Annotated in this window: 37 protein-coding genes, 1 tRNA gene and 3 pseudogenes; 21 read left to right on the forward strand and 20 right to left on the reverse strand. The window is 60.2% G+C overall.

The annotated features are described in order from the left end of the window. Positions 1–314: 314 nt before the first annotated feature. Positions 315–896, reverse strand: a complete 582-nt coding sequence (locus L3J03_03005; protein MCF6289959.1) for a LemA family protein — start codon at positions 894–896, stop codon at positions 315–317. Between the two features lie 342 nt (positions 897–1,238). Between L3J03_03005 and uvrB the strand changes: the two genes are divergently transcribed. The 3 genes from uvrB (at position 1,239) to L3J03_03020 (ending at position 5,444) form a co-directional block, all read left to right on the forward strand. Then, positions 1,239–3,239: an excinuclease ABC subunit UvrB gene (gene uvrB / locus L3J03_03010; GenBank protein ID MCF6289960.1), complete on the forward strand. Its 2,001-nt coding sequence runs from the start codon at positions 1,239–1,241 to the stop codon at positions 3,237–3,239. 45 nt (positions 3,240–3,284) lie between these two features. Then, on the forward strand, positions 3,285–3,956 hold the full coding sequence (locus tag L3J03_03015) for a lysophospholipid acyltransferase family protein (GenBank protein ID MCF6289961.1): 672 nt from the start codon (positions 3,285–3,287) through the stop codon (positions 3,954–3,956). 93 nt (positions 3,957–4,049) lie between these two features. Then, the gene (locus tag L3J03_03020; protein ID MCF6289962.1) at positions 4,050–5,444 is read left to right on the forward strand and encodes a cobyrinate a,c-diamide synthase; all 1,395 of its coding nucleotides are present in this window, start codon (positions 4,050–4,052) and stop codon (positions 5,442–5,444) included. A 26-nt stretch (positions 5,445–5,470) separates the two neighbouring features. On the opposite strand, the gene L3J03_03025 is transcribed toward L3J03_03020, so the two are convergent. After that, entirely contained in the window at positions 5,471–5,809 is a 339-nt protein-coding gene (locus tag L3J03_03025) for a hypothetical protein (GenBank protein ID MCF6289963.1), read from the reverse strand. A 479-nt stretch (positions 5,810–6,288) separates the two neighbouring features. Between L3J03_03025 and L3J03_03030 the strand changes: the two genes are divergently transcribed. The 8 genes from L3J03_03030 (at position 6,289) to argJ (ending at position 15,029) form a co-directional block, all read left to right on the forward strand. Beyond that, positions 6,289–6,474 carry a 4Fe-4S binding protein gene (locus tag L3J03_03030; GenBank protein ID MCF6289964.1) on the forward strand — a complete coding sequence of 62 codons (186 nt, stop codon included), beginning with the start codon at positions 6,289–6,291 and terminating at the stop codon, positions 6,472–6,474. Between the two features lie 145 nt (positions 6,475–6,619). After that, positions 6,620–7,057, forward strand: a complete 438-nt coding sequence (locus tag L3J03_03035; protein ID MCF6289965.1) for a hypothetical protein — start codon at positions 6,620–6,622, stop codon at positions 7,055–7,057. A gap of 2 nt (positions 7,058–7,059) precedes the next feature. Beyond that, positions 7,060–8,238 carry an alanine racemase gene (gene alr / locus L3J03_03040; GenBank protein MCF6289966.1) on the forward strand — a complete coding sequence of 393 codons (1,179 nt, stop codon included), beginning with the start codon at positions 7,060–7,062 and terminating at the stop codon, positions 8,236–8,238. Positions 8,239–8,369: 131 nt separating this feature from the next. Then, a complete protein-coding gene (argS, locus tag L3J03_03045; GenBank protein MCF6289967.1) occupies positions 8,370–10,028 on the forward strand; it encodes an arginine--tRNA ligase in 1,659 nt (552 codons plus the stop codon). A 237-nt stretch (positions 10,029–10,265) separates the two neighbouring features. Further along, complete coding sequence (locus L3J03_03050) at positions 10,266–10,619, forward strand: hypothetical protein (protein MCF6289968.1); 354 nt, start codon at positions 10,266–10,268, stop codon at positions 10,617–10,619. Continuing rightward, positions 10,613–11,110 carry an N-acetyltransferase gene (locus tag L3J03_03055; GenBank protein MCF6289969.1) on the forward strand — a complete coding sequence of 166 codons (498 nt, stop codon included), beginning with the start codon at positions 10,613–10,615 and terminating at the stop codon, positions 11,108–11,110. The genes L3J03_03050 and L3J03_03055 overlap by 7 nt, the downstream gene beginning before the upstream one ends. A gap of 64 nt (positions 11,111–11,174) precedes the next feature. Then, complete coding sequence (gene secA / locus L3J03_03060) at positions 11,175–13,709, forward strand: preprotein translocase subunit SecA (GenBank protein ID MCF6289970.1); 2,535 nt, start codon at positions 11,175–11,177, stop codon at positions 13,707–13,709. Between the two features lie 129 nt (positions 13,710–13,838). Beyond that, positions 13,839–15,029, forward strand: a complete 1,191-nt coding sequence (gene argJ, locus L3J03_03065) for a bifunctional glutamate N-acetyltransferase/amino-acid acetyltransferase ArgJ (GenBank protein MCF6289971.1) — start codon at positions 13,839–13,841, stop codon at positions 15,027–15,029. 7 nt (positions 15,030–15,036) lie between these two features. Here argJ and L3J03_03070 read toward each other — a convergent pair whose 3' ends face one another. From L3J03_03070 to L3J03_03100, 7 genes are all read right to left on the reverse strand, one after another. Further along, positions 15,037–16,707 (reverse strand): hypothetical protein, encoded by a 1,671-nt coding sequence (locus L3J03_03070; GenBank protein ID MCF6289972.1) that lies wholly within the window; start codon positions 16,705–16,707, stop codon positions 15,037–15,039. Then, entirely contained in the window at positions 16,704–17,510 is an 807-nt protein-coding gene (locus L3J03_03075) for an ABC transporter ATP-binding protein (GenBank protein MCF6289973.1), read from the reverse strand. Before L3J03_03075 ends, L3J03_03070 begins: the two co-directional genes overlap by 4 nt. Positions 17,511–17,525: 15 nt before the next feature. Further along, complete coding sequence (locus tag L3J03_03080; protein ID MCF6289974.1) at positions 17,526–19,016, reverse strand: transglutaminase-like domain-containing protein; 1,491 nt, start codon at positions 19,014–19,016, stop codon at positions 17,526–17,528. A 26-nt stretch (positions 19,017–19,042) separates the two neighbouring features. Further along, complete coding sequence (locus L3J03_03085; protein ID MCF6289975.1) at positions 19,043–19,975, reverse strand: universal stress protein; 933 nt, start codon at positions 19,973–19,975, stop codon at positions 19,043–19,045. A 32-nt stretch (positions 19,976–20,007) separates the two neighbouring features. Beyond that, positions 20,008–21,051, reverse strand: a complete 1,044-nt coding sequence (locus tag L3J03_03090; protein MCF6289976.1) for a KamA family radical SAM protein — start codon at positions 21,049–21,051, stop codon at positions 20,008–20,010. Positions 21,052–21,250: 199 nt separating this feature from the next. Then, the gene (locus L3J03_03095) at positions 21,251–22,237 is read right to left on the reverse strand and encodes a potassium channel protein (protein ID MCF6289977.1); all 987 of its coding nucleotides are present in this window, start codon (positions 22,235–22,237) and stop codon (positions 21,251–21,253) included. 225 nt (positions 22,238–22,462) lie between these two features. Beyond that, positions 22,463–22,678, reverse strand: a complete 216-nt coding sequence (locus L3J03_03100; GenBank protein MCF6289978.1) for a cold-shock protein — start codon at positions 22,676–22,678, stop codon at positions 22,463–22,465. 438 nt (positions 22,679–23,116) lie between these two features. On the opposite strand from L3J03_03100, the gene L3J03_03105 reads away from it, so the two are divergent. The 3 genes and pseudogenes from L3J03_03105 (at position 23,117) to L3J03_03115 (ending at position 25,434) form a co-directional block, all read left to right on the forward strand. Next, positions 23,117–23,204 (forward strand) — tRNA-Leu (locus L3J03_03105). Between the two features lie 56 nt (positions 23,205–23,260). After that, a pseudogene (gene tatC, locus L3J03_03110) lies at positions 23,261–24,027 on the forward strand (twin-arginine translocase subunit TatC). 114 nt (positions 24,028–24,141) lie between these two features. After that, positions 24,142–25,434, forward strand: a complete 1,293-nt coding sequence (locus L3J03_03115) for a class II fructose-bisphosphate aldolase (protein ID MCF6289979.1) — start codon at positions 24,142–24,144, stop codon at positions 25,432–25,434. A gap of 788 nt (positions 25,435–26,222) precedes the next feature. Here the strand turns inward: L3J03_03115 and L3J03_03120 are convergent. From L3J03_03120 to L3J03_03130, 3 genes are read right to left on the reverse strand one after another with little or no spacing between them, the layout of a single operon-like run. Next, on the reverse strand, positions 26,223–29,297 hold the full coding sequence (locus tag L3J03_03120) for an efflux RND transporter permease subunit (protein ID MCF6289980.1): 3,075 nt from the start codon (positions 29,295–29,297) through the stop codon (positions 26,223–26,225). Next, positions 29,290–30,360: an efflux RND transporter periplasmic adaptor subunit gene (locus tag L3J03_03125; protein ID MCF6289981.1), complete on the reverse strand. Its 1,071-nt coding sequence runs from the start codon at positions 30,358–30,360 to the stop codon at positions 29,290–29,292. The genes L3J03_03120 and L3J03_03125 overlap by 8 nt, the downstream gene beginning before the upstream one ends. Further along, entirely contained in the window at positions 30,357–31,052 is a 696-nt protein-coding gene (locus L3J03_03130; GenBank protein MCF6289982.1) for a TolC family protein, read from the reverse strand. Before L3J03_03130 ends, L3J03_03125 begins: the two co-directional genes overlap by 4 nt. A gap of 85 nt (positions 31,053–31,137) precedes the next feature. Between L3J03_03130 and L3J03_03135 the strand changes: the two genes are divergently transcribed. Beyond that, a complete protein-coding gene (locus L3J03_03135; GenBank protein ID MCF6289983.1) occupies positions 31,138–31,764 on the forward strand; it encodes a TetR family transcriptional regulator in 627 nt (208 codons plus the stop codon). Positions 31,765–31,857: 93 nt separating this feature from the next. On the opposite strand, the gene L3J03_03140 is transcribed toward L3J03_03135, so the two are convergent. Next, positions 31,858–32,220: a hypothetical protein gene (locus L3J03_03140; protein ID MCF6289984.1), complete on the reverse strand. Its 363-nt coding sequence runs from the start codon at positions 32,218–32,220 to the stop codon at positions 31,858–31,860. A gap of 524 nt (positions 32,221–32,744) precedes the next feature. Here L3J03_03140 and L3J03_03145 point away from each other — a divergent pair. The 5 genes and pseudogenes from L3J03_03145 (at position 32,745) to L3J03_03165 (ending at position 39,197) form a co-directional block, all read left to right on the forward strand. Continuing rightward, complete coding sequence (locus L3J03_03145; GenBank protein MCF6289985.1) at positions 32,745–35,264, forward strand: heavy metal translocating P-type ATPase; 2,520 nt, start codon at positions 32,745–32,747, stop codon at positions 35,262–35,264. A gap of 106 nt (positions 35,265–35,370) precedes the next feature. Continuing rightward, positions 35,371–37,098: a 4-hydroxy-3-methylbut-2-enyl diphosphate reductase gene (gene ispH / locus L3J03_03150; GenBank protein ID MCF6289986.1), complete on the forward strand. Its 1,728-nt coding sequence runs from the start codon at positions 35,371–35,373 to the stop codon at positions 37,096–37,098. Between the two features lie 92 nt (positions 37,099–37,190). Further along, positions 37,191–38,384: a signal recognition particle-docking protein FtsY gene (ftsY, locus tag L3J03_03155; GenBank protein MCF6289987.1), complete on the forward strand. Its 1,194-nt coding sequence runs from the start codon at positions 37,191–37,193 to the stop codon at positions 38,382–38,384. A 279-nt stretch (positions 38,385–38,663) separates the two neighbouring features. After that, positions 38,664–38,906: pseudogene (locus L3J03_03160) on the forward strand (TerB family tellurite resistance protein). 141 nt (positions 38,907–39,047) lie between these two features. Beyond that, positions 39,048–39,197 (forward strand): annotated as a pseudogene (locus L3J03_03165) (J domain-containing protein). 63 nt (positions 39,198–39,260) lie between these two features. On the opposite strand, the gene L3J03_03170 reads toward L3J03_03165, so the two are convergent. From L3J03_03170 to cdaA, 5 genes are all read right to left on the reverse strand, one after another. After that, entirely contained in the window at positions 39,261–40,799 is a 1,539-nt protein-coding gene (locus L3J03_03170) for a S41 family peptidase (protein ID MCF6289988.1), read from the reverse strand. Between the two features lie 39 nt (positions 40,800–40,838). Further along, positions 40,839–40,982: a hypothetical protein gene (locus L3J03_03175; GenBank protein ID MCF6289989.1), complete on the reverse strand. Its 144-nt coding sequence runs from the start codon at positions 40,980–40,982 to the stop codon at positions 40,839–40,841. A gap of 153 nt (positions 40,983–41,135) precedes the next feature. Then, positions 41,136–42,488, reverse strand: coding sequence for a phosphoglucosamine mutase (glmM, locus tag L3J03_03180; protein ID MCF6289990.1), 1,353 nt, complete (start codon positions 42,486–42,488; stop codon positions 41,136–41,138). A 138-nt stretch (positions 42,489–42,626) separates the two neighbouring features. Continuing rightward, positions 42,627–43,622, reverse strand: a complete 996-nt coding sequence (locus tag L3J03_03185; protein MCF6289991.1) for a hypothetical protein — start codon at positions 43,620–43,622, stop codon at positions 42,627–42,629. Beyond that, positions 43,586–44,386 (reverse strand): diadenylate cyclase CdaA, encoded by an 801-nt coding sequence (gene cdaA / locus L3J03_03190; protein ID MCF6289992.1) that lies wholly within the window; start codon positions 44,384–44,386, stop codon positions 43,586–43,588. Before cdaA ends, L3J03_03185 begins: the two co-directional genes overlap by 37 nt. 451 nt (positions 44,387–44,837) lie before the next feature. Between cdaA and L3J03_03195 the strand changes: the two genes are divergently transcribed. Then, positions 44,838–48,350 carry a DUF748 domain-containing protein gene (locus L3J03_03195; GenBank protein MCF6289993.1) on the forward strand — a complete coding sequence of 1,171 codons (3,513 nt, stop codon included), beginning with the start codon at positions 44,838–44,840 and terminating at the stop codon, positions 48,348–48,350. Between the two features lie 13 nt (positions 48,351–48,363). Here the strand turns inward: L3J03_03195 and recD are convergent, their stop codons facing one another. Further along, a complete protein-coding gene (recD, locus tag L3J03_03200; GenBank protein MCF6289994.1) occupies positions 48,364–50,280 on the reverse strand; it encodes an exodeoxyribonuclease V subunit alpha in 1,917 nt (638 codons plus the stop codon). After that, positions 50,277–53,894 carry an exodeoxyribonuclease V subunit beta gene (recB, locus tag L3J03_03205; protein MCF6289995.1) on the reverse strand — a complete coding sequence of 1,206 codons (3,618 nt, stop codon included), beginning with the start codon at positions 53,892–53,894 and terminating at the stop codon, positions 50,277–50,279. Before recB ends, recD begins: the two co-directional genes overlap by 4 nt. Between the last annotated feature and the right edge of the window lie 555 nt (positions 53,895–54,449).

Below are 54,449 nucleotides of genomic sequence, written 5' to 3' on the forward strand. Positions count from 1 at the left end.
GTAAACATTCAGTAAACCCCCTCCTATCGGGAAAGGGGTTTTCTTCTACCAACGGCCGCTCCATTGAGAAGGGCCGGCTGTTCATAAACAGGCTATCAAGCAGGAACTCGCTTCGCCGCGGCGGCGATTCGGAATCCATAAGCATATCATGCCGAAGTTTTTTCAATTTCCGCTTTTGCCGTCACGGCTGCGGCTCAGGGTCCGCTACACCGTTCGGTATAAGAAAACCCCTTTCCCGGTCCAACCTCAAACGTACGGGGTTTACCGAAACCTTACTTCTCCGCGGTGAAACCAGCAGGTTTGTTGCGACGCCATCAAAATTTCACCTTGGGGGCGGTGGCGGCCCCGGCCTCGGCCTTAAAGGGCTCGCGCCGCGGCAGTTTCAGGATAAACTTGTTGGTCAGACTGTTGGGAAAGGTGCGGATCGAGGTATTGTAGACCCGGACCGCGTCGTTGTAACGGACCCGGGCCACGTTGATCCGGTTCTCGGTGCCTTCCAGCTGGTGCTGCAGATCGCGGAAGTTCTGGTCCGCCTTGAGTTCCGGGTAACGTTCCATCACCACCATCAGCCTGGACAGGGCTGAGGTCATCCCGCCCTGGGCCTTCTGGAAGCGGGCAAAGGCGTTGGGGTCGTTGAGCACGGCGCTGCCGATGCTTACCTGGCTCACCTTGGCCCGGGCCTCGGTGACCGCCAGCAGGGTCTCTTTTTCATGGGAGGCATAGGCCTTGACCGTTTCCACCAGGTTGGGGATCAGGTCGGCCCGGCGCTGATAGGCGGCCTCCACGTCGGCCCAGGCGGCGATGACCGCCTCGTCGTTCTGTTGGATGGTGTTGTAGCCGCAGCCGCTGGTGGCCGCGGCCAGCAGCAGAACAAGCAATACAAGTATCCGTTTCATCGCGTGCTCTCCGTGATCGTTTCAGGATTTGTATGATTATGTTCGGACGTAAGCGTTCACCGGGGGACACAAAAGTTGCAGATCCCCACGGCCTGTAACCGTTCAGCAGTGCTGCAGATTTGTTCGTTTAGGCTTTTGAGCTATAGTCCCTCTATGTGAGAAGGCCAAAACGGACGAAGATGTGGTGCTGCTGAACGGTTACGGAAATACTAGTGACGGACTCGGCAAATGTCAAAGGAGATTGCCACTTTTGTTGGAATCAGCCGCTGATTCCGGTATAAGGGAGAGCAATGAGTGCTGAGTGTTGTTTTGCTTTCACAATTCATAATTCAAAATTCAAAAATGTCTCCCCCCTTTACCCTCATATCATCCTTTACCCCGGCCGGGGACCAGCCCCGGGCCATTGATCTCCTGGCAAAGGGGCTCAAGGAGGGCGTCCGGGACCAGGTGCTCCTGGGGGTCACCGGCTCGGGCAAGACCTTTACCATGGCCAAGGTGGTGGAGGCGGTGCAGCGGCCCTGCCTGGTGATCGCCCCTAACAAGACCCTGGCGGCCCAGCTCTACGGCGAGTTCAAGGAGCTGTTTCCCGAGAACGCGGTGGAGTACTTTGTCAGCTACTATGACTACTACCAGCCCGAGGCCTATATCCCCCAGTCCGATACCTATATTGAAAAGGACTCGGCGATCAACGAGGCCATCGACAAGATGCGCCACTCCGCCACCCGCTCGCTCCTGACCCGGCGCGACGTGCTGATCGTTGCCTCGGTCTCCTGCATCTACGGCCTGGGCTCGCCCGAGGAGTACCGGGACATTCACCTTTTTTTACAGAGGGACCGGGAGTATCCCCGGGAGGAGATCCAGCAACGGCTGGTCCATATGCTTTACGAGCGCAACGACATCTCCTTTCATCGCTCCACCTTCCGGGTGCGGGGCGACGTGGTGGAGATCTTTCCGGCCCATGAGGAGGAGCGGGCGGTGCGGGTGGAGCTGTTCGGCGACACCATTGAGGCGATCAAGATCATCGACCCCCTGCGCGGCGAGGTGCTGGCCGAGGTCGATGAACTGACCGTGTTCGCCTCCAGCCATTTTGTCACCTCCAGGGAGCGGCTGGCCGCGGCCATGATCACCATCAAGGCGGAACTGGCCGAACGGGTGGCGTTTTTCGAGCAGTCGCAACGGCTGCTCGAGGCCCAGCGGATCGAGCAGCGGACCATGTTCGACCTGGAGATGATCAGTGAACTGGGCTATTGCAACGGCATTGAGAACTACAGCCGGCACCTGACCGGCCGGGCCCCGGGCCGGCCGCCGCCGACCCTGCTCGATTATTTTCCCGACGATTTTCTGGTTTTTATCGACGAGAGCCATATCGGGGTGCCGCAGTTGAACGGGATGTATCGCGGCGACCGCTCCCGCAAGAAGACCCTGGTGGAATTCGGCTTCCGCCTGCCCTCGGCCCTGGACAACCGGCCGCTTCGATTCAACGAGTTCAACGAGCGGATCAACCAGGTGATTTTTGTATCAGCCACCCCGGGTGATTATGAATACCAGCAGGCCAGGGGCCGGGTGGCGGAACAGATTATCCGGCCCACCGGGCTGATGGACCCGGAGGTGGTGGTGCGGCCGGCAGCCGGCCAGGTGGATGATCTGCTGGCCGAGATCCGGAGCCGGAGCGAGCGCAACCAGGCAGTGCTGGTCACCACCCTGACCAAGCGGATGGCCGAGGACCTGACCGAGTACTATGAAAAACTGGGGGTCCGGGTCCGTTATCTCCACTCCGATATCAAGACCCTGGAGCGGATGGAACTGATCCGGGCGCTCAGGCAGCGGGAGTATGACGTGCTGGTGGGGATCAATCTGCTGCGCGAGGGGCTGGATATCCCCGAGGTGTCGCTGGTGGCGATCCTGGACGCGGACAAGGAGGGTTTTTTAAGAAGCGAGCGGTCGTTGATCCAGACCTGCGGCCGGGCGGCCCGCAACGTCTGCGGCATGGTGATCCTCTACGGTGACCGGGTCACCGGCTCGATGCAGCGGACCCTGGACGAGACCGTTCGGCGGCGGGCCATCCAGCAGGCCTATAACCAGGAGCACAACATCACCCCGGAGACGGTGCAAAGCAGTATCAAGGATATAATGGGCAGCGTCTATGAGCGGGATTACGTCACCGTGGCCGCGGAAGCGGCCGAGCCGATGCGGATATATCACTCCTTGCAGGATCTGAGAAAGGAGATTAAAAGGCTGGAGAAGGATATGCACCGGGCGGCCAGGGACCTGGCCTTTGAGGAGGCGGCCCGGCTGCGGGACCTGATCCGCGACCTGCGGGCCCAGGAACTGGAGTGGTTATAACCGCTGCGTGAGATAGGATAAAAAGAGGAGTTTCATTCGTAGGGGATGGGCGATTTTTTATACAAGGCGTCACTGGCCGTGGCGCCGCCGCTGTTTTCGGCAATAATCAGGACCCTGTTCCTGACCTGCCGGACCGAGGTGTTCGGCAATGAGCACCGGCAGCGCTGCCGGGCGGCCGGGCCCTATATCGTTGCCTTCTGGCATTACGGCACTTATTACAATATCCTACAGGACCAGGATGAGGCCATGGTCGGCATGGTCAGCAACAGCCGGGACGGCGAGTATATGGCCCGGTTCCTTGAGCGCAACGGTTTTACCACGGTGCGGGGGTCCCGGGGCAGGGACAAGGGCGGGCTCAAGGCCCTGCTTAAGATGGTCCTGGAAGTAAAACAGGGCAAGGTCGGGGTTATCGTGGCCGACGGCTCCCAGGGACCGGTCCGGGTGGTGCAGCCCGGGGCGATCATCCTGGCCGGCCGCACCGGCGCGCCGGTCCTGCCCATGGCCTGGGCCGCGAACCGGTATCATGCCTTTGGCACCTGGGACCGGAGCATCCTGCCGCTGCCCTTTGCCCGGATTGCCTTGGGCTACGGCGAGCCGCTCTATGTGGAGCCGGGGATCCGCGGCAAAGCCCTGGAGCAGAAGCGGCTGGAGCTGGAAAAGCGGCTTAATGATTTATACACTGGATTGTGGCAACGTTTCGGACGGAAAGGGCATTAACCGTTCGAACGTTTAAACCGTTTAAACCGTTTGAACGTTCGAACACCAATAACCCGTAACCAATAACCCGTAACCTATTTACCCGCTAAAACCATGACCTCTGTTACCGGTAAAAAAACTTGCGGCCTGGTGGTGGCCGGATTGCGCGGCGGCTCGGGCAAGAGCATTGTCGCGGTGGGTCTCACCGCGGCCCTGGCCGGCAGGGGCCTGAGCGTGGCGCCGTTCAAGAAGGGGCCCGACTACATCGATGCCGGCTGGCTGGGCCTGGCCGCCGGCCGCCCCTGTTACAACCTCGACCCCTTTCTGATGTCAGCGGCGGTGATCGACCGCAGTTTCCGGACCCATTCCCAAGGCGCGGACCGGGTGGTGGTCGAGGGCAACCGCGGTCTTTATGACGGGGTCGATGCCGACGGGGTCTACAGTACCGCCGAACTGGCGGTGGCCCTGGATCTGCCGGTGCTGCTGGTGGTGGACTGCACCAAGTCCACCCGGACCGTGGCCGCCCTGGTGTTGGGCTGCCGGGAACTGGACCGCCGGGTGCGGATCAGCGGGGTGATACTCAATCAACTGGGCAGCAGTCGTCAGGAAGGGGTCATCCGCCGGGCAGTGGCGGAGTATACCGGTATCCCGGTGCTGGGCGCGATCCAGCGGATGAGCAGCGATGCCTTTCCCCAGCGGCAGCTGGGGGTGACCCCCCACCAGGAGCATGGCGGCGCCGGCCATGCGGTGGCCCAGCTTGCCGATATGGTTCATCAGAGCCTGGATCTGGCGGCGGTTGAGGCGATGATGGCGCCGATATCAACGGTCAATGTTGCTGAAGCCGCGTTGGTCACGGAACCTGGCGCGCGGGTGCGGATCGGGGTGATCAAGGATGCGGCCTTCCAGTTCTACTATCCCGACAATCTGCAGGCCCTGGAACGGGAAGGGGCCGGGATTGTCGAGATCAACGCCCTGACCGATGCCGGGCTGCCTGAACTCGACGGCCTGTACATCGGCGGCGGTTTTCCCGAGAACTCGGCGCCGGTCCTGTCCGCCAACCGTGCCTTTCTCGGATCGTTGCGGGAGCGGATAAAGGATGGGCTGCCGGTGTATGCCGAGTGCGGCGGGTTGATCTATCTCGGGGAGAGTATTGAACTGGACGGCGGGGTTTTTCCGCTGGCCGGGATCTTTCCGGTCCGCTTCGGTCTGGCCCGCAGGCCCCAGGCCCATGGCTACACGGTGCTCAAGGTGGACCGGGCCAATCCCTTTTATCCCCAAGGACTGGAGATCAAGGGCCATGAGTTTCGCTACAGCAGTGTCCTGGAATGGCAAGGCGAGCCCGGGGAACTGGCCCTGGAAATGGTCCGCGGCACCGGTTTCAGTGGTGGCCGCGACGGCCTGGTCCATGGCAACGTCCTGGCCCTTTATACCCATATTCACAGCCTGTCCACCCCGGAATGGGCTCAGGGGCTGGTGGCCAGGGCACGCCAATATCGTGGCGGCCCTTGACCCGGGACGGCTGAAGGAATCGCGGATTAATTGGCCGGGCTGCCAAAGACCTTGGTGTTGATCATCTGTCTGGTCCTGGCATCGGGCTCCGGCTCGACCCAGTGCATGAAGGAGAGGGTGATCCTGGCATAGGCGCCGTTGTCTTCCTTGCACCTGTCGCAGATGGACAGGGCCCGGTCACGGTACATGATGATCTTGCTGGCTGCCTTGCCGTTCTTGTCCACGGCCGCCATCTTGCGGCAGCCGCAGTCAAGGCGGATCACCGCCACTCCGATGGCGTCCGGGCTGCCCTCGAGGATGCCTTCGATCATTGCCTGTTCGGATTTATCAGCGGTGCGGTTTTTGCGGGTGGTTTTCTGGGCCATGGCCTGGGATCTTTTGCAGAGGGTTACCCGGGGCGGTCACGGGTTCGAATTTTGATCCACCCGACTCTACCGGATGGCCGGCAACCGGTCAACTTCTAATTGGCCTTTTCCGCCACTGCGGGCCGTTACCAGGGCCGAGCTTTTCCCGTAAGCGTTGACCAGCACCCCATCTTCGCACGATCAGGCCGGCTCACATAGGCATACTATGGATTCGCCGGCCTGCTTGCACGAATCCGTGGCACTGGTCAACGCTTACAGGCCGGTGGTTTCCGTAAATCTGTAGCCCCTGGTGAACGGTTACCTTTTCCTGGTGGCTGAAGTTTTTTTATTGACAAAAAAATGGGGGTGAATTAGAGGGGTAAAGTGCTTTTAAGATCCGGTCAGTGACTGGATACTTGAATGAACGTCTTTAACCTTGATTCAGTAAAACCAGCAGTGATGCTTTTTATTAAAATCTAATTTTTTGGAGGTATGTTGTTATGTGGGAAGTTATCGTTGACAAGGATAAATGCAGTGGTGATGAAGAATGCGTGGATGCGTGTCCGGCGTCTGTATACGAGATGGTGGATGGCAAATCCGAGCCGGTTAATGCCGACGAGTGTCTTGGTTGCGAGACCTGTGTCGAGGTCTGCCCTGAAGGCGCCATCACCGTTACCGAGGTATAATTTTACTCACTGACGGACGCAGATCATACTGCTGACTGTTGCATAGGCCCGTCTCCCGGTGATCCAGGAGACGGGCCTTACGTTTTTTCTGAGAGCAGCCATGGCAACTGTTCTGTCAATGGACTACCGAGACGGTGGGAGATCGATGATACGAGAGATCCTGACCAGGCTGAAACCCGGGGTGCCGGTGCGGGTGCATCTGCTGGTGGCCGCCCTGTTCTGGACCGTGGTCGGCTTTTTCCTGATGGTCAACGGCTATCTCTTTCTCAGCCTGGCCGGGCAGGAGTGGCTGGCATTGGTGGCGCTGGCAATCGGGATTGCCAAGGGACACTGGGTCATGGATCGGATGGCGCGGAAGAACCTGGCCCGGATCGAACAGCTCCGGGACGGCTCTTGTCTTGGTTCGGTTTATTCCTTCAAGACCTGGGGGCTGATCCTGCTGATGATTCTGACGGGCCGGTTCCTGCGGGCCTCGGGTCTGCCCGGTGAAGTTGTCGGCATCCTCTACCTGGCGATCGGCTGGGCATTGTTCTCGGCCAGCCGGTTGTTCTGGCGGGCCTGGTTCGCCCGGGCCACGGAATAGATATGACCTCTTTTGCCTTGAACAGGGTTGAGATAGATCTGGCCGCGCTGGCTGCCAACTACGCTGTTGTCCGGGAAACGGTTGGCAGCGGGGTGCGGGTGATGGCGGTGGTCAAGGCCGATGCCTATGGCCACGGCATGGTGCGGGTGGCCCGGACCCTGGCCGCGGCCGGGGCCCGGACCTTCGGGGTGGCCGAGGTCGAGGAAGGGATGGCCCTTCGTGGCGCCGGGGTCCCCGGGGAGATCGTGGTCCTGCTCGGCGGTCCCTTGGAGTCTGTTGCCGAAATGGTCGGCAATCAACTCACCCCGGTGGTATTTGATATTGATACCCTGGCGGAACTTTCGCAGCGGGCCCGGGCCCTGGACGCGGTACTGGACGTCCATCTGAAGGTGGACGTGGGCATGGGCCGGCTGGGGATTATGCCGGCCGAGGTGCAGGGTTTTGTCCGGCAATTGACCGCCCTGCCCGGGCTGCGGCTCACCGGGGTGCTCAGTCATCTGCCGGCCGCGGATGACCCGGCGGCGGACCAGAACACCTCGACCCAGCTGCGTTGTTTTCAGGAGGTGCTGGCCGGACTGGAGCAGAAGAACGGCGTGGGTCCGGTCACCCATATAGCCAATTCAGCGGCGTTGCTGTATCATCAGCCCGCCCGCCTGGATATGGTCCGGCCCGGAATCTCTTTATACGGATATTATCCCGACGGCGCTGCCGGTATTGGCGCGGCAACGGTCAAACTCCGGCCGGTGATGCGGTTCAAGACCCGGGTGCTGCAGGTCAAGGAGGTCCCGGCCGGCGCTGGTATCAGTTACGGCCATACCTTTGTCACCCGCCGGCCCACCCGGCTGGCGGTGCTGCCGGTGGGCTATGATGACGGTTATTTACGCAGACTGTCCAACCGGGCCCAGGTGCTGATCCACGGCCAGCGGGCCCCGGTCCGCGGCCGGGTCTGCATGAACGCCTGCATGGTGGATATCACCGACCTGGACGATGCGGCCGCGGTGCGGCCCGGCGACGAGGTGGTGTTGATCGGCCCACAGGGCGGGGAGTTGATCAGCGCCGATGAACTGGCCGGCTGGCTGGAGACCATCAGCTACGAGGTGCTCTGTCTGATCGGCAGCCGTAATCAGCGGTTTTATTCGGAAAAGTCTGAATTCACCGCGGAGAATATTTTTGTTTTTTAAAGTTGATGAACTCGTAACAACCCGAAAGGCTTCAAATGCCACCCAATAAAATCAACAAGTTACAAGAGGAATCACGTCCGTCGAGCGGGTTGTTGCGAGACCGACAAAGTTAACAGGATTGGAAAGAGTTAATGATCAAGGCACAGGTTAAGGAATTACTGGATACATGTTTTGCCCGGGGCGTGGCCCGGGGATTGTGGAGCGAGGCCGCGTCCGGCTCCTATAGTCTGGAGCTGCCCCGGCATGAGGCGCACGGCGATTTTTCCACCAACATGGCCATGGTCATTGCCGGCCGGGACAGGAAGAATCCCCGGCAGGTGGCGGAGCAGCTTAAAACATTGCTGGAGGAGGATAGCTCTTTGCTCGACCGGCTGGAGGTGGCTGGTCCCGGCTTTGTCAACCTCTTTGTCAAGGACGAGGCATGCCAGGCGGTGTTGCCCGCGCTCATTGAGCAGGGCCGGGATTACGGACTGTCCGACATCGGTCAAGGGCGCAAGGTGCTGGTGGAGTTTGTCAGCGCCAACCCCACCGGGCCGCTGTCAGTGGGCCATGGCCGGCAGGCGATTCTGGGCGATGCCATTGCCCGGCTCCTGGCGGCCACTGGTCACAGGGTGACCCGGGAGTACTATTACAACAACGCCGGCCGGCAGATGCGGGTGCTGGGCGAATCCTGCCGGGCCCGCTACCTGGAGGCCCTGGGCCTGGAGTCTTGCTTTCCCGAGGACGGGTACCAGGGTGACTATATCCGGGAGATCGCCGCCGGGCTGGTCCGGGACAAGGGCGATTCGCTCAAGGATTGTCAGGAGGTGGAGCCGTTCAAGGAGGCGGCGGAAAAGGCGATTTTTGCCGATATCAGCGCCACCTTGGAGCGGTTCGGCATCTGTTTCGACAACTACTACAACGAGCGTTCGCTGTACGAAAAGGGGCTGGTGGATGACGTAGTCGCCTGCCTGCGGCAAAAGGGGCTGGTCTACGATCATGACGGCGCGGTCTGGTTCAAGACCACTGAGTTCGGCATGGATAAGGACCGGGTGATCATCAAGTCCAGCGGCGAGCCTACCTACCGGCTGCCGGATATTGCCTATCATCGCGAGAAGTTCAGGCGCGGTTTTGACTGGCTGGTGGATATCTTCGGCTCTGATCATATCGGCACGGTGCCCGATGTGCTGGCCGGGGTGCGGGCCCTGGGCTATGACGATTCCAGGGTCTCGGTGGTGATCCACCAGTTCGTCACCCTGACCCGGCACGGCAAACAGGTGAAGATGTCCACCCGCAAGGCGACCTTTGTCACGGTGGACGAACTGTTGGACGAGGTGGGCCCGGACGTGGCCCGGTTCATCTTTCTGACCCGCAAGGCGGACAGCCAGCTGGAGTTCGATCTTAACCTGGCAGCCAGGGAGAGCCAGGAGAACCCGGTATATTATGTCCAGTATGCCAATGCCCGGCTGGCCAGCATCCGTAAACAGGCGGCAGCCAGGGGGGTGGACCGTGGTCCCCTGGCCGACACGGACCTGACCCTTCTCTCCCTGCCTGCCGAACGGAAGATGCTCAAGAGCATGGCCGGGTATGCGGACCTGGTGGAGAGCGCGGCCCTGGCCCTGGAGCCGCATCGGATTATATTTTTTCTGATCGACCTTGCCGGGCAATTCCACAGTTACTACAATCAACATAAGGTGATCTCCGACGACCCGGAGCTTACCCGGGCCCGTCTCTGGCTGGCCCACGGGCTGCAGCAGGTGTTCAGCAACGGCCTGCGGGTGGTGGGGTTGTCGGCGCCGGAGAGGATGTAGTCCAGAGGACAGAGGACAGAGGACAGAAGACGAGAGACGGAAGACGAGAGACGAGAGACGGAAGACAGAGGACAGAGGACAGAGGACGGAAAAGACAGTGGGCAGTAGGCGGTAACAAAGATGGAGCAGTGAGCGTGGTCCGAATATAATATTCTCTGCACCCTGCACCCTGCACCCTGCACCCTGCACCCTGCACCCTGCACCCTGCACTCAGCACCAGGATAACGGACAACCCCCATGGCCGCCCGCAAGCGAAAAAAGAAAAAGCCCCTGGTCCGGTTCGAGCTGACCCTCCTGGGCCTGGTGGGGCTCGGGGTGGTCTGTTTCTGTATCTTCCTGTGGATGTTCCTGCTGGGTATCTGGGTGGGCCAGTCGGTGCTGCAGTCGGCCGCGGCCGACCCGGTTGGGGTCCCTGCCGTTGTCCGGTCGGTCCGGTCCTGTCCCGGGATGGTTTCGGCCCCATCGGCCGGGCCGGCAACCCTTGACCGGCACAGGGCTCCGGAGTATAGTGGCTGCCGTTTGCCGCCCCTGTTTTATCTCTGTTTGCAGATGAAGGAACCGACCCGAACCTTAGGAATTACAGGATGCTGATCCGAGACGCCCGGATGGGCGATGTAAAAAATATCTATAACCTGCTGCAGCATTTTGCCGCCCAGGACCTGTTGCTGGGTCGCTCCCTGAGCGTACTCTATGACCAGCTCCGGGACTTCAAGGTTGCGGTGGTCAATGAAGATAAGGGCTCCGGAGAGGAACGTCTGGCCGGGATCTGCGCCCTGCATATCAGTTGGGAGGATCTGGCCGAGATCCGTTCCCTGGCCATTGGCGAGGAGTTCCAGGGGGCCGGTATCGGCCGGCAGCTGGTGGAGGTCTGCTGGCAGGAGGCCCTTGATTTTGGAATCAACCGGGTGTTTACCCTGACCTATCAGCCGGATTTTTTCCGGAAGCTCGGTTTCAAGGATATTGACAAGGGTGAACTGCCCCATAAGGTCTGGAGCGATTGTGTTCAATGTTCCAAATTTCCGGACTGTAACGAGGAGGCCCTGATCCGGGTCCATCCGGCAGCGGCGGGGCAAGCGGGATAATTGTCCTGTTTTCACGGTGTAGCGTAAAAAAAATCCGCCTGGCGGAGGAGAGATAAATTCGATGTTGGCATCGGTGTTGACCAAGGTTTTCGGCAGTAAGAACGAACGGGTACTCAAGCAGCTCCGGCCCCTGGTGGACCGGATCAATGGTTTTGAGGACAAGATCCGCAAACTGGACGATGCCGGCCTGGCGGGAATGACCGGCCGGTTCAGGGAGCGGCTGGCCAAGGGCGAGCCCCTGGACGATCTGCTGCCCGAGGCCTTTGCGGTGACCCGCGAGGCGGCCCGGCGGGTGATCGGCGAGCGCCATTTCGATGCCCAGCTGGTCGGCGGCATTGTTCTCCACCAGGGCAAGATCGCCGAGATGAGAACCGGCGAGGGCAAGACCCTCTGCTCCACCCTGCCGGTGTACCTGAACGGACTGTCCGGCAAGGGGGTCCATCTGGTCACGGTCAATGATTACCTGGCCGCCCGCGACGCCGAATGGATGGGGGGGATCTATCGCTTTCTGGGGCTTACCACCGGCACTGTTGTCCACGGGATGGAAGACCAGGCGCGCAAGGAGGCCTATGACGCCGACGTGACCTACGGGACCAACAACGAGTTTGGTTTCGATTACCTGCGCGACAACATGAAGTTCGAGATCAAGGACTTCTGTCAGCGCGGCTTTAATTACGCCATTGTCGACGAAGTGGACTCGATTCTCATCGATGAGGCCCGGACCCCGCTGATCATCTCCGGGGCTGCTGATATGTCCGTTGACCTCTACTATGACGTCAACAAGCTCATCGGCGCGTTCAAACGGGACGAGCATTACACTGTGGATGAAAAGGCCCGCTCCCTGTCCCTGACCGAAGAGGGGATCACCCTGGGCGAGCAGCTGCTCAAGGTCGATAATCTCTACGACCCGCGCAATATCGAGTTGCTCCATCATCTCAACCAGGCCCTGAAGGCCCATGTCCTGTTCCAGCGGGACGTGGATTACCTGGTCAAGGACGGCCAGGTGGTGATTGTCGACGAGTTCACCGGCCGGACCATGCCGGGCCGGCGTTACAGCGACGGACTGCACCAGGCCCTGGAGGCCAAGGAAGGGGTCAAGGTCGAGCGGGAGAACCAGACCCTGGCCTCGATCACCTTTCAGAATTATTTCCGGATGTACGATAAGCTGGCCGGGATGACCGGTACCGCGGACACCGAGGCGCCGGAGTTCAAGAAGATCTATGACCTGGACGTGGTGATCATCCCCACCCATCGGACCATGATCCGCAAGGACTTTGCCGATGTGATCTACAAGAACGTCAAGGCCAAGTACCGGGCCGTTATCCGGGAGATCAAGGAACTGCACGAAAAGGGGCAGCCGGTGCTGGTGGGCACCATCTCCATCGACGTGTCGGAAATGATCTCAACCATGCTCAAAAAGGAGAGGGTGCCCCACTCGGTGTTGAACGCCAAGCACCATGAGCAGGAGGCGGAGATCGTTGCCATGGCCGGGCAGCGGGGCCGGGTGACCATTGCCACCAACATGGCCGGCCGGGGCACGGATATCAAACTCGGCGAGGGGGTGGCCGAACTGGGCGGGCTCCATATCCTCGGCACCAGCCGGCACGAGTCCCGCCGGATCGATAACCAGCTCCGGGGCCGTTCCGGCCGGCAGGGCGATCCGGGTTCCTCCCGGTTTTATCTCTCCCTGGAGGATGACCTGCTCAGGATCTTCGGTTCCGACCGGATCTCCGGGATCATGGACAAGCTGGGGATGGAAGAGGACGAGCCCATTGAACATAACATGATCAGCCGGGCCATTGAGAATGCCCAGCGCAAGGTGGAGGGTCATAACTTCGAGATCCGCAAGCACCTGCTGGAATACGACGATGTGATGAACAAGCAGCGGGAGGTGGTCTACCAGCAGCGGCGGGAGACCCTGGCCCGGGAGGATATCAAGTCGATCATCGATGATATGATCATCGATGTGGTGGATGAGATTGCGGCTGAATTTTCCCAGACCAAGCTCCCGTCGGAAGAGTGGGACTGGGAGGGCCTGGAAGAACGGATTCGGAGCCAGTTCGGGGTTGATCTTGACTGGGGTCCCGAGCAGCGGCTTGAACTGGACCGGGAAAAACTGGCGGCCCGGCTCCTGAAGACGGCAACCACCGCCTATGCGCAGCAGGAGGAACGGATCGGTCCGGAGACGCTGCGCTACCTCGAACGGATCATTCTGCTGCAGATAGTGGACCACCATTGGAAGGAACATCTGCTCAACATGGACCACCTCAAGGAGGGGATCGGGCTCAGGGGATACGGTCAGAAGGACCCCCTGAACGAGTACAAGAAGGAAGGGTTCGAGATGTTCATGGGGATGATCGACACGGTCAAGCAGCAGACCGTGGGCGCCCTGTTCCGGGTCCAGCTTGCTCCGGACGAGGAGGTCGGGGAGATCGCCCGGTCCCGCAAGAAACAGCAGGGCGAGATACGGATGAGCCGGGGCGGAGACGGGGAGAGCAAACAGCCAGTTAGGCGCAGCGGCGAGAAAGTGGGCCGCAACGCCCCCTGTCCCTGCGGCAGCGGCAAGAAGTACAAAAAATGTTGTGGACGGATCAAATAAGATGAACTCGTAACAACCCGAAAGGTTTCAAATGCCACCCAATAAAATCAACAAGTTACAAGATGAATCACGTCCGTCGAGCGGGTTGTTGCGAGACCGACAAATAATGTCCCTACAGAAGACTCGATGATTATTATAAAAGGGTTTTCATATGCCGCTATCATGGCCGGGATCCGCAACGGCAAAAAGGCCCGGCTGGACCTGGGGCTTATTTTCTGCGACAGCCCGGCCGTTGCCGCCGGGCTGTTCACCACCAACCGGGTGGCGGCCGCGCCGGTGCTTCTGGGCCGGAGGCATCTCCGCTCCGGCCGGGCCCAGGCCGTCCTGGTCAACAGCGGCATTGCCAATGCCTGCACCGGTGAGCCGGGCCTGGCCGCGGCCCGGGCCTGCGGCCGGTCGGCGGCCGCGGCCCTGGGTATTGCCGAGGAACTGGTCCAGGTATCGTCCACCGGGGTGATCGGCGAGCAGCTGGACCCGGCCCGGTTCGAGGCGGCCATGCCCGCATTGGTCGAGAACCTGGCCCCGGACAAGGGCGATGATGTGGCCCGGGCGATGATGACCACTGATACCGTGGCCAAGACCGCTGGCCGGGAACTGGTTACAGGCGGCCGGACGATAAGGATATTCGGCATGGCCAAGGGCGCCGGGATGATCATGCCGGACATGGCCACCATGCTCTGTTTTGTGATGACCGACGCGGCGATCACCGCGGATGCGCTCAATCAACTGCTCCGGCGCGGGGTGGACCAGTCCTTTAACAAAATCACCGTGGACGGCGATACCAGCACCAATGACACGGTGCTGATCCTGGCCAACGGCCGGGCCAATAACCCGGAGATCCGGGATGCCGGTTCCGAGGGCGGCCGGGCCTTTGGTATTGCCTTAAACGAGTTGCTCCGCGACCTGGCCCTGCAGATCGTGGCTGACGGCGAAGGCGCCACCAAACTGGTCACCATCCGGGTGCAGGGTGCAATTGACAATACGGACGCGGAAAAAGGGGCCCGGAGCATTGGTAACTCGGCCCTGGTCAAGACCGCTTTTTTCGGCGAAGACGCCAACTGGGGCCGGATCATCGGCGCCCTGGGCCGGGCCGGGATCGAACTGGACCAGAACCGGGTCTCCATGGCCTTTGACGATGTACCGATGGTCAAGGACGGGCTTGGTCTGGGACCGGAGCAGGAGGCCGCGGCCACCGCGGTGCTCAAGCAGAAAAAATTCACGGTGACCATCGATCTGGGGCTCGGCCCGGGGAACTGCGAGATCCATACCTGTGATCTCTCCCTGGACTACGTCAGGATCAATGCCGATTACCGGACCTGATCTTCCGTCACCCCGATTCCTCCAGCCTTTTTATCCCCTTTTGCAGAACAAATAAGGCCAGGCCCACGGCCAGAAATATGGAGCCGCCGATCCAGGCAACGAGCAGCAGCAGGTCCCGGGCCCGGAACATGGAGCCGGCCAGGCCGGCGGTTACCAGCCGATAGGTGGGCAGGGCGCCCAGCAGGATAATCAGCAAGATAAAGGCCAGGGCGGTGAATAAAAAGAGGATCGCGCCCATGCCTCCCAGGGCCGCGGCCCGGTTTTCCGCCTTGAAGTCGGCGTACAGCGAGCCAAACCCCAGGGCCAGGGCCACCAGGGTCCAGGTGATCACCAGGCCGCTGGCCAGACAGATCCAGGCCATCGGTCCCTTGATCTTGAGCAGCTGGTTGGAAGCGGCGAGCAGCAGCAGGGCGAGCCCGGTAAAGGGGATCACATAAAAAAAATACTTGGCCAGCAGATAACGCCGCATCGACAAGGGGGCGGCCCGGATCAGGTAGAAGGAGCCGCCCTCGGCCCCCACCGAGGGGTAGACGAACCGGGCCGACAGCGAGGCCACCACAAAGCCGGTCAGGCCGATGTTGAGAAAGGCGATCAGGTTGGCGATATACTCCTCCCTGATCGGGGCGCGGTCCAGGGGCAGCAGCTTGAAGTTGTAGAGATAGACCACGATCAGGGCGGCGATCATGAAGAGTTGGGACCATTCGGCCGAGTCGCGCAGGAACAGCTTGCTCTCCTTGCGGAATATCCAGCGCCAGACCGCTGGCCGGTATCGGCCCGGTGCCGGGAAGCTGCGAAAACCGCCGAACGATTCCTGGGACTTGGAATAGCCGGAAAAGAACCAGCGGCCCATGGCCCACTCGCCGATGAAGAACAGGGCCGGGGGGGTGAAGACCAGCAGGGCCGTCAGCAGCCAGTCGACCTCCCGGTCGAGGAGATAGAGGGAGAGCAGGTTGGCGGCCCAGGCCGCCGGGAGGTAGGGCGCGGCCGGGTTGGCGATCGAGGCGAGATAGTCGAGGAAATGGGCGTACTTGTCCGGGTTGACCAGGTCCTCGGGCCGGAGCAGGCGGAACATCACATAGATGAAGATGCCGAAACAGAGGGATAGATAGAAGATGATATCCTTGGTGCGCCGGGCTGGAAACAGGTTGACCAGGACCACGGTCAGGGCCATGCCCAGGGCCGAGGCAATGGCCGCGGTGGCGACCACTGCCAGGAGCATCAAGGGTGCGTACAGTACCCCGGCGTGGAAGACCCGGCCGTAGGCGGCAAAGATCGGCAGGGAAAAGATGACCATCATCCAGGAGGTGTAGACGGTGGTGGTGAGATAGCGCATGAAATAGAGTTCTTCCGGGGTGACCGGCGCCGCGCCGACGATTTCATTGTCCTGGGACAGGAACAGGGTGGAGACCGCCGAGACCATGCAGGAGAAGATCAGCATCGCAAACACGGTGATCCAGGCCATCTGGAATATCTTCAGGCTGAGGATGATCCCCAACTCGTTCTGGGAGTGGAAATAGGTCACCACCCGGACCGCGGTCAGGTAGAGGGCCAGGCAGACGGCCAGCCCGGTCGCCAGGGCGAGGATGGTGCGCAGGGGCAGGGTGTTGCCGGGAAAGAAGCGGTTGCAGAGGCCACGGCCAAAGGGCAGCAGCAGGCTGGTCCTGGGAGAGGCCATCATTGTTCTCCGGAATTCTGTTGATTCATGGCCCGCAGGGCATTGACCACCTCCCGCACATCGTAGACCCCGGTCAGTTCCAGGAAGATCTCTTCCAGGTCGCTTTCCTCCATCCGGGCCTCTTGACGCAGGGTTGCCAGGTTGCCGACGATCCGGAGGGCGCTGTTGACGATGATCCCGATCCGGTCGCAAAGCTCTTCGGCGATCTCCAGGGAATGGGTGGAAAGGAAGATGGCGGTGCCGGCCCGGGCCCGGGCCCTGAAGAGTTCCTTGACGATCCGGGCGCTTTTGGGGTCCAGCCCGACCATCGGCTCGTCAACGATGATGATCGGCGGGTCGAGCATCAGGATGCTGGCCATGATCAGTTTCTGCCGCATGCCGTGGGAATAGCTTTCAATAAGCTGGTGCCGCCGGTCGCTGAGCCCGAACAGGTCGAGGAGATGGACGGAGTTGGCGTTGAAGGCGGCCGGCTTCAGGCGATAGAGGCTGGCGATGAACTGGAGATACTCGATGCCGGTGAGCTTTTCGTAGAGATAGGGGCGGTCCGGGATGTAGCCGGTAACCTGCTTGCAGGCAACCGGCTCCCGGGCCAGGTCGCGGCCGTTGATCCGGATCCGGCCGGAACTGGGCTTGAGCAACCCGGCGAGCATCTTGATGGTGGTGGTCTTGCCGGCCCCGTTCGGTCCGAGAAAGCCGAAGATCTCCCCGGCCCGGATTTGCAGGGAAAGGTCGTCCACGGCGGTAAAGGCGCCGAACCGCTTGCTGAGTCGTTCCATTTCGATCATCGGCCTGGCTTCGGCAGTCACGAGATATCCTCCGGTTCAGGGGCCGGCGGGCCGGGCAGCCCCGGTGGAGAGCAGCGGTTGGTCCACGACCTCAATGGAGAGTCGGCCCAACAGGGCGCCGATTCGAATCATCTCCCTGGTCTCGCCCTGGATGAACTTGATATGGGTGATATCGGCCGGCAGTTGATCGCGGGTGGTGTCCAGGCTGATCCAGCGATTGTCAAGACAGACCTCGTTCCAGGCATGGTAGTAAAACGCCCCCTGGTGGAAGACCACCCCGGCAACAACCCGGCAGGGGATCCCGGCCCCGCGGGCCAGGGCCGCGAACAGGGCCGCGTGTTCGTTGCAGTCTCCCCGGCGGGTATGAAAGGTGGTTAGCGCGTCGGGGATTCCGAGAACCGGCCGTTTTTCCAGGTTGGTAAAGACCCAGCTGGCCAGGGCCCGGACCTTGGCCAGGGGGGTGGCCGCGGCAGCGGTGGTTTCACGGACCAGCTTGTTGAGGGCCGCGTTTTTCGACTGGATGTAGGGGGTGGCGGCCAGTTCCGCATCCGCGTCTGCGCAGACCTCGGCATCCTCTGCCGGCAGATCCTCCAGGGTCACGGTGACGATATCGTTGGTCACTCGCTGCCGGTCCTGGTTCAGATCGAAATCGTTGTCAGCCGGCATGGTCAGGCGAAAGCTCAGGCTGGTTCGCTGGTCAAGTTCCGGCATGGTGCCGGTCAAGGGCACGGAAACCGAACTGAGCAGTTCCTTGCCCTTGTGAACAAGGTCAGTGGCCTTGAACTCCGGTTCGGCCAGGAAGACGAACCCGGCCGGCGATTCCTCCTTGATCAGCTTGCCCGCATCGTTGAGCCAGCTGTTGAAAAAGAGTCCGGAAAAAGATTCGGTAAAACGATGCAGGTTGTGGACCCGTCCGTTGATCAGCACCTTTTCCCGGCCCTGGTATTCAATCACCGAGTTCTGACCGGACAGGGTCATGGGATCGAAGTAGGGCACCCTGCGCCGGTCGCCCGGCTTGAGGTCCCGGGTGAGGAGATAGCCGCGCTGACTGGTGGAAAGAAAGGGCGGCTCGGCCAGGCGGATGACCTCTTTTATGGTCTCCTTGCCACTGGTCAGCTCGAAGCGGACCTCCCGGCCCCGGACCGTGCCCCGGGCATCCATCCGGTAAAAGGGGGAGTCAAGATGAAAGGTAAAACTCCGCAGGAGGAGGTCGTTGGCGAGTTCGGCGGTGACCGTCATCCTGACCGGATGGATCTGGTCAAGGATGTTCAGCCGGAGCAGGGCCTCCTGGGAGAGAATCAGGGTGTCCGGTCCGGCGGGGTGGAGCCGGTTTTTGACATAACCGATCCGTTGGCCCTGGAAGTAGACCCCGAGAAAACTCTCCTCCCGTCCCTGTTGGATGACCCGGGCCTCGCGCAGGTCCAGGGTCTTGATGAAATAATCCCGTTTGAGCAGGGCGACCAGTAAAACGACCCAGATGATCAGCAGCACGATCCGGGCAATCTTGGCAACAGGGCGAATGGACATTGATACCTTGCTGGTTTGTCAGGGGATCAGCCTACCAACCAGACCGAGACATCCGCGGCCATGGCCATCACCTTTGCCGATACGCTGCCTAAAAAACCTTTTTTCTCTTCCCCGCCGCGGCGGCCCATGACAATGGTGCCGAAATCGTCGATCAGGGCCTGGCGGATGATCTGCCGGCTGGGGTGAACTCCCTTGCTGGTGGTGAGCCGGCGGATTTTTTCCGCTGGAAAACCGCTGTTCAGCAAGAGCTGTTCCGGGCCGTGAAAGTGGCTGTCCGGGCGGTTGTCCAGGAGAAAATCGCAGGCATTGCCGAACAGTTGCCGGCATTGCTCCGGGTCAAGGGTCTGTTTATGGCTGAACATCGACTCGGAGTGGAACAGGGTCACCTCGGCATAGGGATTGTCCTTGAGGATAAAGCCGAGGTGGTCCGCCGCCTTCAGGCTGTGGAAGGAGCCGTCCACCGGCAGCAGGAACCGGCGCGAGTTGACCTGGCCGTCCACCACCCAGATGGGAACATCGGTGCATTTTTTCAGGATCCGTTCCGAGACGCTGCCCATGACCATTTCTTCCAGCCTGGTCAGGCCGCGGCGGCCGATGATCAAGGCATCGTAGAGCCCCTGGCGCGCCACCGTGAGGATGTCGTCGGCCACCCCTGTTCGCGAGAGTTGGACCTGGGTGGTGATCTGTTGCGGACTTATCCCGCGCCGGCCGAGTTGCATGACCGCCTCGTTCATATAGCGCCTGGCCGCGGCGTATTGTTTCCGGGACGCGGGGCTCATGCTGCTCATCAGCTCGAGGTCGTCCAGCCAGTCACGGCCGGCTGCGGATAATGTACAGGGAACAACGCAGAGGAGATGGAGAAAGACCTGGTCCAGATCCTCAAAGAGCCGGCTGAGATAGCGCAGGGTGTTGGCGCTGTATACCGAGCCGTCCACTGTCACCAGGAGTTTTCTTTCCATGCCGTCTGCTCCGCCGGGGGGGAAGGGATTGATCACGATTTTACATTGCCATAGGAGCAGGTAACCCCGCAATAGTTTTCGAACACCAGTTCATGGTCCAGGCGAAGGACATAATCAGGGAGCAGCGGAATCTTGCCGCCGCCGCCCGGGGCGTCCACCGCAAAGGTGGGCACGGCCAGGCCCGAGGTGTGGCCGATCAGGGCACGCATGATCGACAGTCCCTGCTCGACCGGAGTACGGAAATGATTAGTGCCCCGGGTCATGTCGCCCTGAAAGAGATAGTAGGGTTTGACCCGGATCAGGAGCAGCTTGTGGAACAGATGCCGGAGTGTTGCGGCCGAGTCGTTGACCCCCTTGAGGAGTACGGTCTGGCAGCCCATGGGGATGCCGGCGTCGGCCAGCCGGGTGCAGGCCCGGGCCGCTGCGGCGGTGATTTCGCCGGGATGATTGAAGTGGGTGTTGATGTAGAGCGGATGAAAGCGTTGCAAAAGGGCGGCCAACCGGCGGGTGACCCGCATGGGCAGGGTACAGGGCACCCGGCTGCCGATCCGGATGATCTCGATGCTGGGGATCCGGCGCACTGATTCCAGGAGCTGTTCGAGCCGGTCGTCGGAAAGCAGCAGGGGGTCGCCGCCGGAGAGGAGCACGTCCCGGATTTCCGGAGTTTTGCGGAGATAGTCGAGCCCGGCGCGGATGGTGTCGTTGCTGATCCGCATCCGGTCGGTGCCCACCTTGCGTTTCCGGGTGCAGAACCGGCAGTAGACCGCGCACTGGTCATTGACCAGGAACAGGGCCCGGTCCGGATATTTATGGACCAGGTTGGGAACAGGGCTCAGATTCTCTTCATTGAGCGGGTCCTCCATGCAGACCGTGTCGTCAAGCTCCCTCGGGTCGGGAACTGCCTGGAGCCAGAAAGGGTCGCCCGGTTTCTTGATCAGGGAGAGATAATAGGGGTTGATCCGCATCGGGTAGGCGGCGGCAACCGCCTCCAGGGGGCTGGGGTCGATGTCGAACCGGGACGCCAGTTCCCGGGGCAGAACAATGCTTTTGCGTAACAGGCGTTGCCACTGGGTCATTTCATTTTTTTTGTTCGTAAATCAAATATTGATAAACTCGTAACAACCCGAAAGGCTTCAAATGCCACCCAATAAAATCAACAAGTTACAAGACGAATCACGTCCGTCGAGCGGGTTGTTGCGAGACCGACAAATGTTCGATTGTTTATATGAAGTCGTTGCGGGCGAAGCTCGGTGTCCGGGCAGGTATCCTTGCAATCTACAGTAGTTTCTCAAAGGCCTTGATATGATCGTGTTCGCCCAGGACAACCAGAATATCGTCCTGGAGAATGGTGGTGTCCGGGCCGGGGTTGAAAAGCATCTCGCCCTGGTCGCGCTTGATTGCCACCACAATGAGGTCGTGTTCCTTGCGGATATTGGTATCCTTGAGGCTTTTGCCGGCAAAGGCGGCCTTGTCCGTAACCCGCATCTCCTCCAGTCGCAGGCCGAGTTCGCCGGCGTGAACAGTGAGGTCGATGAAATCGATCACCGTGGGACGGACCAGGAGGTGGGCCATCCGGCAGGCCCCGATATAATAGGGCGAGATGACCTTGTTGGCCCCGGCCCGCAGCAGTTTGACCTCCGAACCCTCCTCGCCGCTGGACCGGGCCAGGATAAACAGGTTCGGGTTCAATCCCTTGGCCGAGAGGGTGATGTAGACATTATCGGCGTCGGAAGAGACCACGGCAATGAGCCCCTTGGCCTTTTTGATCCCGGCGGCAAGCAGCATCTCGTCGTTTGAGGCCTCGCCCTGCAAGGAGAGATAACCGAGTTCCTCGATCTGCTGGATCTGTTCCGGGTCATGTTCGATCACTGCAAAAGGGCGATTGTTTTCTTTAAGCACGCTGCAGATGACCTTGCCGATTCTGCCGAAGCCGCAGACGATGTAGTGATCTTTCAGGCGTGATACCTTTTTTTCCATTTTTTTTCTCCCTAGGATTCGCCGCAATCCCCCTTCGACCATTGCCTCGGTGATATTGCCGAACAGGTACAGGACAAAGCTCACCCCCACCACGATCAGGGCGATGGTGAATAATTTTCCGCTGGGACTCAGCGGAAAGACTTCACCGTAGCCCACGGTGGTAATGGTGATGACCGTCATGTAAAGGGCGTTGAGCATGCTGCTGCCTTCCAGCACCATGTAGCCGGTGGTGCCGACAAAGAGGATGGCGGCAAGAATTATCAGCCCGGTGACTGTTTTTCGCATCTAGGTGAACCGTTTGCGTTTGCGGGAATCGGCGCCCGGCCGGCCAGGGGGCGGAGTTGTGCCAAGGCAGTGCCCAAGTAATCATAAATATACCGGTTTTACAAGCCCTTTTCAGAGAAGCGGGACAGGGACGGCGCGTGATCAAAAGGATGGTGACGCTTGAATAAAAAAACCCCCTTCCGGCAAGTCCGGAAGGGGGCGGTGTTGTTGAGCTTTGCAGCGGGTCTAATCCGAGGCAATCACATCATCGGCCTGGGGGCCTTTTTGCCCCTGGTTGACCGTAAACTCTACCTTTTGACCTTCTTCAAGGGAGCGGAAACCACCGGTGTCCCGGATGGAAGTGAAGTGGACAAACACATCGTCTCCCTGATCCCGGGCGATGAAACCGTAGCCCTTGCTGCTGTTGAACCATTTTACCGTGCCTATTTCCCGATCTGCCATCCTGCTTAACCTCCAAAAATTGCGATACTAACGTATCATGCTGGCGGGTAACAAGCCGCCATAAGCGATTGGTTCCGGAAACAGTTCCGCAACCAGTCTTCCCTCTCGAACCCGGCCGGCCGGGTCTGAAAAAATTTCCATGGATGAACAAAAAGATCTCATCTGACTGATATCCCGTCCTTACAGCCCGGGCCGGAATCGATCCCGGCCCGGGCCTGCATTTAAAAATTACAATATGCGGGAACCCGGCAAAGCACAATACTAAAAGAATGGCAGGTTAATGGCAGGCAAAACCTAGTACTAAACCATAACAATCGAATGGTGATCCGGCGGTCTCTTCCCAGGGCCGGCAAAAGCGGAATTGAAGTGCTTCTTCTGACTTGTCTTTTATGGGAAATTATGCTACAACCCCCGTGAATCCGGAGAATATTTCATTGTGCCCGGGTGGCGGAACTGGTAGACGCAAGGGACTTAAAATCCCTCGATCCTTGTGATTGTGCGAGTTCGATTCTCGCCCCGGGCACCATTTTCGCGGCCAGATATCCCGGACCGCTTACGCTGAACAAGAGAAACCAGCGCTCCATGGAAAAATTTGAAAAACAGCAGTTGACCGATCACCTGAAGGACCTGCGGTCCTGTATCATCTACTCCCTCATCGCCTCGGCCGTGGGGTTCGCGGTTTCCTATGTCTATATCCAGGAGATCGGCGCCTGGTTCTTCAAGCCCCTGTTCGACGTCCTGCCGCCGGAATCCAGCCTTATCTTCACCTCTTACCAGGAGGCCTTTTTTTTTATCTAAAATTGGCCCTGGTCTGCGGGGTGATCCTGGGCAGCCCGGTGACATTTTTTCAGATCTGGCGTTTTGTCGCCCCGGGCCTGTATCAGCATGAAAAAAAGGCGCTGATCCCCTTTTCCCTGCTTTCAACCTGTTGTTTTACCGGCGGGGTCGCCTTTGCCTATTTTGTCGTCTTTCCGCCGGCCTTTAAGTTTCTGGTCGGCTACAGCACCGATTATCTCAACCCGATGCCAGCGGTGACCGAGTATTTTTCCCTGGCCCTGCGCCTTCTCATCGCCTTTGGCGCCATCTTCGAGCTGCCGATCGTCATGGTCTTTCTTGCCAGGCTCGGGGTGGTGAACGTCGCCTTTCTCAACCGGAATCGCAAGTATGCGGTGCTGATCAATTTTGTGATTGCAGCAATCCTGACCCCTACCCCCGATGTGGTGAACCAGATGTTGATGGGGGTGCCGCTTCTTATTCTATACGAGGTGAGCGTGGTGGCGGTGTGGCTTTTCGGCCGCCGCGGTTTTGCCGGGAGCCGGGAGCCGGAACAGGACCCTTCGGCTGATTGAGACCTTCCGTGGCCAGCGCCCCTTGCAACTTTATTCATATCGGTTAAAACGTAACTGATTACGGGAGAGATCTTTCCGGGGTTGAAAAAACAGTTAAAAAGAGGATGGAGAACCATGATCAGCGCAAGCCGTGCTAATGAAGACTTTCAACAGGCCCTGGCCATCGGCCGGCCACCCAACATTGTCAAGCTTTTTCCCAACTCCCGCGCCCTGATCGTCAGCGGCAAGGTGATTGACCGGGCCTTGATCGCCAAGGGCAAGGCAATGACCATGGCGGCCAACGGCCGCAATTGCCTGGTGATCCGTGGCGCGCTGATGGCGGCCCAGCGGGCCAATGCCGCGATGATCATCGAGATCGCCCGTTCCGAGGGTGGGGCGGATGCCTATTGCGCGGTCAATTACTGGAACATTGCCCGGATCGTCGACTCCTTCTGCAATGAGCTGGGAATAACCGTGCCAGTGGCGATCCATGCCGACCATTACGGGATCAAGAAACCCGGGGACGTTGACTTTGCCCAACAGGAGATTCCCACCCTGTTTGATGCCGGGATTACCTCCATTGCCGTTGATGCCTCCCACATGCCGGATGCGGACAACCTGGCCGCCAACATCGCCTTGAACCCCTACATCCCGAAATGGGCCGGGCTGGAGACCGAGGTGGGCGAGATCAAGGGCTCCCAGGGGCTGTCCTCGGTGGAGGAGGCCCTGTTCCTGATCCAGGGGTTGAACGCCCATGACATCTTTCCGGACTGGATCGCCCTTAACAACGGCACCACCCACGGCATTGAGGCAAGCGACCAGGGGATCCAGGTGGATCTCACCGCTGAGATCCATGCGCGGCTTGTTCCATATCAGGTGTCCGGCGCCCAGCACGGCACCTCGGGCAACAGCTCGGAGCGGCTGCGGCAAATCGCCGCCCAAACCCGGACCACCAAGGCCAATGTGGCCACGGCCCTGCAGATGATCTCCTGGGGCCTGGTGGTGAACGACTATGGCAACGCCCAAATGGATGGGGCTGGTGATTTTATCAAAAAGGAAGGTGAAGGGGTCTCGGAAGAGATGTGGCTGGAGATGGTTGGCTATGCCCGGCACAGGGGATGGAAGGGCGGTGATTTCAAGAAACTGAATCTGCCCTTTGAGACCAAGCTGATGGGCCAGCCCCGGCAGATCCGGCAACGGATGGCAACCCGGGTGGAGGAGTTTGTCCATCGGTTGCTGGTCGAGGTGTTCAATGCCCGGGACACCGCGCCCCTGGCCGTTGAGGCCATTCTTGCGGCCGGCTCCCACGATCCCGGTCCCAAGGTCGGCCGGATCGAGGATCCCGGCCAGTGGACCGAGGAGAAGTTCCGGCGCCGGGCCGGGGCGATGGACACTGACAAGGGACCGCGGGGAGATTTTGATGATTAGTTGATGACTGCCAGAGGACAGAGGACGGAGGACCCGCCTTTGCCATCCTCCTTCGCCTGATGGCTACGGCGGGCAAGCAGAGGACAGTGGACAGAGGACGGAGGACAGAGGACAGAGGACAGTGGACAGTGGACAGTAAACCAAACACCAAACACCAGGCACCAAACACCAGGCACCAGGCACCAGGCACCAGGCACTAAAAACAGTGGCCGGTGGGTGGAAGAATAAACGTTGGACGTAAGCGTTCACCAGCACCTCATCTTCGCCCATTTTGGCCTGCTCGAATAGCACCAGTATGCTTCGCAGTCCCAAATGAACGAATCTAAGCCACTGGTAAACGCTTACGGGCATGAGATTACCGTAAATCCGTACCCCCGGTGAACGGTTACTAAAAAAGATGGACCAGGAGATTGCTGAGAAATGCAAAGGGGAGGGGTGTGACACTACCCGCCGGTACAGCCCGGGATATGGAGATTTTTCTATCGCGGCCCAACCGGTATTTTTTGGGCTTGTTAAGGACGTCATGCCGGTTCTTAAAATGAGCCCGGGTTATATCCTCTCGCCTGAGAAAACGATAACAGCGATAAAAGGTGTTACTTGACGAGGCGGCTTTTGGTATATCGGAATACCGGGGACAGCCACCTGGGTAATGGGGTACTTCAGATTATAAGTTTCGTAACCGTTCGCCGGGGTCAGTTCATCGTAGCTGTTTAGGTGGGGCAGGCAGATCAAAGTGACCGGCGAAGAGACCAGTCGGCCGGCCGGCCGAAGACAGGCCGCGGTAGCACTCATGCGGTCCAGATAAAGATGAGCGGGATAAAGAGCAGGGTCAGAAAGGTGCCGACCAGCAGGCCGCCGATGGCCACTGCCCCCAGGGGCGCCAACCGTTCCAGGCCGATGGCTGAACCAAGGGCCACCGGCAGCATCCCGGCTGCCACCGCAAAGGCGGTCATCAGGACCGGCCTGGTGCGGATCCGGATACTTTCCAGCATGGCCTCTTTTTTCCCCATCCCCCGGGCTATTTTTTCCCGGGCAAAATGGATCAGCAGAATGGCGTTGTTGACAATGATCCCGGAGAGCAGGATAAAGCCCATCATTGCCGGCATGGAGACGTGATAGTTGAGCAGCAGCAGGGTCCAGGCGGCGCCGATGATGGTCAGGGGAATGGAGAGGATGATCATCAGGGAGATCCGGATGGAGTCGAAAAAGATTATCAGGGTGAAAAAGATCAGGATAACCGCAAAACCGATGGCCGTGACCATCCGGCCGGCGGAGTTCCGGAACTCCTTGATATCGCCCACCTGTTCCATGGTCACCGATGGCGGCAGGGTGGTGCCGGTGAAACCCTGGTCAAAGCTGTCCATGATATGGGAAATGGCCGTCTTCTCGCGGAACCCGTATACATTAAGGGTATAGTTGAGACCCTCCCGGCTGATGAGTCCGGGTTCAAGGTCCCGGCTGACCGTGGCCAGGGCTGCCAGGGGTATCTTTTCCCCGTTCGGGGTGTTGATAAGAACGGTGGAAAGGAGTTCGAACCGGTCCCGTTGGGCCGCCGGCAGCCAGAGCCTTACCCCGAAGTCGGTACTGTTGGCAGCGGCAAAGGTCGCAACCCGGGCGCCGCGGAGCAGGAGCTGGAGCTGGGTGATGATCTCCGAACTGTTCAGGCCGTGCAAGGCGGCCCGTTCCTGGTTGATATCAAGCTGGTAGACGATTTTATCGATATCCCAGGTGCGGGAGACCGAAACCACGCCCCGGGTTTTATACAGCGCCTTTTCCACCTGGTCCCCGGCCCGGACCAGGTCGTCAAAATCAGGGCCGGACAGCATTACATCGATGTTGGCGCGGATACTGGCCAGGGCGGTGGCCCCGTAGTCCACCACGTCCAGACGCTTGATGTTCTCGATTCCGGCAATCAGCGGCCGAAGCCGGTGTTCAATGTCCCAGATCGACTCTTCACGCTCATGGCGATTCACATAGGTGGCTGTAATGGCGATGTGGTCGCTGCCGGAGCCGCTGCCGATGCTCAAGACCCCGGCCTCGCTGCCAATGGCGGCGGAGAGCCGCTTGAGCCGGCCGTTTTCCAACAGGATCCCATTAACCTGCCGGGTGATCTCCTTGCTTGCTGCAATGGGCAGATTGGGGTCGGTGGTGATGTTGATCCTGATGCCGCCGGTATCCATGGGCGGCATCAGTTCCCGGCCGACAACGGGCATCACTCCCTTGACACTGACAACAAACAGCGCCAGCAATACCGCGAAATAGACCAGCGCGACTGTTTTCCGCTTGAGCGCCGCCCCGACCGCGGCGGCAAAAAAGTGGTGGACGGCCTCGTTGGCCCTGCCGGTGATCCGGTGGAAAAACCTTTCCACGCGCAGGAGAAGGGGATGGTTGAGCGTCAGTATTTTAAGCGACAGCAACGGCACCGCGGTAATCGAGATGACATAGGAGGCGGCCAGGGCCAGGAGCAGGGTGACGGTCAGGGGCCGGAATACGGTCTGCGGGTAGCCGCCCACAAAAAGAATCGGGGCCAGGGCGATCATGGTGGTGACCGTGCCGGAGAGATCGGCGAACATGATCTCCCTGGTGCCCCGCATGACCGCCCGGTGGATCTCCGAGCCAAGCTCCCGGTAATGACGTTCAATGTTCTCCATGACCACCACCGCGTCATCGAGCAGCAGGCCCAGGGCCAGGATGATGCCGGTCAGGGTCACCACGTTGAACTCAATGCCCGCCAGCCACATCAGGGCAACGGTTGCGGCATAGACCAGCGGGATGGTGAACAGGACCACCAGCATCTGTCTGAAACTGGCCAGAAAGAGGAACACCACGAACACGGACATGAGAATCGCGTCCCGCAGGGATCCGAACATGTTCCCGGTGGACTGGACAATGGTGTCTTTCTGGGTATCGGTGATCTCCAGGCAGAGCCCCGGGTACCGGGCCTTGATCTCGGCAAGTTCAGTTTCCACCCGGTCAATGGTCCGGACCACGTCCGCGTCGAGCCCGCGCTGCACGGCCAGGGCGATGGCCGCCTTGGAGTTGCCGTAATAGCCGGCGCTGTTCTCATAATGGCCGAAATAGATGTCACTCACCTCGGCCAGGGTTACCGCCGGGGTCAGGCGCAACGACCCGAGCCCGGCCATACTCTCCTGCCGGCCGGGTGATTTGAGCAGATAGCGGCCCTGCCCGCCGCTGATAAAACCAACGGCATAGTCCCGGTTATTGGACTGCAGCACTGCCTGGACCATGCCGATGCTCAGCCCGTACCGGTCAAGTTTTTCCTTGTCAACAATGATCTGGACCTCTTTTTTATAGCCGCCGAACACATCCACGTTGGCCACCCCGGGGAGCTTGATCAACCGCTGCTTCAACCTGTTCTCCGCAAGCTGGCGGATATCCTCAAGTCCCATGCCGCTGCTGCCGGGACTTACGGCAATAACGACAATCGGCGCAGTGGCAGCGGATATTTTGTGGATCCGGGGTTCAAGGATGTCTCCGGGCAGGAGGGAGCGGATCTTGTTGATGGAATTGGTCACATCAGCGGCCGCCAGTTCGAGGTTTTTCTGATAATCAAACTCAGCGCGAATAACGCTGACCTCGTCGATGGTGGTGGAGTATACCCGGCGGATATTGTCCAGGGTGTAGAGTTCCTCTTCCACCGGAACGGTGACGTTGGCGGCAATGGTCTTGGCCGAGCCGCCCGGCTGGACGATGACCACGGCAATCTCGGGATAGTTGGACTCAGGGAACAGTTTCCGGTCGATCCGGTTGTAGCCCAGCACACCCAGGAACAGAAAAAGGGCCAGGAACGAGCAGATGAGATAGGGACGCCCCAGCAGACGTTCGATCCAACTGTTATTCATTGTTCTTTTCCCGGATAACCTTGATCCTGCCATAGGAGGGAAGCAGGCCCAGCTTGGCCTCGGCTGCCACGGCAACCGGTGTTGCCGGACACGGATCGATCAGGGCGAACTTCTTGTCCCGCGCCTTGACGGTTACCGCTTTTTCGGCAAAGCGGTCGCCCTGGAGGAGCATGATGCTCTCGCCCCGGTCCCGGTGGAGCAGGGCCCGGACCGGCACACCGCAGCCGGATCCGCTTTTTACCACCAGTTCGATGGTCAGATAACTGCCGTTGGGCCGGTCCAGCCGGCGGTCAAGGACAACCTCGGCAACCGACAACCCTCCCCTGGCATCGTTATACAGCCTGGTGATTTTTCCGGCCTTGCCCCCCTGGAGCAGGACCTCCATGCCCGGCCGGATCTCCGCCGGTCCGGGCATGAAGCTGAAAGTGAGTTTCTGCGGCAGGGAATTGAGTGAGATAATGGGGCGGCCGGGCGAGGCAAGATCACCTTGATGCAGGAAAACCGTGCCCACGATGCCGGCAAACGGGGCCCTGAGGTTGAGATAATCGAGCTGATTCTCAAGACCCCTGATCTTCTGTTCCAGGTCGGTTACCGTTGCGCCGGCAACCCCAAGGGCAACCCCGGCGGCCTCGAGCCTTTCCCGGGCCAGGCCGCCGACCTTGAACATGGCCTTGTTACGCTCATACTGGGTCCTGCTGTAATCATTCTGTTCCCGGGCCGCGGCAAGTTTTGCCCGCAGGGCGGCAATGGCGGCCAGGATCTCCTGGTCATCGATGCGCACCAGCAGGTCGCCTTGGCCCACCTCCCGGCTCTCGTCAACCAGGAGTTCACTGATCCGGCCGCTCAGCTTGGAGGAGATTGCAACACTGGTTGCAGATTCCAGTCTGGCCAGAAAGGTACTTGTCTGAAAAACGGTTCTGTTCTCCGGCAGCACTGTTTTGACCGGATGGGACATCGGGGTTGCCATCGGGGCCGCGGCTATGGTCTGGCTGCGTTTTTTCAGAAGCACTGCCCCGGCCACAATCAGGATGACGAGCAGAACCGGCAGGATAATTTTTTTCATCTGTTTTCTCCATGTTCGAGCAGGTAATCAAGATAAAAACAAGCAGTCTTATAACGGTAGCCAGTGTCGATAAAGCGGCTCTCCGCCAGTTGGTGACGGGCCCTGGCATGGAGGATATCGCTGATATCAGCGGCCCCCTGCTCAAAACGGACCTGCTCAATGGCCGCGCTCTCCCTGGTCATGGCAAGTTCCGCCCGGGCGCTGTTGTAGTCGCTGGCCGCGGTGTTGATCCTGAAGACCGCTTCCGCCAATGCCCGCTTGAGTTCCAGTTCCGCCTTGGTCTGTTCGTATTGACTCTGACGGGCAATGATCTCGATCGCCCGGGTCCGGGCAAAGCCGGTAAAGAGCGCCACCTCGTAGACAACCCCCGCGCTGAACAGATCCTCGGTGGTTGGTACGGCCGCGGGGTTGGAGGATATTGATGCCGGGGTCATGGGGGCCAGGGTATGGGGCAGATTATAATGGGTGTAGGATGAGACGATATCCAGGTTGCCGAAACTGCGCGCTTTCTGCTCTACCATGTCTGCATGGGCGAGTTGCAGGTTCAGTTGTTGTTTGTCCAGGTCCGGATTGTTCCGCAGGGCCAGTTCAACACACTCTTCGAGGGTGAAGGCCCGGCCCGGGCCAACCGTGACAACAAGGACGAGCAGGATGACCGCAACCGGGGGCAGAATTTTTTTTAAAAGACCCATGGCGATTTTTTTGACATATAATGAAAGTTCTGGTTGAATGATTCCGGCTTGTTTAAACAAACGTTTAATTAATATTATTATTGCTATGCATAAAAAAGTCAACAATAATCAGGCCGGGCAACAATCCCGGGAGCGAATTATCGGGGCGGCGGTGAAACTCTTTGCCCGTCAGGGGTTTGCCGGTACCGGCCTGCGGGAACTGGCAGCCGCCGCCGACGTCAACCTGGCGATGATCAACTATTTTTTCGGCTCCAAGAAGGAACTGCTCAAGGAGATACTTGATATTTTCTTATCAGGCTACCTGGCCATTGGCCGCGAGGAACTGGCCGGAGACGATGGGCTGCAGGCAAGGCTCGGCCGGTTTATCAGCCGCGCTGTGAGCTATTTTGAAAGCCACCGGGATTACCTGCTTGTCACCATCACCGAACTCCCCCATGATGATCCCGAGATAATAGAATACAAGGCCGCCTGGGGGCGGCGGATGATGGAGATTGTCGGCCGGGAGGTCTGCCGGCCCCTGGCCGCGGAAACCGGCGTCATGATCCCGGCGACAGTGGTTGGGCCCATGCTGACCGCGATGATGGCGTCACGTTTTCTGTTTGCCCCGGTGGTGGAGCGGGTGCGGCCAGATGGGGTTGAGGCGCCGGCGGCTGAGGACTACGCAGAGATCATCAGCGGTTTTTTTCTTAAGGGGATTGCCGGGTTCCAGTAATTTCTCAGTTTCAACGTCCCGGTTTTCAAACCTTTGAACTCGTCCCGGCCTGCTCAGGGTTGGCGGCGGTGTGTACCCCGCCGCTGTTGCCCGTTATTCCCTGAGCCAGGCAATGCAGTCCTCGATTGTGTGGAAAGATTTTATGGGTACGCCCGTATTTTCGACGGTTTCTTTCAGCAAAAGTATTTTTTCGTTGGTCTCATCCGAGATTACTACTCCCCATTTAATATCCCGGGAGAAGGTGAAATCAATGGTCTTGCCGAACATGAAAATGAATCTTTCGCCAGGGAGAGAACTCTGTTGCCGGGCATCCACAAGGACCATGGTGCAGCCGTATTCCTGGTGCAGCCGTTCAATCTTGTCCCTGGTTTCCACCAGCATGGCCTCGGTCACCAGTCCCCAGGACTTGACCTTGATAATCTCATGCCCTTTCAGCAGGGAAACGGTTTGCGGCATTGTTCATACCTCTTCTTATTACGCACTGATCAGAAAGGCGCATTGGGGGAGGGGGGCGGCTAACAATACGGCCGATCCCGGTGAGAATAATCAACTGTTACGGGTTTATCAATAACAGCCGTTCTCCAGCAGAGTCAATGGCCGGGAGCCCGGCATGGGCAAATAAAAACCTGAATCCGTGACGGCTTGAGTTGATATCCCATGCAATATCTGGAATTTATTGCATTATTGTCAAACAGGCGCATTTGCTGGTCTTCACCGCGCCGCCCGGCGGCCCGCCTGATAACGGCGCAGCTGCCGCATTGGCAACTCGTTGATATCACACCATGATAATCAACATCGTTGCCGCCTTGGATCCGCACCATTCGCGAACGTTCACGGATTCAGGAAAAAAATAAAACCATTGACCCCGGACCATGGTCCAATGTTTATAGTTCATTATACTGGTCGGATTCATCACCGCCGAGGCAGTGCGGCGGTTTGTTGAAAAACATTTAAAAGGATAACCGTTAAGGAGGGAAGTCATGGATACAGATCACGATTCCAGAACAGGAAGTTGTTGTCATCCGGACCCGGATGACGGGTCTGAATATCGAGACCCGGTCTGCGGCATGACCACGGATGATCCGGATGCTTATCAGCCATATGATCATAACGGCAGGACCTATTATTTCTGCAGTGACCACTGCCTGACGAAATTTAAAAACGATCCCGGTTCCTTCACCCCCGGTGGTCATGATACCGGACCATTGCCAGGCAAGCCAGCGGGCCCGGGCAGCCATTCCGAAACCCCGAATTCCACATCTCAAGCCCAGACCTACACCTGCCCCATGGACCCTGAAATTATCCGGGACCAGCCGGGCGCCTGCCCTAAATGCGGCATGGCCCTGGAGCCGATGACCCCGGTGATTCCGGCCTCCCGCACCGAATATACCTGCCCCATGCATCCGGAAATCGTGCGGCCGGGGCCGGATAATTGCCCTAAATGCGGCATGGCCCTGGAACCCCGGGACGTGGCGGTTGACGAGCAGGAGGCAAACCCGGAATACGCGGACATGAAAAACCGTTTTGTGGTGGCCGGAATACTGTCCGTGCCCCTGGTACTGATCGCCATGCGGACCATGATTCCGGGGCTGGGGGTGCTTGATACCCTTGCCTCGGCCAGGACCTATGAATGGCTCGAACTGATTCTGGCCACCCCGGTGGTAATCTGGGGTGGCTGGCCGTTTTACGTCCGCGCCTGGCAGTCGGTGATCAACCGGAGCCTGAATATGTTCACCCTGATCGGGCTCGGCGTTTCAATGGCCTATATCTATAGCCTGGTTGCCGTGTATTTCCCCGATCTTTTCCCGGCCGCCATGCGCGGGCCCGACGGCACGGTGGGTGTCTACTTCGAGGCGGCGGCGGTGATCGTCACCCTGATCCTTCTGGGCCAGGTGCTGGAACTGAGGGCCCGCAGCCAGACCGGTGCGGCCATCAAGGCCTTGCTCGGGCTGGCGCCCAAAACCGCGCGCAAGATAAACGACGATGATACCGAAGCGGATATTCCCCTGGAACACGTCCGGAAGGGCGACCGTCTCCGGGTCAGGCCCGGCGAGAAGATCCCGGTTGACGGCATTGTGGTCGAGGGAGCCAGCAGCGTGGATGAGTCGATGATCTCGGGCGAGCCGATCCCGGTTGAAAAAGGTCCCGGCGATCCGGTGGTCGGGGCCACGGTGAACGGCACCGGATCCCTTATTATGCTGGCCGACAAGGTCGGTTCAGAGACCCTGCTTGCCCGGATCGTCCAGATGGTGGCCGCGGCCCAGCGGAGCCGGGCCCCCATCCAGAAGCTGGCTGATATCGTTTCCAGCTATTTCGTGCCCGCGGTTATCGCCATTGCCGCGCTTACCTTTGTCGTCTGGCTGCTGGTCGGGCCGGAGCCGCGGCTTACCCATGCGCTTATCGCCGCGGTCTCGGTATTGATCATTGCCTGCCCCTGCGCCCTGGGACTGGCCACGCCCATGTCGATCATGGTCGCCACTGGCAAGGGCGCCACCATGGGGGTGCTTTTCAGGAATGCCGAGGCCATTGAAATCCTGCGCAAGGTCAATACCCTGGTGGTGGACAAGACCGGCACCCTGACCGAGGGCAGGCCGAAATTGACCGATGTGGTACCGGCCGTTGGTTTTACTGAAAAGGAACTGCTGAAACTTGCCGCTTCCCTGGAAAAGGGCAGCGAGCATCCGCTGGCAGCCGCCATTGTCGAGGGCGCCGGCCAAAGGGGGGTCAGGGCCGGCGCGGTAACGGATTTCTCCTCCATTACCGGCAAGGGTGTTGCCGGGCTGATGGATGATAAAAAGATACTGCTCGGCAATAAAAAACTGCTTGATGACTTTTCCATCGATCCCGGTGAACTGGCCGACCTTGCCGAACAGATGCGGGGTGAGGGCAAGACCGTCATGTTTGTGGCAAGGGACAACTCGGTTGCCGGTCTGGTGGCGGTTGCCGACCCGATCAAGGAGACAACCCCCGAGGCGGTCAGGCAATTGCACCGGGAAAACATCCGGATCATCATGCTGACCGGCGATAACAAGGCCACGGCCGAGGCAGTGGCTGCAAAGCTCGACATCGACGGGGTGGTGGCCGAGGTGCTGCCCGATGAAAAGGCCAATGTGGTCAAGGAGTTTCAGGAAAAAGGCGACATAGTGGCCATGGCCGGCGACGGCATCAATGATGCTCCGGCCCTGGCCCAGGCCCAGGTCGGCATTGCCATGGGCACCGGCACCGACGTGGCCATGGAGTCCGCCGGGGTCACCCTGGTCAAAGGCGATCTCATCGGCATTGTCCGGGCCCGCCGACTCAGCCGGGTCACCATGAACAATATCAAGCAGAACCTGTTTTTCGCCTTTATCTATAACTCGCTGGGGGTGCCGGTGGCGGCCGGAGTATTGTATCCGGTTTTCGGGGTGTTGTTAAGTCCGATTATTGCTGCGGCAGCCATGAGTTTCAGCTCTGTGTCGGTTATCGCCAATGCGCTCAGGCTGAAGACAGTGAAGGTGTAACGCGGTGATATGTTTTCATTTCACGATTTTTATATTATAAGATGTGGCCTGTACGCAGTCAGTGCCGTTGATTCAGTTAGATCGGAAGAAAGTTTATCGGTTATCCATGAAAGTCATTCTTGCCAAAAATGCCGGTTTCTGCATGGGGGTGCGCCGGGCGGTGGAAACCACCCTGGATGTCATCAACCATGAGCCGGGCAGCGTGGCCACCTTTGGTCCGTTGATCCATAACCCGCAGGTGTTGGGCCTGCTGGAGGAACGCGGGGTCCGGATTCTTAAGGATATTCCGGAACAGCAGTCCGGCACCGTGGTCATCCGGGCCCACGGGGTGCCGCCCGAGCAGAAAAAGAAACTCCAGGCGATCGGCGCCCGGGTCAAGGACGCCACCTGCCCCCATGTGGTAAAGGTGCAGGTGATCATCAAGAAGTATCGCCGCCAGGGCTATGGCACGGTGATCATCGGCGACCGCAACCATGCCGAGGTGGAAGGGCTGATCGGCTATGCCGGGGCGGCCGGCCATGTGATCAGCTGCCGGGCGGATATCAACGGTTTGACTCTGACCGGTCCCTATATCATTGTCAGCCAGACCACCCAGGACCCCACCGTATTTGCTGCATTGAGCGAGCAGATTCTCGAGCGGTTCCCCAACGGCGAGGTCTTTAAAACCATCTGCGATTCCACCCATCAGCGCCAGGGCGAGGTACGCGAACTCTGCGCCAAGGTCAGGGCCATCGTGGTGGTGGGCGGCCGCAACAGCGCCAACACCCGGCGGCTGGCCGAGATCGTCGAGGGGATGGGCTGCCGGGCCTTTACCGTGGAAACGGAAGAGGAACTGGACCGTGTGGCGCTCAGTCAATACGATTGCGTCGGAATCACTGCCGGGGCCTCCACCCCCACCTGGATGATCAACCGGGTGGTCCGCTTTCTGGAGGCGATCCCCGGTCAAGGCGAGGGAGTGTTCCGGATCGGGCTGTACCGGTTCTTCTGGCTGCTGCTGGTGACCAATTTTTACGTGGCCGTGGGCGGCGGGTTCCTGGCCTATGCCAGTGTTCTGCTCCAGGGGATCGAGCCCCGGCCCTCCCATTTTCTGATCAGTTTCGGCTACCTCTTTGCCATGCACAACCTCAATCGCTTCATGAACCAGAAGTCCAGGGAGTTCAATGACCCGATCCGGGCATTTTTTTATCATCGTTTCGGCTGGCCGTTGTTGATGGCCTCGGCCCTGGCCCTGGTCCTGGCCCTGACTCTGGCCCGGGGGCTGGGGCAGTTGCCGTTTCTGCTTCTGATCGTGATGAGTGTATTCGGGGTGCTTTACAGCGTCCGCTTTATCCCGGCGGCCATGCAGCCGTTGCTCCGGGTCCGGCGACTCAAGGAGATCCCCGGCTCCAAGACCTTTCTGGTGGCGCTGGCCTGGGCCTTTGTCACTGCCCTGGTCCCGGCGTGGACCGATGGCCGGCAACCGGACCGGATGACTGCCGGGGCCTTTGTTTTTGTTTTTTTGCTCGTTTTTGTCCGCAATGCCCTGTTTGATGTCTTTGAGGTGCAGGCCGACCGGGTGATGGGCAAGGAGACCCTGCCGGTATGTATCGGTGAGCGGAAGACCATGATCATTCTCCACCTGTTTATCGGGTTGCTGGTTACGCTGTTGCTGGTCTTTCCCTGGTTCGGCTGGATCACGCCGCTGGGCTACTGGCTGCTGCCCCCTGTTTTTTATCTGATCGGGCTGGTTTATTTATATGAAAAAGAAAGGGTGGCCCAGGGGCCCAAGCTTGAACTGGCCCTGGAGTCCCTGTTTTTCCTGATGGCCGGTTTTGCCTGGCTCGGTGGGTTATAAGGGGTGCCGGCCGTTCGGCCGCGATCGGTTTAATCAATACCCATGCCGGTTGCGGGTCTGACACCGGACATGCTTTACGGAGAGAGGAATAGATGCTGAGTTGGTTTAAGAAAAAACTGGGCAAGAAGAAAGAGGACGAGCCGGCCTTGGTCGCGGAACCCGCGGCCGAAGAGGCCGTGTCGCGGGAAGATGCAGCCGAGGAGCCGGCCGGGCCTGAACCGATATCCGAACCGACGCCGGTCCCTGAATCCGAGGCGGTGGCTGAATCCGCGCCCGAGCCTGAACCTGTTGTCGAACCGGAACCGGTCCCCGGGAAAGGGGTGTTCCAGCGGTTGCGGGAGCGGCTTGGCAGGACCAGGGGCTCCCTGATTGCCAGGATGGACCATCTTTTTCTCGGCCGACGGCAGATCGACCAGGAACTGTTCGACGAGTTGGAGGAAATCCTGATTACCTCCGACCTGGGAGTGGGAACCACCATGGACCTCCTCGATCATGTCCGCAACCAGGTCAAGCGGGATCAGCTTACCGATCCCCGGGCGCTCCGGCAGGCCCTGCAGGAACGGCTTCTTTACTATCTCCGCCGGACCGGGCAGAACTCCGAACTGGTGATGCCCGAGTCCGGGCCCTTTGTCATCATGGTGGTGGGGGTCAACGGGGTGGGCAAGACCACCACCATCGGCAAGCTTACCCATAAGTTCGTCCAGTCCGGCCAGGCGGTGCTGCTGGTGGCCGGCGATACCTTCAGGGCCGCGGCCAGCGAGCAGTTGAAGATCTGGGGCGAGCGCAGCAAGGTCAAGGTGGTGGCCCGGCAGGACGGTGTTGATCCTTCGTCGGTTGTCTACGATGCGCTGGACTATGCCCGGACCCGGGATTTTGACGTGATCATCATCGATACCGCCGGCCGGCTTCACACCAAGGTCAACCTGATGGAGGAACTGAAAAAGATCAAGCGGGTGATGGACAAGAAGATCAAGGGCGCCCCCCACGAGGTGCTGCTGGTCCTGGACGCCACCACCGGTCAGAACAGCATCTCCCAGGCCCGGCTCTTTGACGAGACGGTGGGCGTCACCGGGATAGTCCTGACCAAACTGGACGGCACGGCCAAGGGCGGGATCGTGGTCAATATCTCCCATGAGTTCGATATCCCCATCCGCTTCATCGGCATCGGCGAGCAGTTGGAGGATCTGCGCGATTTCGAGCCGGAGGAGTTTGTCAGCGCCCTGTTTGCCGGCAACCACAATGGGAAACAACTGGAGACCGCCCGGATCGGAGCGGCCGGGGATTGAGGGACAATGGAATATAGACGACACGAGCAACCGGGTTGCGGCGGCTGTCTGCTGCTCCTCCTGTTGCTTGTTTTTCTGGCCGGCGGCGCGCCGATGCTGATCCAGTTTCTTGGCTTTATCGCCATGTCGGTACTCTTTTTTATCCTGGCGGTCATTGCCGCCTTCTGGGGTTTTTCTTATTACATCAAGCGGCAGATCAGCGCCTACCAGAGGTCCCAGACCGAGTCCCACAACACCTTTGTCCATCTGCTGGTGCATGTCCTGGTCTGGATCGCCCGGATGGACGGGGTGGTATCCCCGGCCGAGATCGAGACCATCCACCGTTTTTTCCGGCACAACCTCCGCTATTCCCAGAGCCAGATGTACTGGATCAAGGAACTGGTCCGGGAGGCCCGCGCCTCCACGGCAAGCCTTGATGCCCTGCTGGCCGAGTTCAAGCAGCAGTTCGCCTATGAGCCGCGGCTTATCCTGCTGGAGTTGATCTTTCAGGTTCTCTATACCAAGTCGATGGTGCCGGAGAGCGAACTGAAGCTTGCCCGCGATATTGCCGGGTTTCTGGAGATCTCACCCTATGATCTGCGGGTGATCGAGAACAGGTTCGTGGGCGGCTACGGCCCGGCCGCTGCGCCGGGGGGGCGGAGTGAAGGGCATTATTACCAGGTCCTGGGCCTGGAACCGGGGGTCGGCTTTGAGGAGATCAAGGTCGCCTACCGCAAGCTGAGCATGCAGTATCACCCGGACAAGGTGAGTCATCTCGGCGAGGAGTTCCGCCAGGTGGCTGAAGAGAAGATGAAGGAGTTGAACGAGGCCTATCAGTACCTGGAAAAGAGGTATCGGAATGGATAGTGTTAGAAAGGACAGTGGAAAAGTTAATAGTTATTGGTGGCCATGACCTGTCGGCGGGGTTGATTCCCTGGCAAGTTTCCGGGCCGCGCTGACCAGGGATGGATAGTCGCCCGGCCCGGCCCGCTTGAAGATCTTCAGGGCCAGGTCGATGTACTGCTGATCGGTATCCGCGTTGATAAAGACTTCCATCGGGCCGGAACATACCGGACCGATGCCGGCCAGGGCCGGCAAGGGGTTGGCCAGGTCCTCTTCGCGGGTGAAGATATCGTGGCCGGCCCGCTGTTTAACCAGCAGATCGGGACAGATGCCTGTCTGCTGGATCGCCGCTCCCCGCGGGGTATGGAACTCCGAGGTGGAAAGCCGGAGCGCGGCCCCGCCCGGTAATGGAAAAATCGTCTGTATCGATCCCTTGCCAAAGGTCCGGGCGCCGATGACCAGGGCCCTTTTGTTGTCCTGCAATGCGGCGGCCACCACCTCGGTGCCGCTGGCGCTGCCCTGGTTGACCAGGACGATGACCGGGAAGGTGAACCCGGAGTAGCGCACCTTCGGTTTTGCCCGGTAGATGACGTTCCTGTTGCTGATCCTGCCCCTGGTCGACACGATGATTCCCTGGTCGAGGAACAGCTCCGAGACCTTGATCGCCTGGTCCAGCAGCCCGCCGGGATTGTTTCTGAGATCAAGGATCAGTCCCCTGGTACCGGACCGGGCAAGGTCTCTGAGGGCCAGGAATGTGTCGCGACCGGTATTGTTGATAAATCTCGATATCCGGACATAGCCGTATCCCGAGTCCAGTTGCCGGACGCTCACGCTCTTGCGGGGGATCACCTGTCTGGTGATGGTGTAGTCCCTGGGCCGGCGCATGGACTGGCCCAGGATCGACAGATGCACCCTGGTTCCCGCCGGACCCCGGATCATGGCGATGGCCTCCATCAGGTCCATGCCCCGGGTGGAGCGGTTCTGGATCGCCAGGATCCGGTCATGGGCCTTGATTCCCAGGCGAGCGGCGGCTGTGCCCGGGACCGGGGCAACAACGGTGACCGCCCCGTGGTCAATGGAGATCACGATTCCTGTTCCACTGAATGTCCCGTTTTTTTCAGAGCGGAGTTGCCGGTAGATCTCCGGGGGGATAAAGGATGAATGGCAGTCCAGGGTGTTGACCATGCCGTGGATCGCTCCGGAGGTGACATCCTCGGCCGATCTGTTGGGGAAGCTGTCAAGGGAGGTTGCCAGCATGGAGGAGAGTCGCTCGAATAATGCCCGGTCGTTATCGATTATCTCCTTCCTGGAGATGGCAATCTCCGCGCCCGGCGAAAAACCGATCAACAGCGTTGCCTGGTCGGCCCTGATCGAAACTTTCTCCTTGCCCAGGAAATCCTGAAGTCCCCGGGCCGCCCCCCGGGCCAGGGTCCAGTTGTCAACGGGCAGTAGATAATCGTTCCGGATAAGGGACAGTACATCGCTGAGAGCGGAAAATTCTTTGGCCCGGCCGTCAACCGGGGCTGAAACAAGGAGGAGCAGGGCCAGGATAATGATTATGATCTTCTTTTCGGCGCGCGGGCGGCGGGTCATGGTCTGGTAATATAAGAATTTTCCGGTTCAGGCGTACTGTTAACGTAAACATTCAGTAAACCCCCTCCTATCGGGAAAGGGGTTTTCTTCTACCAACGGCCGCTCCATTGAGAAGGGCCGGCTGTTCATAAACAGGCTATCAAGCAGGAACTCGCTTCGCCGCAACGGCGATTCGGAACCCATAAGCATATCCTGCCGAAGTTGTTTCAAATTCCGCTTTTGCCGTCACGGCTGCGGCTCAGGGTCCGCTACACCGTTCGGTATAAGAAAACCCCTTTCCCGGTCCAATCTCAAACGTACGGGGTTTACCGAAACCTTACCTGTTAACAATCATTTTCATACCCGGTCGGCCGCGCTGACCAGGTCGCAGAGTTCATGGGCCATGGCGTTGATCAGGGCCTGGTCCTCGCCCTCCACCATCACCCGGATCACCGGTTCGGTGCCGGATGGACGGACCAGGATCCGGCCCGTGCGGCCCAGTTTTTCCGCCATGGCGGCCTGCTGTCTGACAAATCCCGGAATGTTTTCCACGGTGAGCCCGGCGGCGATGCGCACGTTTTTGAGTACCTGGGGGAAGGGCTCCATGATCGTTGCCAGCTCGGACAGCGGCTTCTGCTGCTTGACCATGCTCACCAGGAGTTGCAGTCCGGCCAGGGTGCCGTCGCCGGTGGTGTTGTGTTTGAGAAAGATCAGATGGCCGGACTGTTCGCCGCCGAAATTATAGTCGTTCCGGCGCATCTCCTCGACCACGTAGCGGTCGCCGACCCTGGTCCGGACCATTGAACCGCCCATCCGCTCCATGGCCTTTTCCAGCCCCAGGTTGCTCATCACCGTGGCCACCAGGGTTTTCTTATTAAGTTTATCGCGGGAGATCATGTCCCGGGCGCAGATGGCCATGATCCGGTCGCCGTCGACCAGGTCGCCCTTTTCATCGGCCATGATCACCCGGTCGCCGTCACCGTCCAGGGCAATGCCCAGGTCGGCGCCGGTCCGGCGAATCGTTTCCTGCATCCGCTGCGGGTAAAGGGCGCCGCACTGGTGGTTGATGTTGAGCCCGTCCGGCTCGGCCCCGATGGTGGTGACCTTGGCGCCCAGTTCCCGGAAGACCAGGGGGGCCACGCCGTAGGTGGCGCCGTGGGCGCAGTCGAGCACGATGTGCAGATCGTCCAGGGTGTAACGCCTGGGAAAGGTGTTTTTGAGAAACACGATATAGCGCCCCTTGGCGTCATCGATCCGGGTCGCCCGGCCGATCTCCTCGGCTGTCGGCCGCAGGGCCTCCATCTTCTGGGAAAAGATCAACTCCTCGATCTCGTGTTCCTTTTCATCGGCCAGCTTGAAGCCGTTATTGGAAAAGATCTTGATCCCGTTGTCCTGAAAGGGGTTGTGGGAGGCAGAGATCACCACCCCGGCGGCGGCGCGCATGCTGGTGGTGATAAAGGCGATCCCCGGGGTGGGCAGCGGCCCGACCAGGAGGATATCCACTCCCATGGAGCAGATCCCGGCGGCCAGGGCGTTTTCTATCATGTATCCGGAAAGGCGGGTATCCTTACCGATCACGATCCGGTGACCGTGGCGCATGTCCTTGACCTGAAAGGCAATGGCCCGGCCGACCTGCATGGCGATCTCAGTGGTCATCGGGTGGATGTTGGCCGTGCCCCTGATTCCGTCGGTGCCGAAGAGTTCGCGCATATGGAGTACTCCAATGTTTTTTTTAGAGGAGCGGCAGCAAACCGGCCCCTTGAAGGGGCGTCCAAGGCCGGGCCCGCCGGGCTCGGATATTTACTGTTGGTTGCGGCCGCGGCCTGGCATCCGGTCCAGCCATGCCGGTTATTGGGGGTGTCTGATTTTAAGTTTTTTGGGTGATTCGATTTCCAGGGCAACGGTCTTGGGGGAGATATCCAGGATCCGGATTTTATCCTTGTCCTTGCCATAGATATCGCTGATATTGACAACCACCGTGAGCGCGGTCCGGCCAGCGGCGAGGTCCCGGGGGCGGGCCACGGCGGTGAACAGGGGGCCTGATTCCCCGGCTTTCAAGGCAATCTCCTTGGGAAGTTCGGCCCGGACGGTGACCGTGGGGGGCCGCGCTTTGTATTTCCGGTCATTGCCCAGTGAGATCGGGACCTGGAACTGCCGGACCACCAGGGCCGCCCGGATATCGAGTTGCACGGTGACCACCGGTTCGCCGAGCAACTCGGCCAGGACCGGGGTAAGGACCAGGGAGACCTGCTGTGAGGACGGTTCCCTGAGCCCGTTGAGATCAATGGCCTGGGTCTTGAGGAACTCTTCCTTGCCCAGCGCATTCTCCGGCCCGGATACCGAGATATGGTCCGGGTCCAGGGTCACTGAGAGCAGTTCAAAACCCGGGGCCGGCTTGCCGGTCAGTTGCGGCTTGATCGTTAGTTTCTTCTGGACCAGCCGGTCCAGGCGCAGGGTAATGGTGCGTGGTTGAATCCGCAGAACGCTGATCCCCCAGGGGAGGTCGATGGAGTCGGGCTCGTTCTCAATGACCACCGTGCCCGGCTTGGCCTTGGACAGATCAATGGAGCGGGTGGTGTGCTGGGAGGCAATGGAGCGGATCAGACTGCGCTGGCCGCTCACCGCAACATCAAGCTGTCGTTTGAACTGGTTGGCGATTACCAGGTCCCGGGGCAGGTTGACGATCTCCACCGGTATGGATACGGTCATGTCCACCTTGTCTTCACCCACCACAAAATACCAGAGCGACAGGGCAAAGAAAAAAGAAAGGAGCTTGAGAACCCAGTTCCGGGGCCGGGGAATGGTGCTCAGGTAGCCGATGATTTGTTGAACCAGCTTTGCCATATCTGTTGCGTTGTCTCGTTGGGCATGAAGATGTTTGTCAGCTTGTTTCTCAGCGCTTCCTCGTTGGGCATGGTCTCGATTTCGCCTTCTTTTACCAGGGAGATCTCCTGGGTTTCCTCGGAGACCACCACCACCACCGCATCGGTCTCCTCGGACAGGCCGATGGCGGCCCGGTGTCTGGTGCCGTACCGTTTGTTGATGTAAGGGTTCTTGCTCAACGGCAGGAGACAGCCGGCGGTCTGGATCCGGCCCTCGGCAATCACCACCCCGCCGTCATGCAGGGGTGAGGAGGGCAGGAACAGGCTGACCAGCAGTTCCCGGCTCAACACCGCATCCACCCGGTGGCCTGAGTCGATATAGTCCCTGAGACCGGTGTCCCGCTCAATGACGATCAGGGCACCGAGCCGCCGGTCGGCCAGGTAGTGGGCCGCCGAGGCGATGATCGCCAGGTGGTCGGACGCCTCGTCCGAGATCTTGTAAAAGGGGGTCTTGCCCACCTGGGTCAGGGCCCGGCGGATGTCATGCTGGAACACGATGATGATGATCAGGAACAGTGAACTCAGCAGGGTGCGAAGCAGCCAGTAGAGGCTGAGCAACTCCAACTCCCGGGCCACGAAATAGACAAAGATCAACACCGCGATGCCGACGAGCATCTGCACCGCCCGGGTACCCTTGATGATCAGGATGGTCCGGTAGATGATGAACGACATCAGCAGGATATCAACCACATCCTGCCAGCGAAAGTATTGGAACACGTCGAGCATTTCGCGGTATTCAAGGAAAAGGGGTTTGGTTCTGGTGTCGCTCTGCGAAGAAAAGAGCGTTTTCCGCCCACTCTCTTTATAATATAAACAACTTATTCATGGAGAGGACAAGAGGTATTTTGTAATGGTGACTACTTTTTTCGCAACCGCCGGGCCAGGTTTCAAGGTCCATGGTTAGTGCCCATCCGGAAATGGCCCTTTTGCCCAATCTCGGCGTCATGCTCAAAAAATAATCCTCGTAATATCATTTATATGACTCCGGTTATTTTTTTCGCGATCCTTGATCTTGAACGAAATTGCTCATTTCTGGACGGACACTGGTTAACAGTGGACAACCCTGCCGGGTCAGGGAATTATCAGGATCGACTCCTCCGGTTGACCCGGCCGCGGAAATGCAATAAGGGAAGTGGTATTGATTTCGATATAACCAGGAGAAACCACGGAAAAAAACATGGACCCCCGCCAACAGCAAGACCCCTTTGATATCATTACCATTACCCCTGCCGACCCTCCACCCCCGGCTGAAAGCGGAAAGCCCCCGGTCCGGCAGAGGGGGGTGTTGTCCGGCCGGGTCCGGGTATTGGCCCTTCTGCTGGCTGTTGGCGCGGCCATCTATCTACTGGCCGGCTATTTCCTGGTGCCTTACCTCTGCCGGACCTGGCTGGTGGACCGGCTTGGTCAACAATGGGGCTGGAGTGTCACCGTGGCCAGGGCTGGTTTCAATCCCCTTGATTTGACCCTCCGGCTGGAACAGGGACGGGTCGGCCCGGCGGCCGGCGATGCCCGGGGGAAGGGCGAGCCGTTGTTTACTTTTGCCCGGCTGGAGCTGGATTTCGAATTGGCCTCCCTGTGGAAACGCGGGCCGGTGGTCAGGGAACTGCTGTTGGACCGCCCCTGCCTGAGGCTGGGGGCTGATCATTCGTTCCGGTTCCTGTCCGCGACCCTGAAAAAAAACCTGGTCAAGCTGCTGCTGGGCCGCGGTGGTGACAGCGCCGGGAAGTTTTCCCTGAACAATATCATCGTGCACAACGGTTCTGTCCGGTACCATGATCCGCTCACCTCCAGGGCCCATACCCTGGAGGTGAGCGATCTGGTCCTGCCCGCTGTCTCTTCCATTGACTACCGGGTTGCCGAGCGCCTGCCCTTCCGGTTCAACGGCAAGATCGACGGCAGCCCGGTGGAGCTTGCCGGCCGGACCGCGGCCAACGGCGTATTGGAGCGCCGGCTGCGGTTGACTGCCGAGGATCTCCATCTGCCGGACTATCTTGAGGACCTCTGGCCCGGAGTCCTGCCGAACCTGGTCCAGGGCCGGGCCGACTGTGATCTGGATCTGCGCTTTTCCTTTGCCGGGGACAACGGGCTGCAGCTCGCGGTCACGGGTTCGATGGAGTTTCGCGGGTTAATGTTTCAGGATGATCAGGGCCGGGAGGCGGGCCGGATCAACAGGGGGTCCATGACAATCACGGCCGCGCCGTTGCGCGGCCGTTATCGGATCGAACGACTGGCCCTTGCCGGCCCGGAACTGCGTGTTACTCGGCAAAAGGACGGCACAATCACGGTTGGCGGGATTATTGTCAACAAGGGCGAAGAATCAACCACCCGGGTTCTCTTGGAACAGGCCTTGGTGGAGGACGGCCGGCTTCTTTTTAAAGACCAGGCGGTTGCCAACGGTTTTGCCGACACCTGGGACAGGATCAGCCTCCGGCTCGAGTCCTCCGGAACCGGCGCGGACCGGGCAGTCTCTGTTGCCGGCAGTGCGAGGAACAGTACCAGTGCCCGGTTGTCCCTGACCGGCAAGCTGACTCCCGCTCCAGGGGGCGCGGATCTCGGGTTTGTTGTCCAGGATCTGGACCTGAGTTCCCTGCAGCCCTACTGGGCCGCCATTCTCTTTGCCGGCAACCGGGAACTGCGGGTGAGCAGGGGCCGGGCCCGGGTGAGCGGACAGCTGGTTTTGGGTTCCGATAAAGGCGGGCAGTCTGTCGAAGCACCACTGCGACCGGCGTTTAAGGAGATAACCGCAACCCTGGCCGACCTGGTGGTGAGCCGCGGCCGGACCGAGGTGTTGCGGGTGCCGGACCTGGTGGTGAGCGGGGCGGAGATTGATCCCGCCGGGCAGCGGGTCAGTCTGGGCACGGTGCGCGGCCGCGGCGGCATGCTTTTTTTGAAACGCGACCCCAGGGGGCAATGGCCGGGCAGCGGGTTCTGGAAAAAAAGGGCTGACCAGGGACCCTCCAGGGAGCCGGCATGGCATGTTTCTGTAAACCACCTTGCCATGGATCAGGCCGAACTCCGGGTGGAGATGGTGACCGGGTCGGTTGTCAGCGCTGATGAGATATCCCTTGAATATTCCATGGATCCCGGCGCAAGCGGCCGGGGGAGCAAGAAAAACGGCCAACTGCATGGCTCCGCCCGGGTGGCTGGCAACGGTTGGCTGCGGTTTTCCGGTCCGCTCCGTACGGACCCCTTTACAGCCGAGCTTGTCTGCAACCTGGAGGCGGCGGAACTGGCCCTGCTTAAGCCGTTGCTCGCGCCCTGGTTTCAAGCCGAGTTCCAGGCCGGCGTTCTGCGGGCATCGGGCACGGTCCGTTTTCCGGAGATGGTTTTCAGCGGCAGCGCCGGTATCCGCGGAATGAAAGCCGCGGCCGGGTTCGGCGATGGGGAACGCCGGCAGGAGATGCTGCGCTGGCAGGATGGTGTTGCCGAGGGGGTAGAGGCAGGCCTTGACCCTGCATTCCTGCGGATTAACAGGATAACGGTGGACCGGCCCTGGCTTGCCTGGATCAGGACCGGGCCGGGCCGGTCAAGCCTGACCGGTTTTTTTGTAAAGAAGGCTGGTCCCTTTTTGTGGAAAACCGCTTCCCCCGGCCTTCGTATCGATGATATCCGGCTGGAGCAGGGTTCCCTTGTTTATGACGACCGGACCATGGACCCGGAGCTGAACCTGACCATCAGCGACCTGCACGGCGGGATCACCGGGTTGGAAAGCCGGCCCGATAACCGGGCCCGGTTCTCCTTGCAGGCACTGGTGGCGGACCAGGCCCCACTCTTCATGGACGGGACTGTCGGGTTTTTCGATCAATCTCCGGCCCTGTCCAGCCTGGTCCGGCTGGATGATCTCGACCTGGTCCCGTTTGCCGCCAACCTGGCGGCCCGCCTGGGGTGGGAGGTGCGCCAGGGACGGCTGGCCATGGATACCAGGTACCGCCTGGCCTCGGGCCGGGTCAAGGCGGATAACTCGTTGCGGATCCGTGGATTCGAGCTTGGCAAACAACTACCCGGCGGCGACCCCGGCCTGCCCCTTACCGTGGCCCTGCTTACCGACCGGGAGGGCGTGATCAGGCTTGATCTGCCCGTGGCCGGGGCGGTGCACGACCCGGATATATCGTTGCGGAAAAGTCTGGCCCGAATGGTGCGCAACCTGGTGGTCAAGACCGTGGTCTCGCCCTTTACCCTGGTGCGGGAGATCTTTGATAACGGCCAGCCGGTTGAGCAGGTATTCTTTGCTTTTGGTTCGAGCCGGCTCAGCGGTCCGGCCCGGCGGGGGTTGCGGGACCTTGCCCGGCTGCTCGGTCAACGGCCCCGGCTGAACATCGGTATCCGGGGCCTTGCCGACCAACGCGGGGACCGGGAGGCGATTCTGGCGCTGCGTGAGCGCGAGGCGGCCCGGCAACGGCTGGAGGCCGAGTTGCGGATATCCGAGGCCATCACCAGAAAATACGGCCAGGAGGAGATCGGTCCGCCCGGTCCCATTGCCTTGCAACCGGAGCGGGAAAAGACCGCGCCCACGGTGACGGACAGGGAGTTGAAGGAACTGGCCCGGCAACGCGGTCTTGCGGCTGGCCGCTATCTGCGCGAGGAACTCGGGGTGAGCGCGGACCGGCTCCTGGAACTGGCCCCGGAGCTGGTGCCTGATACTGCTGCCGGCCGACCCGGCAACCGGGTCTGTTTTGTGCCTGACAGGTGACCCCTGCCCCCTGTTATCTGTTTCCTGTTTCCTGTCCCCTGTCTTCCCACAGGGCGTCCATCAGCCCGGAGTCCCTGGTGATGGGCGAGGCGATGGTCGCCCTGAGCACCTCTTCCGTGGCCCACAGTTCAATCGCGTTCTTTGCCCGGGTCAGGGCGGTATAAAGGAGTTCCCGGGTGAGTACCGGCGACATGGCCGGGGGCAGGATCAGCAGGATCCGGTCGAATTCCGAACCCTGACTCTTATGGACCGTGATCGCATGGACGGTCTCATGGGAGGGCAGATGACCGGGCGACAGGGTGCGGATCGTGCCGTCCGGGTTCTGGAAAAAGGCCCGCAGCCGGTCGCGGTTCCCGGGGTCTGGAAGCAGGATCCCGGTGTCGCCGTTGAACAGGCCGGTTCTATAGTCGTTTCTGGTGATCATCAGCGGCTGGCCGCAATAATGCGGCCCGGCCGGGCTGCTGTTGCCGGAATCGTCCGGCCGGGGAATGAGTCCGGCCCGGGCAAGGTGTTTTTCAACCAGGGCGTTGATTGCCAGGACCCCGTATGGACCGTGCCGCAGGGCGCAGAGGATCCGGAACCGGCCCAGCGCGGCAAAGGCCTCTTCCGGCGAGTCGCAGCGGAGAAAATCCAGCCCTTGCCGGTCCAGCCGCCGGCCCAGTTCCCTGCCCATCTCGCTTGCATCCGGGACCGGCTGCCAGCTGATGTCCGCCAGGTCGTGTTGTTGCAGGGCCTTGATAAGGCCATCGGCATCGTTGTGACGGACAGCGCTGCTTACCCGGCGGATGCCGCTTTTTTCCCGGAAGCGGAAGCTCTTCCGCAGCTCGACCATGGTGTCTGCCAGGGGGCCGACCACCTGATCCTGCCGGTTTTCAGGCAGCCGGTTGCTGGTCAGGGCGGTGACCAGGTCGCGGAACCCGGTGCTGAACGACCCGAGCGCGGCCGGGTGGCAGATATCGCCCAGGATGGAGCCGGGCTCCACCGAGGAGAGCTGGTCGCGGTCGCCCAGGAGAATCAACCGGCCCTTGGCAGGCAGGGCCCGGACCAGCCTGGCCATCAAGGGCAGGTCCACCATCGAGGCCTCGTCCACCACCACCAGATCGGCGGACAGGGTGTCGCCTTTGGAGCGATATATGCCGTGCCTGGAGGCGAGCAGCCGGTGGATGGTCATTGCCCGGTCCGGTATGGCGGCAATGATCTCCGGATCATTGCCCATGGCGGCCCGGGCCCGGGTGATCGCCTCCTGCAGCCGGGCCGCGGCCTTGCCAGTGGGCGCGGCCAGGAGAATTTTTGGCAATGATGGCAGACTCTGCTGGCAGATAAGGGCCAGGATCCGGGCCACGGTGGAGGTCTTGCCGGTTCCCGGACCGCCGGTGACCACGGCAAAGGGGCAGGTCACCGCAACAATGGCGGCGATTTTCCGCCAGTCGATTCCGGCCGGGGAGGAAGATTCCGGGAAGAGCCGGGCCAGGTCCCGGGCGAGTTTGTCAAGATCGACCGGGAGACGGTCCCGGCTGCGGGCGAGGATCCAGTCGGCCACGGTTTTTTCGTATTCCCAGAACCGGTGGAGATAAAGCCGGTCCTGGGGAGAGAGGATCAGCGGGGTCTGTTCACCGGGCCGGCCCACCACTCCGCTGTGCAGGAGCTGTTCCCGCCAGGAGGACAGTTCCGGACAGCGGATCGTGGCCGGCGATTGTTGATCATCAGCCCCGGTGATTGACGGGGAGAGCGGCCGGCCGGCCGCAGCGGCCAGGTCGAGACAGATGTGGCCGGCCGCGGTCCGGATGCTGACCAGGGCCGCGGCCAGCTCAAGTTCCGGCCCTGGTTTTGTGGCCAACCGGTTGATAAACCCGGCAAAATGTCCGGCAAGACCGCTGTGGAAATGGCCTGGATCAAGTTGCGCGCCGGGGTGTGATCGGGATCGGCTCATTGTTGCTCCCCCTGCTCCGGGACCAGGGCCGCGGCCAGCCGGCTGATCAACTCCTCCCTTGGCCGGTCCTGGAATATTCCGTAGTCAGCCCCATGGTCAGGATCGATTCCCCGGAGGAAGAGATAAAAAACATCTCCGAAATGGCGGGCAAAGCTATAGCCGGGAAGCCGGGCGTTAAGATACTGGTGCAGGGCCACCCCGTAGAGATGATACTGCAGGGTGTAGAGTTCCCCGGCCATCACCTGGTCCAGTTGGTCCCGGTGATAGGCCTCGATCCGGTTGCCCAGGAGGTTCGATTTCCAGTCCACCAGGTAGTAGCGGCCCTGGTACTCGAAAACCAGGTCGATGAATCCCTTGAGAAAGCCCCGGGTCGGGGCGAAATCGAGTCGGTCCAGTTCGGGCATCGGCCGGCCGCAATCCTTGAATGCGCGCTCCAGCCGGGCCGTGGTAAGGGGTGACAGGGGGAAGGTGAACTCCAGTTCGTTGAGGCGCGCGCTGGGGTCGATCCCGGCCAGGGTGAGTATTTTCGTCCCGTCCGGGGTGGTGGCCGGCAAGGGGAGATGGACGAGCCGGTCGAGCAGGGCGATGATCGTCCGGTCCCAGGCCGGATCAAAGCCGTGTTGATCCAGGCTCTCCTGGATTGACTCGGGCAAGGGTGGCCGGGTGAAGTCGAGCTGTTCCAGCAGGGAATGGAAAAAGATACCAGCCCTGGTCCCGGCTGGAAAGGAGAAGATATCCCGCAACGATGGCCGGGTTCCGGAAACCGGAATCGGGCTGGTCCGGCGGTCCGGCGCCAATGGTTCGGCGGTCCGGTGATGGCCGGCGATCAGCCCGGAAAAACTGGTGATCTTCCGGCCCGCGGCCAGGGGCGTGGCAAGGCGGGCCACCTCGAGTTGCCGCGACTTTATCGGTGCCGGGCAATACTGCTCCCCTGACCCGTCCGGAGGGGCGGCCAGGGAAATCGCCCCCGGCGCTGCAACCGCAAGCGCGTCCAGATCGTCCAGCAGCTCGCTGTCGGTCGCGGCCCGCACCCGGGCCGCGATTGCTCCCGGGTCCGGCTCTCCGGGCGAGCCGGGCGGCTGGTGCAGGAGATAGGCGGCCGCCGAGGTGTCGGCGCCCTTAAAGGCGCCCCAGGCAAGATAGCAGCAACTTCTGGCCCGGGTAAGGGCCACATAAAAAAGACGCAGGTTTTCCGCCAGTTCCTCCTGTTCGGCCAGTTCCCGGTGCTGCTCCAGTCGGGACGAGCCGAGATCCAGAACCAGCCGGGAACGGTTGTCGGCACCGGACATATGAAAGGCGGCCTCGGATCCTTTCTCCCTGGTCCCTTCCCAGGAAAAGGGGCAGAAGAGCACCGGATACTCGAGCCCCTTGGCCTTATGGATGGTGACGACCCGGACACAGCGGCTGTCGCTTTCCAGCCGTAACTGGTGCTCTTGGTCATCGGCATCCTGGCGCAGCCGTTGGTCCAGGGCGTGAAGCAGACCGGAGATGCCCAGTTTCTTTTCAATGGCCAGTTGATCCAGCACCTCGGCCAGATGGAGAAAGTTGGTCAGCCGCCGTTCGCCGTCCGGGAAACCAAGCAGCCGGGCCCGGAGCTGGTGTTGGGCCAGAAAGTAACGGAACATGGCCAGCAGTCCGTTCTGTTGCCAGAGTTCACGGGCCGCAACGAACCAATCGAACCACTCTTCTCCGGCCGGGTCATGACCTTCGGCCATCTCCAGGATGCGTTCGCCGGCAATCCCCATCAGTTCGGTGGCCAGGGCCGCCTGGAGTGCGGCCCGGTCGGCCGGCGTCCCCATGGCCCTGAGGATAAGCGCCATTTCCCAGGCCTCGTTGGAAGCGAACAGGCTTTCCGTGCTGTGGAGGACACAGGGAACCCGGCGGTCGATCAGGCTGTTCCGGACCAGCCGGGCCTCGTGGTTGGTGCGGACCAGGATGGCGATATCCGCCGGGGTCAACGGCTGCCCGGAGATTTCAGCCCGGCCCTGGGCGCCCAGGTTGAGCAGCCGGACTATTTCATCGCCAATCGCCCGCAGGAGCCGTTGCCTGGCCAGGGCCTTGGTCATCGGTTTGCTGGTCTCCTGGTCGCGGTGGAAGAACCAGAGGGTAAAGGGCGGCGCGGGTTGTCCGTTGATTAGCAGTTCTTTCCGGCGATCCCGGGCCTGGCCGGCGGCCACCGGATTAAAGATGATCTCGTTCAGGATAAAAGGGGCCCGGGGTCGAGCGAAAATAGCGTTTACCGCGGTAATCAGTCCGGGAGTTGAGCGGTAGTTGGTGGCCAGGGTATAGCAGGATTCCGGCCTGGCCAGGGAGGCGGCCGCATCGATATAGGTAAAGACGTCCGCGCCCCGGAAACTGTAGATCGCCTGCTTGGGATCGCCGATCAGATAGAGCAGCGCCTGGTCGCGGTTCTGGTAGATCCGCTGGAATATATCATACTGGACCGGGTCGGTATCCTGGAACTCGTCGATCAGTCCGGCTGGATATTTGCGGGCGATTCTTCCGGCCAGTTCCCGGCCGGTCGAACCGGTAAGTCCCTGTTGCAGCCGGGTCAGGAGGTCGTCAAAGGAGAGAAGGTTGCGGAGTCCCTTGCGGCGGGCAAGCTCGGGCCGGAGTCCGGCAAGTAACTCGGCCTTCAGGCTGACCAGGGTCCGGTTGAAGGAATCGGCCAGTTCATTGTCTGCCAGGCGCAGTTCCTGGCAGAGGTCGAAAAAGACGTGGGCCAGCGGCGGGTGGCTGGATTTCATCGATTGGCTGATCTCGCTGGTTGTGAACTTCTCAAACCCGGAGAACAGGCCAGGGGCCGGCCGGCCGGTTGCCACCAGCCGGTCCATGGCCGTCAGCCAGTTGGGTACCATGTTTTTTCTGTAACGGTTCCGGTTCAGACCGGGATGATGGAGCAGAAATTCGGCCACCTGCTCCCGGGCCCGGGGCCAGGCCCGGCACATTGCGGTAAAGGCGGATTTGAAACGATCCTCACCTGCTGCGAGCCGGGTCGATATCTCCGGGTCGGGGTTGGGGAGCACCTCCTGGTAGGACCGGTGCAGGTGCGGCCTGACAAACCGGAGCAGGGTTTCGGGCTGCAGCCTGGTGTTGCGGAGGAAGTCGATAAAAAGTCCGCCCCCGGGGTAAAAGCGCTGGCGCCAGAAATCCTCGACAATCTCGCGGATCAGCTCCTCCTCGCTGGTGATCAACCGGGCATCGAAAAGGGCGCCGCTCTCAAGGCCGAACTCAACCAGCATCCGCTGGCAGAAGCCGTGGATGGTATGGATCACCGCCTGATCGAAGTTGCGCAGGGCGCTGGTGAGAAGTTGCCGGGCCCGTTCCGGTCCGCCGGTAAAGTTCCGGCTCAGCCGGCAGAGGAGCGGATCATTGTTTTCATACCCCTTGAACACCTGTAGAAGCTCCTGGATTCTGGTCCGGATCTTTTCGCGCAACTCCTCGGTGGCCGCCTCGGTGTAGGTGACCACCAGGATCTGTTCAATGGGCAGTTCCTTTTCCAGAAGCAGCCGGAGAACCAGGCCGCAGATGGTATAGGTCTTGCCGGTCCCGGCACTGGCCTCGATCAGGGTGATGCCGGACAGGGGGATGGTGGGGATGTCGCAGTGTTGCATGGCCCTCTTTTTCGGGTCAATGGGGTCTGAAACAGGGGCGTTAGCGACCGTTCCGGATCTGGAGGCTGAGATCTTACATAGCAGCGCATGACGCCGGGCGCAAGGGGAAAAGAGAGATGCCGCGGTAATGGCGCCGGATCCGGCCGGCTGAAACGGACAAGGAAAAAAATCAACATTGATCACGGCGGTTACTTGATCTCATCGGCAAAACCTCGTACTCTCCTGTTGCCGCTTTGGAAATGATATTACAATGACTCCGGTTCATTTGCATTGATGGTTTGTAAGATTTCGGTAAACCCCGTACGTTTGAGGTTGGACCGGGAAAGGGGTTTTCTTATACCGAACGGTGTAGCGGACCCTGAGCCGCGGCCGTGACGGCAAAAGCGGAAATTGAAACAACTTCGGCAGGACATGCTTATGGATTCCGAATCGCCGCCGCGGCGAAGCGAGTTCCTGCTTGATAGCCTGTTTATGAACAGCCAGCCCTTCTCAATGGAGCGGCCGTTGGTAGAAGAAGACCCCTTTCCCGACAGGAGGGGTTTACTGAATGTTTAC

The sequence above is a fragment of the Desulfobacterales bacterium genome, assembly GCA_021647905.1.
Lineage (GTDB): Bacteria > Desulfobacterota > Desulfobulbia > Desulfobulbales > BM004 > JAKITW01.

Coding starts and splice junctions, on each gene's coding strand:
- L3J03_03140 (MCF6289984.1), bottom strand. CDS start 32,220: ATGCCGCAAACCGTTTCCCTGCTGAAAGGGCATGAGATTATCAAGGTC.
- L3J03_03120 (MCF6289980.1), bottom strand. CDS start 29,297: ATGAATAACAGTTGGATCGAACGTCTGCTGGGGCGTCCCTATCTCATC.
- L3J03_03090 (MCF6289976.1), bottom strand. CDS start 21,051: ATGACCCAGTGGCAACGCCTGTTACGCAAAAGCATTGTTCTGCCCCGG.
- L3J03_03130 (MCF6289982.1), bottom strand. CDS start 31,052: ATGGGTCTTTTAAAAAAAATTCTGCCCCCGGTTGCGGTCATCCTGCTC.
- L3J03_03100 (MCF6289978.1), bottom strand. CDS start 22,678: ATGGCAGATCGGGAAATAGGCACGGTAAAATGGTTCAACAGCAGCAAG.
- L3J03_03080 (MCF6289974.1), bottom strand. CDS start 19,016: ATGTCCATTCGCCCTGTTGCCAAGATTGCCCGGATCGTGCTGCTGATC.
- recB (MCF6289995.1), bottom strand. CDS start 53,894: ATGCAACACTGCGACATCCCCACCATCCCCCTGTCCGGCATCACCCTG.
- L3J03_03170 (MCF6289988.1), bottom strand. CDS start 40,799: ATGACCCGCCGCCCGCGCGCCGAAAAGAAGATCATAATCATTATCCTG.
- ftsY (MCF6289987.1), top strand. CDS start 37,191: ATGCTGAGTTGGTTTAAGAAAAAACTGGGCAAGAAGAAAGAGGACGAG.
- uvrB (MCF6289960.1), top strand. CDS start 1,239: ATGTCTCCCCCCTTTACCCTCATATCATCCTTTACCCCGGCCGGGGAC.
- L3J03_03005 (MCF6289959.1), bottom strand. CDS start 896: ATGAAACGGATACTTGTATTGCTTGTTCTGCTGCTGGCCGCGGCCACC.
- L3J03_03175 (MCF6289989.1), bottom strand. CDS start 40,982: ATGGGTTCCGAATCGCCGTTGCGGCGAAGCGAGTTCCTGCTTGATAGC.
- ispH (MCF6289986.1), top strand. CDS start 35,371: ATGAAAGTCATTCTTGCCAAAAATGCCGGTTTCTGCATGGGGGTGCGC.
- glmM (MCF6289990.1), bottom strand. CDS start 42,488: ATGCGCGAACTCTTCGGCACCGACGGAATCAGGGGCACGGCCAACATC.
- L3J03_03015 (MCF6289961.1), top strand. CDS start 3,285: ATGGGCGATTTTTTATACAAGGCGTCACTGGCCGTGGCGCCGCCGCTG.
- L3J03_03070 (MCF6289972.1), bottom strand. CDS start 16,707: ATGATGGCCTCTCCCAGGACCAGCCTGCTGCTGCCCTTTGGCCGTGGC.
- L3J03_03085 (MCF6289975.1), bottom strand. CDS start 19,975: ATGGAAAGAAAACTCCTGGTGACAGTGGACGGCTCGGTATACAGCGCC.
- cdaA (MCF6289992.1), bottom strand. CDS start 44,386: ATGCTCGACGTGTTCCAATACTTTCGCTGGCAGGATGTGGTTGATATC.
- L3J03_03095 (MCF6289977.1), bottom strand. CDS start 22,237: ATGCGAAAAACAGTCACCGGGCTGATAATTCTTGCCGCCATCCTCTTT.
- L3J03_03195 (MCF6289993.1), top strand. CDS start 44,838: ATGGACCCCCGCCAACAGCAAGACCCCTTTGATATCATTACCATTACC.
- L3J03_03030 (MCF6289964.1), top strand. CDS start 6,289: ATGTGGGAAGTTATCGTTGACAAGGATAAATGCAGTGGTGATGAAGAA.
- L3J03_03055 (MCF6289969.1), top strand. CDS start 10,613: ATGCTGATCCGAGACGCCCGGATGGGCGATGTAAAAAATATCTATAAC.
- L3J03_03050 (MCF6289968.1), top strand. CDS start 10,266: ATGGCCGCCCGCAAGCGAAAAAAGAAAAAGCCCCTGGTCCGGTTCGAG.
- L3J03_03125 (MCF6289981.1), bottom strand. CDS start 30,360: ATGAAAAAAATTATCCTGCCGGTTCTGCTCGTCATCCTGATTGTGGCC.
- L3J03_03115 (MCF6289979.1), top strand. CDS start 24,142: ATGATCAGCGCAAGCCGTGCTAATGAAGACTTTCAACAGGCCCTGGCC.
- L3J03_03035 (MCF6289965.1), top strand. CDS start 6,620: ATGATACGAGAGATCCTGACCAGGCTGAAACCCGGGGTGCCGGTGCGG.
- L3J03_03185 (MCF6289991.1), bottom strand. CDS start 43,622: ATGGCAAAGCTGGTTCAACAAATCATCGGCTACCTGAGCACCATTCCC.
- recD (MCF6289994.1), bottom strand. CDS start 50,280: ATGAGCCGATCCCGATCACACCCCGGCGCGCAACTTGATCCAGGCCAT.
- L3J03_03025 (MCF6289963.1), bottom strand. CDS start 5,809: ATGGCCCAGAAAACCACCCGCAAAAACCGCACCGCTGATAAATCCGAA.
- alr (MCF6289966.1), top strand. CDS start 7,060: ATGACCTCTTTTGCCTTGAACAGGGTTGAGATAGATCTGGCCGCGCTG.
- L3J03_03020 (MCF6289962.1), top strand. CDS start 4,050: ATGACCTCTGTTACCGGTAAAAAAACTTGCGGCCTGGTGGTGGCCGGA.
- L3J03_03135 (MCF6289983.1), top strand. CDS start 31,138: ATGCATAAAAAAGTCAACAATAATCAGGCCGGGCAACAATCCCGGGAG.
- argS (MCF6289967.1), top strand. CDS start 8,370: ATGATCAAGGCACAGGTTAAGGAATTACTGGATACATGTTTTGCCCGG.
- L3J03_03145 (MCF6289985.1), top strand. CDS start 32,745: ATGGATACAGATCACGATTCCAGAACAGGAAGTTGTTGTCATCCGGAC.